Genomic DNA, 55,507 nt, shown 5'->3' on the forward strand with positions numbered 1-55,507 from the left:
TGGTGGCCTGAGGCAGACGCTAGCTGCCCGGCAGGCGCCGATACACTGCGGGCATGAAAAAAGAAGATATCGCCCCATTCTTCGCCACGCTGAAAGCCGCCAACCCGATGCCGGTCACCGAGCTCGAATACACCAGTGTGTTCGAGTTGCTGGCCGCAGTGCTGCTAAGCGCCCAGGCCACCGACGTGAGCGTCAACAAGGCCACACGCAAGCTCTACCCGGTGGCCAACACGCCGCAGGCGATTCTTGAGCTGGGGCTGGAAGGCCTGGAGTCGTACATCCGCACCATCGGGCTGTACCGTACCAAAGCCAAAAACCTGCTGGCGACTTGCGAGATTCTGGTGAAGCAACACGGCGGCCAGGTGCCGCGCACGCGCGAGGCACTAGAGGCTTTGCCCGGTGTGGGCCGCAAGACGGCCAATGTGGTGCTGAACTCGGCGTTTGGCGAAGCGGTAATGGCGGTCGACACGCACATCTTTCGCGTGAGCAACCGCACGGGCCTGGCGCCCGGCAAAAACCCGCTAGAGGTAGAACTGGGCCTGCTCAAGCGCGTGCCCACCGAATACCTGGTGGACGCGCACCACTGGCTGATCCTGCACGGGCGCTATGTGTGCATTGCACGCAAACCCCTGTGCTGGCAGTGCGGGGTGGCGGCCTGGTGTGATTTCAAACCCAAGACGCCGCCGCCTGCGGCTTGACACTTCATCTAGAGCTGTGCACAAAGCCCAGCGAAGCGGTCCTGGCTAGGCGTGCCGCCGCAGACAGTGCTACAGCACGGCAAGGCGGCGCAACAACGCCAGGAGGGTTTTGTGTGCGGCTCTATCGGGCGAAAGTTCCGTCTGCGCGAATCATCGTCAAATTGACGAAGCGCGAACCCAGATTGCTCTGCTTGTTATACGTGATCGCAAAGCCGCCCAGGTCTTCACTGGTGAAGCCTTCCAGCGTGCTGATGAGCTTGGCACGCGTGATGGGCGCAGGCGTCTTTTGCAGGGCGCGCACCACCAGCTTGGCGTTCAGGAAACCTTCCATGCTGTTGTAGCTGAACTTCTTGTCGGCGGTTCCTGAAATCACGGTCTGGTATTCCTTCACGACGGCGTTGCCCAGTTCGGTGAAGGGGTAAGGAACCACTTGCGAGACGATGGTGCCGGCAGCAGGTTCTTTCAGTTCTGCATGCAGGCCCGACGATACGCTGAGCACCATGAATTGCGCACTCGCGCCCTTGGCCTTGTAGGCTTTGATGAAAGCGGCATTGGGCTTGGCCTGGGCGATCAGCATGACGGCTTGCGGCTGCGCGGCGGCAATCACATCCACTGCTTTGGCCACGTCGACCGTGCCGCGCGGCACGGGCGCCACGGCAGCGGGCTTGGCGCCGCGTTTTTGCATGGCGGCGTTCAGTGCATCCAGGCCCTCTTTGCCGAAGGCGTCGTCCTGATACGCAACAGCGATCTTGTTGATGCCGATGGTCCAGGCGTGATTGACGGCCGCTTCAATTTCATCGGTGGTGCTGGCGCGCACATGAAAGAGGTTGGGTACAAACGGGTCGCGCAGCGACTTGGCGCCGCTGGTGTTGCCGATCTGGGCGATGCCCGCGGCCTGCACGATGGGCACGATCTTCAACATATTGGCCGTGCCGCGAAAGCCCACCAACGCCACCACGTTCTGGTCGATCAGCGCCTTGGTGTTTTCGGCGGTCTTGTCGGGGTTGAAGCCGTCGTCCATGCTGACGAGCTTGATCTTCTCGCCGCGCACGCCGCCCTTCTTGTTGATGTCGTCAAAGTAGGCATTCATGCCGCGCACGTAGTCGGTGGTGAGTGCGGCGCTGGTGCCCGACAAATCGCCGGAATGGCCCAGCACGATATCGGCCGATGCAGACGACGCGGCAAGACCCAGAAACAACGCGGCCAGCAAGCTGCTGGCCTTGGAAGAAATAACAACTTTCATGAAACGAATCCCTAGTCTTATTAGTAAAAAAGTTAACTCAACTCAAACAAAACCAACACTCAAAATTTAACGCACAAAATTCAGTGCATACAAAGCCACGGTGATTAAACCAGCCGAACCAACATAACAACTTACAACGAAGAAGCAACAACCCAAAAAGCAGAACGAAAGCCGCAAAACGTCTTATGAAAAAAGCCGGCACAAGGCCGGCTTTGCTTCCGGTGCGGCGTGCTGTCAGCCGTCAACCCTGACCTGGGCCTGCTGGGCCACCTGCGTCCATTTCTTCTGCTCGGCCTTGATGAAGGCGGCAAATTTCTCGATGCTGCCGCCGCCGTCTTCGGCGCCATACAGGTCCATCTTTTCCTGCACATCGGACATGGCCAGCACTTTGTTGACGTCTTCATTCATGCGCTGAACCATGGCATGCGGCATTTTGGACGGGCCCATGAGGCCGTACCACACGGTCGCCTCAAAACCGGGAAAGCCGGACTCGGCCATGGTGGGCACAGTGGGGTGGCCCTTGGCGCGCTTGAGGCGGGTTTGCGCGAGCGCAATCGCCTTGCCGCTTTTCACATGCGGCGTGGCCGAGGTCATGGTTTCAAAGCAGTAGTTGACCTGCCCGCCGATCAAATCGACCAGCGCAGGGCCGGAGCCACGGTAGGGGATGTGCAGCGCAAAAATCTTGGCCTGCAGCTTGAACATTTCGAGTGCAAAGTGCTGGGCCGAGCCGCCGCCTGCGGAGGCAAAACTGATCTGCCCCGGCTTGGCCTTGCACAACGCCACCAGGTCCTTCACGGTTTTGGCGGGCTGGTCCGCGTTGCAAACCAGCAGGTTGGGCGTGATGCCGACCATGCTGATGGGCACATAGTCGCGCTCGGGGTTATAGCCCAGCTTGAGGCCGAGGGCCGGCGCCAGCGCGTGGCTGTTGATGTGGGCCATCAGCAAGGTGTTGCCGTCGCCAGGCTGCTTGGCGACGTAGTCTGCCGCGATCACGCCGGCGGCGCCGCCCTTGTTTTCAATCACCACCGAGGTGTTCCACATGGTGGAGAGCTTTTGCCCGACCACGCGCGCCAGCGCGTCGGTGCCGCCGCCGGGTGGGAAACCCACCACAATGCGCACCGGCCCGTTGGGCAGGGTCTGGGCCTTTAGCATGGGTGATGCCACCATGGCTGCCGTGGCCGCCGTTGCGCTGATAAACGTTCTGCGTTGCATGGTTTCTCTCCTGAGGGTGAATTTAAATAAGCTCAGTGACAGTTTGAGGTTGGGGTTGAGAACTGGTGTTCTTTTCTTCTTTCTCAAGCCGCCTTGCGCTGTGGCACCACCGCCGCATGGCTGGAGAAGTGGTCCATCGCTGCCTGCACGCCCGAGCCCGCCAGCTTCACGCCGGCCAGCTTCAGGCCCATCTCGCAGCCGGCCAGCGCGGCCATCAGCGTGAGGTCGTTGCAGTCGCCCAGGTGGCCGATGCGGAACATGCGGCCTTTGACCTTGCCCAGGCCGGTGCCGAGCGAGCAGTCAAAGCGCTCATAAATAATCTTGCGCACCGCGTCGGCATCAATGCCTTCGGGTGTCATCACACCGGTGAGCACCGGTGAATACACCGCCGCGTCGGCGCACTGGATCTGCAAGCCCCATGCCTTGACTGCCGCGCGCACACCGGTCGCCCAGCGCTGGTGACGGGCAAACACAGTTTCCAGGCCATGCTCAAGCAGCATGTCGCAAGCTTCGCTCAGCGCGTACAGCAAGTTGGTGTTGGGGGTGGACGGCCAATAGCCGGTTTTGTTCATCTCGATGATTTCGTCCCAGGCCCAGAAGGCCTTGGGCAGCGTGGCCTTTTTGCTGGCCTCGATGGCCTTGGCTGAGACGGCGTTAAAGCTGATGCCGGGCGGCAGCATCAGGCCTTTTTGCGAGCCGCTGATGCTGACGTCGATGCCCCACTCGTCATGGCGGTAGTCGGCCGAGGCCAGGCCCGAGATGGTGTCGACCAGCAGCAGCGCCGGGTGTTTGGCCGCGTCCATGGCCTTGCGCACAGCGGCGATGTTGCTGGTGACGCCGGTGGAGGTTTCGTTGTGCACCACGCAGACAGCCTTGATGCTGTGCTGGGTGTCGGCCTTGAGGCGCTCCTCAATCAGCGCGGCCTGCACGCCATGGCGCCAGATGTCGGCGCCGGGGTAGCCGATGACTTCGGTCTTCAGGCCCAGGCGCGCGGCAAGCTTTTGCCACAACGCGGCGAAATGGCCGGTTTCGTACATCAGCACGTGGTCGCCGGGGTTCAGCGTGTTCGACAAGGCGGCTTCCCAGGCGCCGGTTCCGGAGGCGGGGTAAATGATGACGGGCTGTTTGGTCTGGAAGATCTTTTTGATGTCTGCCAGCACCTTCAGGCCGAGCGCGGCGAATTCGGGGCCCCGGTGGTCGATCGTGGGCAGGCTCATGGCCCGCAAGATGCGGTCCGGCACAGGGGACGGGCCGGGAATTTGCAAGAAGTGACGTCCCGTGGGGTGAAAATCAAGCGTCAACATGGCGTAGGAGCTCCTGAAGTAAGTCGCTATTTTTTGCATACAAAATTCATTTGTCAATACCCCATAAGGTTACAGTTTGATTTGACACCCAGGTTTTTTGCATACAAAATTTAACCATGGCCGCAGAAATCATCCCCATCCCCCGTGCCGCGCTGCATGAACAGGTAGCCCACCGGCTGCGCCAGATGCTGGTCGAAAACCGCATCCAGCCGGGCGCCAAGCTCAATGAGCGCGAGCTCAGCGAGATCCTCAACGTCTCGCGCACCCCCCTGCGTGAGGCCATCAAGATGCTGGCCGCCGAAGGCCTGGTGGAATTGCTGCCCAACCGCGGCGCCATCGCGGTGGAGCTGACGGAAGCCGACGTGCTCAATACCTTTGAAGTGATGGCCGGGCTGGAAGCCCAGTCGGGCGAGCTGGCGGCCGAGCGCATCACCGACGCCGAGCTGTCCGAGATCAAGGCCATGCATTTCGAGATGATGGCCGCCTACACGCGCCGCGACCTGCCCAACTACTACCGGCTCAACTCCGCCATCCACAGCGCCATCAACGCGGCCGCCAAAAACCCGGTGCTCACCAGCACCTATACGCAGGTCAATGCACGGCTGCAGGCGCTGCGCTTTCGCTCCAACCAGGACGAAGAGAAATGGAAGTCGGCCGTGAAAGAACACGAGCTGATGGTGGAAGCCCTGCAGACGCGCGACGGCGCCGCCATGCGCGCGGTGCTGCTGCGCCACCTGACCAGCAAGCGCGATGTGGTGGTGCAGCAGCTGCGCACCATCAATGCCGCGAACAACCAGAGCAGCGCCAAGGCCTGAGCCTTGCCGGCCGGGTGCCAGCCCGGTTTTGAAACGAGACAAACAAGCAGACCGACAGCCCCCACATAAAGGCGAAAAGCCGCGATGAACGCTCCCCTCCCCCTCAAGGTCACCCGGCAGGCCGCGGCCCAGGCCTATGACGACGTCTCCCGCGTGAGCAATGAAGTCGCGGGCCGCCTGGCTGCCAGGCTGGCCGCCGAAACGCAGGGCGAAGTATTGTTCTCGCCCGCGGACCGCGGCCGCTACGCCACCGACGCGTCCATCTACCAGGTCACACCCGTGGGTGTGTTTGTGCCGCGCACCACCGACGACGTGAAAGCCGCACTCGACATCTGCCGCGACATGCAGGTGCCCATCGTGCCGCGCGGCGGCGGCACCAGCCAGTGTGGGCAGACCGTGGGCACCGGCCTGGTCATCGATTACTCCAAACACGTGCGCAATATCCTCGACGTGGATTTGAACGAGCGCACCGCCGAAGTGGAGCCCGGCATCGTGCTGGATCACCTCAACGCTTCGCTCAAGCAACACGGCCTGTGGTACCCGGTGGATGTGTCGACCAGCGCGCAGGCCACGCTGGGCGGCATGGCGGGCAACAACTCTTGCGGCAGCCGCAGCATTGCCTACGGCAACATGGTGCACAACGTGCTGGGTGCAACGGCCTGGCGGTCTGACGGCAGCTTGCTGGAACTGGGGCGCTACGACACGGCCGGCGGCGCGGCGCGCGAGCTGGGTGACTATGTCAAGGCGCTGTCTGACCAGTTGCGGCCCGAGCTGGAGGCGCACTGGCCCAAGGTGATGCGCCGCGTGGCCGGCTACAACCTGGACATCTTCAACAACCAGAGCGAAAAGCCCTACACGCGCGACGGGTCGGTCAACCTGGCGCATCTGCTGATAGGCAGCGAAGGCACGCTAGCGCTGACCAAATCGCTCAAGCTGCGCCTGTCTGAATTGCCGCGCACCAAGGTGCTGGGCGTGGTGAACTTCCCGACCTTTTACAAGGCCATGGACACGGCCCAGCACATCGTGCAGCTGGGCAGGGACGGCACGCTGAGCGCGGTCGAGCTGGTGGACCGCACGATGATTGAGCTCTCGCTGCAGAACCCGGCCTTTGCGCCCACTGTGCGCACCGCACTCATCGGCCAGCCCGACGCGATTTTGCTGGTGGAATTTTCTGGTAATTCCAAGGCTGAGCTGGCCCCCAAGATTCGCCAGCTGGTCGAGCTGATGGGTGACCTGGGCCTGCCCGGCTCGGTGGTCGAGATGATCGACGACGCGCCGCAGAAGAATCTGTGGGAAGTACGCAAGGCGGGCCTGAACATCATGATGAGCCTCAAGGGCGACGGCAAGCCAGTCAGCTTTATTGAGGACTGCGCCGTGCCACTGGAGCACCTGGCCGAATACACCGATGCGCTGACGCAGGTGTTCCGCAAATACGGCAGCAAAGGCACCTGGTATGCCCACGCCTCTGTCGGCACGCTGCATGTGCGGCCCATCCTCGACATGCGCCAGGGCGGCGCCAACGGCGGCGCGTCCAAGATGCGCGCGATTGCCGAGGAGGCCTCTGCCCTGGTGCGCCACTACAAGGGTGCCTACAGCGGCGAGCATGGCGACGGCCTGTGCCGCGGCGAGTGGATCGAGTGGCAGTTCGGCCCCAAGATCAACGACGCGTTTGCGCAGATCAAGAATTACCTGGACCCGCTCAAGCTGTTGAGCCCGGGCCGCATCATTGACCCGCCCAAGATGGACGACACGCGGCTGATGCGCTTTCCGCCCAGCTACAAGGTCATCCCGATCAAGACCGCACTCGACTGGAGCGCCTGGAACGTACAGAACGACCCGGTGACCGAGCAGACCAGCGCGCCGGGCAGCGGCGGCGACCCGGCCCAGGGCTTTGCCAAAGCCGTAGAGATGTGCAACAACAACGGCCACTGCCGCAAGTTCGACGCCGGCACCATGTGCCCCAGCTACCGCGCCACACGCGACGAAAAACATTTGACGCGCGGCCGCGCCAACACGCTGCGCCTGGCGCTGTCGGGTCAGCTTGAGGGCCTGAACGCAGAAGACGCCTTTACCAGCGAAGCGGTGCAGGAGGCCATGGACCTGTGCGTGGGTTGCAAGGGCTGCAAGCGCGATTGCCCCACCGGCGTGGACATGGCCAAGATGAAGGTGGAGTTTTTGCACCACTACAAGGCCAAACACGGCCACACGCTCAAAGACCGCCTGATCGCCGGCTTGCCCGATTACGCGCACTGGGCCAGCCGCTTCGCCCCGCTGCTCAACCTGCGCGACAGGATTCCGGGCCTGGCGGCCTGGAGCGAAAAGCTGCTGGGCCTGTCAGCCCGCCGCACGCTGCCGCAGTGGCGCAGCAATACCTTCTGGACGCGGCTCGGCGAATCCAGTGAGCCCGGCGCGGCGCCGAACGGCCGCATTCAAACCGCCAGCCGCGACGAGGTGCTGGCCGCCACACGGCCGGTGGTGCTGTTTGTGGATACCTTCAACGGCTACTTTGAATCGGAGAATGCGCTGGCCGCGCTCAAGGTGCTGCAGGCTGCCGGCTACACGGTGCATGTGGCGGCCAAGACCGCACCCGACGGCAAGAGCCTGTGCTGTGGCCGTACGTATCTAGCGAACGGCATGGTCGACAAAGCCAAAGCCAAGGCGCGCGAAGTGGTGGGCGCGCTGCTGCCCTTTGCCGAACGGGGCATCGCCATCGTCGGCCTGGAGCCCTCCTGCCTGCTGACGCTGCGCGACGAGATGCTGGTGATGGGCCTGGGCGAAGCGGCACAGACCATCAGCCAGCACGCCTTGCTGCTCGAAGAGTTCCTGGCGCGCGAGGCGGCCGAGGGCAAGCTTGAAATGCTCAAGGGCCGGCTCAGGCCCTCGGCCCAGCCCATCCTGCTACACGGCCACTGCCACCAGAAGGCTTTCGGCGCGGTGAGCCCCATCCTGGACGTGCTCAAACTGATCCCGGGTGCCAAGCCGGAGTTGATCGAGTCCAGCTGCTGCGGCATGGCCGGCAGCTTTGGTTATGAAGCGAGCCACTATGAGGTGTCCATGCAGATGGCTGAGCTCAGCCTGCTGCCGGCGGTGCGCAAGAACCCCGACGCGGTGGTGGTGGCCGACGGCACCAGTTGCCGGCACCAGATCAAGGATGGCGCCCAGCGAGAGGCGGTGCACGTGGCGGTGCTGCTGGCGCGGCAGCTACAGGGCTAGGCGCGCTTCGGTTTGTTTGGCCTGTTTGGCTTTATTTTTTGTTGAGGGCGGCGGCCACCGCCTCCAATTCGTTCGTCCACACGCCGCCCGACCAGCCGGGCGGCAGGCGCGCAACGTCCGCGGCGCTGTCAATGCCTGTTGAAAACCCGCCGCCGCGATAAGGGCCGATGATCACGGCCAGGCTGCCCACGGCCTGCAGCCGCGCCTGAAAGCGGCCCGGCCAACCCCAAAGCCAGGGCGCGATATTAATGGGAACGAGCGCTGCGCTCGCACGCCGCCGGCACCAGGCCCGTCCAGCCGTAGGCGATATAGCGCAAGAGGCAGTTCTTCAGCGAGCTGCGGGAGGCTGTGCGGACACCGTGCACGCGCGCCCGGACTTGCGCGACCGGCTCATCGCCGCCATACACGATCAAACGGCCAAGCCGCTCAGGCGCGAGGCGCGCCAGCACGGCAGCCAGTTGCACGCCTTCGTTCGGGTCACGGCTTTTGACATTGATGACCAGGCCCCGCGCCGGAAATGCATTCAGCACTTCATCGAGCGAAGGCATCAGCCCGACACCCTTGCCGCGAAACGGGAAAGTCTTTCCGCCGTCGGCGGTGTAGCCATAACCCACATCCAGGTGCTTCAGCGCCGCCAGGGAGTGCTCGCGCGTGACGCCCTTGCCTTCAGTGCGGCAGTCCAGCGTCCAGTCATGAAACACGGCAAAGTGCCCGTCGGCCGTGGGGTGTACATCCAGCTCCACCCAGTCGGCCCCGGCAGCAAAACTGGCGTGCATCGATGCCAGCGTGTTCTCCAGGTAGGCGTGCGTGGGCGGCAGCATGCGCGAAGCGGTGCAGGTGTCGTTCTGCAAATCCCTGTTGTCAAACTGCTGGGCGATGCCGCGGTGCGCCAGCAGCACGGGCCGGCCGCCGGCAGGCGGGGTGAACAGGCTGGTGTTGTTCAGGAAAACCAGGGCAGCGAAGACGGACAAGCCGACGGCGATGACGGTGGCGCGCCTGGCGGTTTTCATCTTCCGGGCTAGCAAAATACGATCGCGAGCAGGGCCGGATCGTCCATCATATTGAGCAACACCCAGCCACCCAGGCGGTAAGCGGTAAAAAGCGCTAGCTCGATCAGTTGTTCAAAAGGCATGGGCTGAGAGATGCAGACGATGTATTGAGGCGGCGCCGTGTTGCGCTGGGCCAGCTAAAAACAAGGGTTAAATACGCTTGTAGCCCAATGATAGCGGGCGCAAGCAGCTACTTTTTTGGTAGCAATCCATCAGTCCGGTACAAACTTCGCCTTGAAGGTCACTTCGTCTTCAGGCAACTCCAGCGTGACCAGCTGGCCCATGCGCATATCCGCCAGGCGGCAGGCGCCAAAGAGGCTGTACTTGCCTTTGAGCTGGTAGCTTTCCATGTCGATCAGCATGTAAGAGTGCGGCACAAACACCTCGTGCAGAAAAATCGTGCGGTGCCGGTTGCGCGGCGACGGGAAGAGCTTGTAATGCTCGGTGGTGATGCTTTGTGCGGCCATGGTGTGAAACGTTTGGGCTGTGCGGTGTGACGCCCTTGCCCTGACTGTAAGCTCTAGCCCTGCCCTTTGCCGCTTTTTTGCACTTATCTTCCGTCTGGACACCGTATGACCGAACGCCACCCCACCCCCGGTAAAGAAGAAATCGCCCTGCTCGAGCCCTTTGACCGGCTGGGCCTGGACCAGATCGAGGTGGTGTCCACACCGGCCCAGGCCGCCGGCGCGCTCAAGGCGCTGGCGGACGCCACGGTGCTGGGTTTTGACACCGAGTCCAAACCCACGTTTGCCAAGAATGAAGCCTCTGAAGGGCCGCACATCGTGCAGCTCTCGGCGCTGGACAAGGCCTGGATCTTTCAGCTGGAAGACGCCGAATGCCGCCGCGTGGTCGGCCTGCTGCTGAGTTCGCCGGCGATCATCAAGGCGGGCTTTGGCCTGGGCGACGACCAGCGCCGCATCATCCACAAGCTGGGCGTAGACCTGCAGGGCGTGCTGGATTTGAACGTGGTGTTTCGCGAACGCGGCTACCGCAAGGACATGGGCGTGCGCGGCGCGGTGGCGGTGATGTTCAACAAGCGGTTTCTCAAATCCAAAAAAGCCGCCACCTCGAACTGGGCCAATGAGCGGCTGACCGAAGCGCAGATCATTTATGCCGCGAACGATGCGTATGGCGCGCTGCGGGTTTTCAAGGCGCTGGGGCTTGGATAAAAAGCCATGAGCAAGCCCTAGCCCTCAAGCCGGATGTTGACGTTTTTGACCTGCGTGAACTCCAGCAACTCTTCAAAGCATTCTTCACGGCCTATGCCGGATTGCTTGACGCCGCCAAAAGGCGCACCCAGAAAATGCTGGCTGGTGTTGTTGATCCAGACATAACCGGCTTGCACGCGCTCCGCGGCGCGGTGCGCCGTCACCAGATCCCGCGTCCAGATCGACGCCGTCAGTCCATAGTCCAGCGCGTTGACCTGCTCGAAGAGGCTGTTTTCGTCCTGCCAGCGCAAGACCGCCATGACGGGACCGAAAATTTCTTCGCGCGCAACGCGCATATGCATGCCTACGCCGGAAAACACGGTGGGCTCGATGAAAAACCCGTTGGCCAGCGACGGGTCCTCGGGCCGCTTGCCGCCGCAGACGAGTTGCGCGCCTTCGTCCAGCGCCGACTGAATAAATCCCTCAACCTTCTCAAGCTGGACCCGGCTCACCAGGCAGCCCATGGTGGTGGCCGGGTCCGTGGGCGGGCCCGGGCGGTGCCGCTGCGGCAACAGCTGCGCGACGCCCGCCAGCACTTCGTCGTGGATGGATTCATGCAGAAACACGCGGCTGGTGGAGCCGCAGGACTGCCCGGCCCAGGTGAAGTTCATGCCTTGCACAATGCCGGCCACCAGTTTCGGAATGTCTGCATCGGGGTAGCCAATGAGGGCGTTTTTTCCGCCGAGCTCCAGCAGCACCGGCTTGAGTGATTCCGCGGCAGTGCGCATGACCGCCCTCCCCGTCGGGATGCCGCCTATCAGCGTGACCTTGCGCACCAGCGGATGAGCCGCCAGTGCTTCGCCGCACGACCGGCCGCCGGCGAGGAAGTTCACCACACCGGGCGGGAAGATGCCGCCTATCAGTTCAGCCAGCCGCAGGCATGAGAGCGGCGCCTGGTCGGGCGCCTTGACCACCACTGTGTTGCCGGCGGCCAGGGGCGCCGCCACACGCATCGCGGCGAACATCAACGGGTGGTTGTAAGCAACGACCCGCGCCACCACACCCAGCGGCTCGCGCACGGTGTAGTTGAGCTTGCCGGGGCCCATGGGAATGGTTTCGCCCTTGACCTCGGGGGCCAGGCCCGCGAAGTACTCCAGCGCATCCGCCGCGATGTGCGCGTCGGCCTCCAGCATGCGCACGGGGTTGCCGGTGTTGAGGGCATCGAGCAGCGCCAGTGACGAGGCCTCGGCCCGCAACGCGGCAGCGGCCTTCCTGAGCAGGCCGCCGCGCTGGGCTGGCGGTATGGCGCGCCAGCCGTCGAAGGCGGCCTGTGCGGCATTCACGGCGGCGTCCACATCGGCTTCGTCGGCCACGGCAACGCTGGCCAGCGTTTCATTCAGGGCGGGGTTGATCGTGTCACCGTAACGGCCGGCGAGCGGCTTGTGCCAGCCGCCGCCGTAGTACAGGTCAAGGTGGGCCGGCAAGGTGCCTGCCGGAATCTGGTGTGTGTGCATGGTGTGTGGTTGAAGTGCAAGGGCAAGCGATAAAGGACGATCGGTAAAGGCCGGCCGCCCTTGGGAGCTAAAACACGTGCTGCAGGAATTGCTGCGTGCGCGGGTCGCGTGGCGCGCCGAAGATCTCGGCCGGCGTTCCCTGCTCCACGATCAGCCCGCCGTCGGTGAAGCAAACCCGGTCGGCGATCTCGCGGGCAAAACCCATTTCATGGGTGACCAGCATGCAGGTCATGCCGTCCTGCGCCAGGTCGCGAATGACGTTGAGCACTTCCTTGACCGTCTCCGGGTCGAGCGCGGCCGTGACCTCGTCGAACATCATGACCTCAGGCTGCATGGCGAGCGAACGGGCGATGGCCACGCGCTGCTGCTGACCGCCCGAGAGCTCCGCGGGGTAGCAGGCCTCTTTACCGGTGAGCCGCACTTTGGCGAGCAGGTCGTGCGCGCGGCGCTCCACCTCGGCCTTGTCCTGCTTCATGACCTGGATGGGCGCCATCATCACGTTCTGCAGAACCGTCTTGTGTGGAAACAGGTTGTACTGCTGGAAGATCATGCCGACCCGGCGGCGCAGCGCAAGCTTGTCGAGTTTGGGGTCGGTGACGTCGATGCCGCAAACGCTGATGCGCCCGCTGTCGATGGGCGTGAGCGCGTTAATGCAGCGCAGCAGCGTGGACTTGCCCGAGCCCGAAGGCCCGATGATGCAGATCACTTCGCCGCGGCGCACGTCCAGGGAAATGCCCCTGAGCACCTGCGCGCCGCGAAAGTGCTTGTGCACATCGCTGATGGTGACGATCAGGTCGCTGGAATTCGCGTCGCTGGAAAAAGGAGGCCGGAGTTCGTTCATGGAAGTGGGGTACGTTGTCATGGTTCAGCCCGCCACGGCCCACCGGCGTTCCAGCGCGGCCGTGATTCTGGCGATCGGGTAGCAGTACGCGAAGAACCAGGCCAGCAGGTAGGCATACATGGGAAGCAGCAGTTCCTGCCGCTGCTCGGCGGCGAGGATTTCGCGCGTGACCGTCATGGCTTCAGACACGCCGACGATGTTGGCCAGGGTGCTGGCCATGGCGACGATGGCGTAGAGGTTCATCCAGGCCGGCAGCATGCGCTTGAGGCCCTGGGGAATGATGATGCGCCAGAGGATCTGCGCGCGGCTGAACGCGAGGGATTCGGCCGAGTCCCACTGCCCTGCCGGGATGGACTGAATGGCCCCGCGCACAATCTCCGCCACGTAGGCCATGACGGGTAACGCAAAACCGACCGAGGCCTTGAGCCAGTCCGGCACCGGGATCACCATGCCGAACACCTGCACCCTAAAGGGCAGCAGGAACATGCAGTAAAAAAGCAGCACCAGCCAGGGCGCATTGCGCAAGAACTGCGTCACCACCCAGGAAGGCGAGCGCACCCAGCCGCGTGGCGAGATTTGCGCGATGCCGAGCAGGAAACCCAGCGCCGTGCCCACGGAGATGGCGACAAAGCTGATGATCATGTTCCAGACAAAGCCGCCCGCCAGCAGCGGCGTCCATTTCAGCAAGGTCTCCACAATGCCGGGCTTGCCGGCACCGGCCGCGGCCTGGGCAGCCGCGCAGCTGAACGCCAGCCACAGGCATACCACCAGCGCGCCGCGCGCGTTCAGGCAGCGGCTTGGGTTGCCGGACCACTCGGGCAGCGTGCGTGGGCGCAGTGCGGGCGCTTCAGGAAGGAGGACGGGAAGGGACTTCATGAGCGGCTGTAACCAGGTATACGCAAGGCGTGCTCCAGGCGGTGCAGCAAAAACACCAGCCCGCCGACGATGGCCAAAAAGGTCACGAGCAGCACGCTCATCATTTCAGGGATGTTGACGGACGCGCCCCAGATGGTGGACGAGGCCGTGAGCAATTCGGGCACCCCAATGGCGTAGGCCACGGTCGTGCCTTTGACGAGAGTGACCAGGTTGTTATTGAGGGCCGGCAGGCTGATGCGCAGCGCCAGCGGCAGCACGACGTGAATGTAGGCCTTGAGCGGTGAATAACCGAGCGCTTCGGCGGCCTCCACGGTGGCCTTGGGCACAGCCTCAATGCCGGCGCGAAAGATTTCGGTATTGAAGGCGCCCGCGAACAAAGACATGGAAATGACCGCCCAGTCGAAGTTGTCGAGCATGGGACGGCCTGCAGCACCGCCGCCGCCTGCCATGATCATCACGGAGCCGACACCAAAGTACAGGAAATACATCTGGGCCAGCGGCGGTGTGTTGCGAAAGAAGTTGACATACGCCGCCACCAGCCACCGGGGCGCGGGCAAACGCAGGCTTTGCAGCCACGCACCCGCAACCCCGATCAGGACGGACAGCACAATGCAGGTGGCCGACAGTTGCAGCGTGACCTGGATGCCCTTGAGGTAGGTCAGGCCGTCGACGCGGTCGTAGAAAACCGAGAAGTTCGGCCCTCCGGCGTCGTACAGCTGCTTGAACCAGTCTGCAATCATGGTCTGCGGCGCCTCTATGGGTTAGTTAGTTGGCGGCTTTGGCCTTGGCGTGCATGGCCTGCACCCACTTGGTCGGCTTAATGCCCCATTTCTTCTCGAGCTCGACCAGCGTGCCCTTGCGGTGCCAGTCGGTGGCGACCTGCGTCAGAAATTCCTTGAGCGCAGGATTGCCTTGCGCGACAGCCATGCCCCAGGGCGCTTCGGACTGCGTCTGCAGGGGCATCTCAAAGCCGCTCCAGTCGGTGCCCAGCAGCAGTGAACCGCCGTGCGCGTCGTCGTCAAGGAAACCGACACAGCGGTTGTCGAAGGTGGCTTGCGCCGCCTCGGCCACGCCGGCATAGGCTTGCGGCACAAAGCCGTATTGCTCGGACAGCGACTTGTTGTACCAGGCGCCCTGCATGGTGCACACGGTCTTGCCTTTGAGGTCTTCCCAGTTCTTGATGTTGTTGGATTTGCGGGTGAGCAGGTTCACGCCCGAAGCATAGTAGTTCGGGTCAATGATGTCGATGATCTTGCGGCGCTCGGGGGTGTCGTTCATGGTGGCGATCATGAAGTCGATGCGGCCCTGCTGCAGGAACTGCATGCGGTTCTGGGCCGTCACCACGACTTTCTCAACCTCGATCTTCTTGCCCAGCTTGGTGGACAGGCGACTGGCGATGTCGGCCACCAGGTCGTGCTCCAGGCCCAGCATTTCGCCCTTTTCATTGCGGTAGCCGAAAGGCCGGTAGTCGACCTTGATACCGACCACAAACTTGCCGGTCTGCTTGATGCGGTCCAGTGCGTCGTCCGCGGCATGCGCCGCGAAGGGGACGGCCAGCGTCGCCGCCACCAGGATCAATTTTTTATAGAGTGCTCCGAACATGATGTCTCCTGTTTATGAATGATTGAGCAGATTGCCCGCGCCCTTGCTAGATGCCTGTTCCCGCCGCGGGTGCTTCAGCGAGAATTTCCTTGATGGCTTGCAGCACCGCGTCGGTGTCCTCGGCAAGGCCGACCGTGATGCGAATTTCTTTCTGGTAGTCGGGGTCGCGCCAGTCGCGCACCAGGATGCCGCGCGCATGCAGGCCTTGCATGGCCTGCGCGCCCGGCATGGGCAACGCCACGGAGACGAAATTGGCGAGGCTGGCAAAGGGCTGGAGCCCAAGCGCGCGCAAGCCCGCCGTCATGCGGTCCCGCTCCCGCGCCACGGCGTCAAGAACGGTGGCCAGGTAAGCATCGTCCTGCAGCGCGGCCAGGGCGCCGGCCAGCGACATTGCACTGGGGCCGTAAGTTGTTTTCACGCGGCGCACGGCGTCGGCAATTTCGTCGCTGCTGCAAAAGGCGTACCCCACCCTGGCGCCCGCCAGGCCATAGGCTTTGGAGAAAGTGCGCAGGTTGACCCACGGCCCGCGGCGCCCGGCCAGTGCGGCAAGGATGTCGGGGCCGCCTGCATGGCGGCCGAACTCATGGTAGGCCTCGTCCATGACCAGCAAGACGTTGTCGGGAACGCCCTGGATGAGTTGCTGGAGTGCGGCGGCTTCCATCATGCCGCCGCTGGGCGGATGCGGCGAGCAGGAAAATACCACGCGGGTGCGCGCCGTGATGGCGGCCAGCAAGGCCTGCGCGTCGTTGGCGCCCCGCGCGTCCAGCGGTACGCGGGCCACGACGGCATTGCGAAGCGTGGCCGAGATGGCGATACCCGGAAAGGCCGGCGCCGGCACGACGACTTCGTCACCGGGGCCTGCACCCAGAGTGCACAAAACCTGGATCAGTTCTTCGCTGCCGTTGGCGCAGGCGATGCGGGAGGCCGGGATGCCGCTGCGGGCTGAAAGCTCGGCGCACAGCAGACGGGCGTTGGGATCGGGGTAGCGGTTGACGCCGGCCGCGCTCGCGGCCATGGCCGCTACGGCTTTCGGCGACGGCGGATAGGGTGACTCATTGAGATGAAGCGGCCGCAGGCGGGCGGGCTCACCGCGTGCCTGGCCGCCCTGGACCAAAGCCGCCGCACGGTCCACCGGACGCGCCGGCAAGGGGTGCCTCATCCAGGCCGATTCACCGAACCGGCCGCTTGCAGCTTCAACTGACATGCCTGAAATCCTTTTCATCGTGTTGCTCATCAACATGGCTTATAAACATTATTAACGGAATGTTTATCTTCCAATACTTGGTTAACCCTGAGAGGCAATTTCCTTTTTTCGGAAATTTACTTTGCATTTTTTTAATAATGTAAGTAGCATTCAAGCAGCTTGTCAAACTTTATTTTCGAAAGGCCCAGAAAATGTCCAACACCCCCACGGCGGAACTTCATACCGACCCCGCCACCCCTGTTTCGGAACGCTGCGTCACCTCTTATCCAGTCCGCCGGGCCTTTCGCCCCGGGGTGGTCTACCCGCCGGCCATCCCCGGCGTGGCCGGCATGATCGACATCCACTGCCACGCCCACGAGGGCCAGCAGGACGCGTTGTCGCTGGCAAAGGTTGCCTCTGAAAACCAGATGGGCGGCCTGCTCTTCAAGACGGTGGGGCCTATCTCCGGCGCTGAATACCGCCCCGCGCGCGTGGTCGACGGCATACGCGAGCAGCTCAAGAGCTGGTCCGATGACGCCGGCCTCAAGGCAGCTGGTTGCTGGGCAGGCTACGGCATCACCATGGACAACCGGCCGCCGTCGCTGGAGAGGCTGCGGCAAAACATCGAGGACGGCATCGTCGCCGTCTGGCTGCCCGTCTTTAACCATGCCAACACGCTGTTCAAGGTGGGCGGCAAGCGCATCTGGTGGGACAAGAGCGCGGCGCCGTCAGACCACACCGGCCCCCTGCCCTGGGACGAAGCCATCCGCTGCGGCTTTTACCTGCTCGACGAGCACGGCAAGCTCAAACCGGAAATCGCCGACATCCTGCGCGCGATTGCCGATGCGAACGTCGCGCTGTTCTTCGGACATGCGACACACCGCGAGATTTTCGCGATTGTCGAATTGCTCGACAAACTCAACTTCAAGCGGGCGGTGATTGACCACCCCTTCAGCCCCTTCGTCGACCTCGACATCCCGCTCATGAAGCAGCTCACGGCCGCCGGCGTGTACCTGAACTTCACTTACGACGAACTCTCGCCGCTGCTCGGCGTGGACCCGGCTCGCATGTACGAAGCCATACGCGCCGTCGGCGTCGAATACGTCACGCTGTCCAGCGATGCGGGTGAGCCGCTCTTTCCCAACTCCGCCGAATGCATGCGCCTGGTGAGTTCTTATATGGCCGCTTTCGGGCTGAATGCGGCGGAGCTGGAGATCGTGTGCCACCGCAATCCGTCACGCCTGCTGGGGCTGGACTCCTGAGATAATCCGCATCCACAACCACGCAGAGGAACCAGGTGACAGACGTGGAACGCACAGAGACCGGCAGCCGCGCCAAAAGGCCGGCCAAACGCCGCACACAGGAAGAACGCAGCGCCACCACACGCAGCCAGCTTGTCCAGGCCGCAGTTGCCTGCATCGCCCAGCTGGGCCTGAACAAGGCGACTTTCAGCGCTATCGCCGCGAAGGCGGGCCTGACCAGCGGCGCAGTGCAGCACCATTTCCAGTCAAGGGACGAGCTGCTGCTGGCCGTGGTGGTCGATTTCGGCAAATCGCTGGCTGACACCAGCGACACAGCCCACGCCAAAAATGAACCGATCGCCTCGCGCGTCAGAAGAATCTTCGAGCGCTATTGGGGGCTGTTCAGCAGCCCGCAGTTCCTTGCCATCATGAAGATCTGGCTGGGCACGCAAGGCAACGTGGCGGTTTACCGCGAAATGCTGGACCACATGCACTGGTTTGAAATCCGCTTCGACCGCGAATGGGTGGAGCTGTTTTCCGACTGCCCGGCCGACCCCGAGACCATTGCGGCGGCGCGCCACGTGGCCCTGGGCGCGATGCGCGGCCTGGCGCTCAGCCTGAGCTATTCCGTGGACCGCAGCGGCGCGAAGGCTGAAGTCGCCCTGCTGGAAAGCATGCTGGTTCGCACGCTGGAAGGCGACGGGAAGAAACCTGCGCGCAGAGCCGGCGGCCAAGCAAAAACCGCAGGCTGATCGTCAATTTCAACCACGGGTCACGCTATCGAATCAGGAGCGAATTACAACCGCTCCATGCAGGTTTCAGGCGCCTTTCATTCATCCAAACGCACGCCCCTGCATGGGATGAAGCTATTTCCGGCGGCTGCGAACGTCTTCGGGCGTGACAAACTGCGCCAGCTCACTGCTGAATTTGAAGCGCATGTAGTTGATGACCTCGGCGATCTCTTCGTTTTGCAGCGCCCGCCAGCTGGGCATGGCGCTATTTTTTGACCCATGCAGCACCACGTCGATAACAGCGTCGGTTTTGGCAAACGTGGAAGTCTTGTGCAAGTCGGGTATGGGCCCCGCACCACGGCCGTTCGCTTGATGGCAAGCGGCACAGTTCGATGCGTAAGTGCGCTCGCCGAGAACCATCTTCTGCGTGGCGCTCATCACCGCATAAGGAACGGCAGGAGGCGGGGGAGGTGGAGGCGGTCGGACCGTGAAAGTGACCGTGCCGGGGTGACCGGCGGGCACCGGTGGCTCCGGGAATCGGCCCCCGGCCGAATTGGCCAGGTAGACCACGGCTCTTGCCAGTTCGATATCCTGGAAATCTCCGCCGCCCTGCGCCCCCATGGCTCCCTTGCCCTTGAGGGTGGATTGCAGCATGGACGCCAGCCCGGAACGGATACGCGGCGCCCAGGCTGCGACATCACCCTGTTTTGGCGAGCCCGCGATGCCGGTGGCATGGCAGGCGATGCACTGTGCACGGTAAACCTGTTCGCCGCTCACCAGATTGCGGGTCTGCGTTTGCACGGATGACAGAGGCGCGGCTGCAGTAACACCTGCAGACGGCGGGGCTAGCCGGTCGGCCATCTCCAGGGCGCGCTTGCCACCCGCCTCGCTGAACATATCCTTGGCCACCTTGCTTCTGATGCCTTTTGACACCAGCCCCAGCATGGTGTCAGTCAAACCCTTCAGGCTTTCGAGAAGGCGCTGCATGGCAGCCTCCTCCTCAGACGGAGCTGCGGACCTGGCGGGCAGGGCCAGGGCGCTGCTGCGAACGCTGCGCTGGAGAATCAGAACCGTCCAGTTGAGCGCGTCGAGGTACTCTTCTTCGTAGGCACGCGGGTTGGCGTCAAAGGCCTTCTCGTAGCGCACCATCAAGGGTTGCAGGAGTTTTGTCACCTCGGGCTCGGAGAGTTGCTTTTCGACTCCCTCGAAATACTCGTTCACAACAATCGGGGCCCGAACCGGGTCCAGCAGCTTACGCAACTCAGCACCGCCTGAAGCGTCGGAATACTTCACAGGCGGCTCAGGCTGCAGCACTTGCCGGCTTTCAAAGGCCAGTAGTTCGGACGCAAAAACGCGGACGTTTTCACCTGCCCAGGCCACGCCGTGCAGGCTGGCCCCTAGAATTCCAAAAACCAGAATTATCAGACGCAGCATCGTGGGTTCTTTCGGTGTTTGGTTAGGCATTATCCAGACATGCCGCCCCACCGATACACAGACCCCGCTCGGCGATTACATTAAACCCAACAAGAAAGCTCTCATGAACAAACTGCCCCTGCTCTCATCGCTGCTGATCGGCTGCGCCCTGCTCTCCGGCTGCGCCGCTGAATTGCTCAGCAACAGCGAAAAACTCATCATCGTCAAGGGCCGGCCTTCGCAGCAGGCCGAGGCCGCTGAAATTGCCGAAACCGAATGCCAGAAGCGCGGCCGCATGCGCGCGCGGCTGATCAGCAAGCCGGCCCCCGGGCAATACGGGTTTGAGTGCGTGCGCTGATCGGGTGACCTTGCCGTATGCCTAGGGCGTGCGGATACGGGTCTTTTTGACAATGCCCGATGGGGCAAACAAAACAATGAATTCGTTGGTGCCGGGCGCATCGACGGCCGGCTTGTAGGCCTTGGCGCGGTACACCCAGACTTCATAGCCGCTGTCGAACTTGACGACGGTGCCTGGGCCCAGCGCCGCGGCCACGTCGGCCTTGGTGGATGTGCCGGGGACGACGGCGTCTTTGGCGCTTTGCATCGACATACCGGGGGTGCTGAACTCGGGCAGCGCCTTGCGGGAATCAACTTCATCCAGGGGACTGGCGCAGCCGGCCAGCACAAGGCAGCCGGCAAGCAGGGGCGCGAGGCCTTTGCAAAACATCCATTCGCGGACCATTGGCGCTTTCATGGGCCGTCCTCCATGTACTCAAACTCGACCCGCGTCTCGTCGGGCCAGCTGCGGTCGCCCAAAGGCAAGACGTAGGTGCGGTCTACCAGCACCTCGCAGTCGCAGTACGGCAAGTCGTTGTTCAGTTCCGCATCGTCACTGGCGGCGGCGTAGAGCTTGTTGACCGGCAAGACTTCCCTGCGCTCGCCAGCCACCAGGGTGACGCTGAAGAGTGGCTTGTCGGCAAAAAAGAGGTAGAGCGGGTCCTTGCGGTCGCAATAAGACGGCGTGTCCAGAATCACCCTTGCCAGCCGGCCAACGATATTGGTGCTGTTGGAGACCAGGCCCGCCTCCATACCCACGCGGCATTCGAGCCGCAAGTCGCCCAGGCGGCGGGTATTGGGCGGCAGGCCCGGCGTGCGGATCTCGGTGCGCCAGGTCATGGTCTGCGCCTTGCGGTTCGGGATCACCTGCGCGTTCTCGTCATACGCCTTCTGGTTGCGCACCAGGGTGAAGGTGTGGTCAGGCGCAATGGGCACTTCAAACGCCTCGGTGGAACCGATGACTTCCATCTCGATGCGGCCCATGTCCGTCTCGCGCTTGCGCGGCAGGAGCTTGAAGCGCAGCGATGCCCCTGGCGACATGGCGCGCTCTTTTTCAAAAAGGTCCATGCCCTGGATCATCTTCCGATAGGACTTTTCGACAGGGTCTCGGTTGGCCTTGGCCGAGATGGTGACGGGCGGGAGCGTGGTACGGGTGGTGGTGGCGCCTTGCGGGTCTTGCGCGTTCGCGCCCGTTGACGCAGCCGCAAATGCGCCGACGCACAACACGATGTGCGTTGCCAGCCGCAGTGTGTAGCTTGTTTGCATGGTGCTTCAGAGGATAACCACCATGCTAGGCCGCCCGGCAGCGCCGTGGTGTAGGACAACTCCAGCATTGTGGGCGTTGCCGGGCAGCGTGCCGCCGCGTGCGCATCTTTCGCGGGGCATGTAGCTCCTGCACCAAGCCCTGCACAGCGCGGTTTTTTGAGCGCTGCACAGGTCCTGTCACAGGATATGAAACATCCGGTGATCGATGCGGCCCGTTCCGTATTCACCGTAGCCGACGGTGACGATTCCGCACAACCACGCGTAGCGCTCGTCGGACGTCTCGAACCTGGGTGTTGGGCGCACGTAGCTCTCATCGAAGGACAAGCGCTCGCCCTTGGCCAGACGCTGGCGGCCATCCGCCGGAAACTTGAGGATGCCGTGCGACTCATAGTGGATGAGGACACCATCGTCGGTGCGCAAGGTTGCGCGAACATCCATACGGCTGGTGCCGTCGGCGCCTAGTGAAACCCAGTCGCCGCCGCCCGGCAGCATTTCGCCCCGCAAGCGAGGGCCTTCGAAGCGGCCGCCCTTCACCACGAAAGTCAAACGGGTGCCCAGAGGGGTCGGGATCACCTGGCCGATCTCCAGATCGATGCTGAGATCGCAGAGATGCTCGACCGGCAACGCGTTGATCAAAGCCCGGTCGAACAACGGTGTCACCTGATCAGTAGCGGTACCGATGCCGGTAGCAGGAGTTTTTGCGTTTGTCATGCTTCGAGCGCCGCCTTCACCTGGGCAAAGTTGAAGAAGGTGTCTTTGCTGGTGACAAGCCCGTTGTCGTCTACCTCCACAACGTCGAGGGCACGAAACTTTCTGCGCTCCTTGCCGGGGGGCTGGAACGTCAAATCCCATTCAAGCGTCCAGTGTTTGTCGCCCAAAAGGAGGCGGTGCGTCTCCACGCCAAAATTGGGATAGCGCTCAAATACCTCGGTGAACTCCTTCAGCAACGCAGGCTTGCCCTTCACCTCTTCGTTACGGCCATGTGCCCGAAACGTCGAGTCGGGCGCATGTAGCGCGAGAATTGCCTCGGGGTTGCGGGCAATCCATGCCGCGGCGTAGCGGTCAGCGACGGCGGCAACATCCAGTTTGGTAAGTTCAGACATGAGAAACCTTTCAATGTCATCCAGTGTGGTTCGCGGAAGATCCGTTGATTCCGCGGTTCGCAAGAAAACGGCTGCAAACCATCTTGCGAACATCAGCCACTATACCTATGATTTTCATAGTGAAAAGAGGTATGATCGGAAAAATGACTAAAACATCCACTTCACCGACAACGGAAAAGGGAACGCTTTGCCCCATTGCCCGGGCGCAGGATATCGTTGGCGACCGCTGGACCGTGCTGGTTCTTCGAGAACTTTTCCTGGGCACGCATCGCTTCGAAGAGATTCAGGCGCAGTCCCAAGCCACCCCGCAGATGCTCACGACGAGATTGAAGAAGATGGAGGCGGATGGCTTGATTGAGCGCCGCCCGTACAACGACAGGCCCTTGCGCCACGAGTACCACCTGACCGAGATGGGGCAGGCTTTTTATCCGGTCTTCCTGTCGCTGCGCGCCTGGGGTGAGACCTGGTGCAAGGCCCCACATGAAGAAGTTGCCATTCAGTACACGCACACCCCGTGCGGCCACGATCCTGGCCTGGGTCCCACCTGCCAGGAGTGCGGAGGGGTGATGCGCAGAGAGGAGTTGTCCGCCAGGCTGGGCGGCTCGTTCGACACCGAACGGAAGGCGCGGCTGACCGCCTTTAAAAGCGGGCCAGCCGGCTGAGACGGCCTCAACCCAAACGACCGGTCATGACGCGCGGTCAGAAGTCCCCGGTGCCGCCCGTGGCCAGGCTCTCGAACTTGGTAATGCGGTTGAGGAAGGCAAGCTTTACCGTGCCCGTCGGGCCGTTACGCTGCTTGCTGATGATGACTTCGGCGACACCAGGCTCCTTGCAGGCTTCCTTGGTGTAGTACTCGTCGCGGTAGATGAACATGATGATGTCAGCATCCTGCTCGATGGCGCCGGATTCGCGCAAGTCGCTCATCATGGGGCGTTTGTCGGTGCGTGATTCAACGCCGCGGCTGAGCTGCGACAGCGCGATCACCGGGCACTGCAACTCTTTGGCCAGCATCTTCAGGCCGCGGGAGATTTCGCCGACGGCGGTGGCGCGGTTCTCTTCGGCCATGCCGCCCGAGACACTCATGAGCTGCAAATAGTCGACGACGATGAGGCCTAGCTTGCCGCACTGGCGCGCCAGGCGGCGGGCGTTGGCGCGCAGTTCGCTTACGGTGAGGCCTGGTGTTTCATCGATGTGCAGTGAGACGGTGCGCAGCTTTTCAATCGCTTCCGTCAGGCGCGGCCATTCTTCGTCGGTCAGGGCGCCGGTGCGCAAATGGGTCTGGTCGATGCGGCCGATGGAGCCGACGATACGCACCGCGAGTTGCGAGGCGCCCATTTCCATGGAGAACACGGCGACGGGCAAGCCTTCGAGCAAGGCCACGTTTTCGGCGATGTTGATGGCCAGCGCGGTTTTACCCATGGAAGGCCGGGCCGCCAGGATGATCAGGTCGCCTGCCTGGAAGCCGGAGGTCATGCGGTCCAGGTCGTAGAAGCCCGTGGGCACGCCGGTGACGTCCTGCGGGTTTTCAGCCATTTCGGTCACGCGGTCCAGCAGGCTCACGACCAGCGTGTCCATGCTCTGGAAGCCTTCCTTCATGCGCGAGCCCTGCTCGCCGATCTTGAAGATCTTTTGCTCGGCTTCGTCAAGGATGGTGGCGACGTCTTTGCCTTGCGGGTTGAAGGCGTTGGTGGCGATCTCGTCGGAGGCAGACACCAGCTTGCGCAGGATGGCGCGCTCACGCACGATCTCGGCGTAGCGGCGGATATTCGCGGCGCTGGGCACGTACTGAGCCAGAGAATTGAGGTAGCTCAGGCCCCCTACTTCGTCGGCTTTGCCCTGGTTCTGCAGGTATTCGTAGACGGTGATGATGTCGGCCGGCTTGGTGGCGTTGATCAGCGCGCCCACGGCGGCGTAGATCAGCTTGTGCTCGGAGCGGTAAAAGTCTTCGTCGACCAGCAGGTCTCCCACGCGGTCCCAGGCGCCGTTGTCGAGCAGCAGACCACCCAGGACGCTGGATTCACCCTCGATGGAATGCGGCGGAATGCGCAGCTGGGCGATCTGGCGGTCGGGGCTGTAGCCGGGATCGTCGTAGGTGGAAAGTACGGCAGACATGGGTTTCCTTGGGAGAGGGTGAATGGTACGCCGTGAGCACAAACCCCTGCGGGATAAGGCTGTGGATAACCGGGGGAAATCGGGTGGAAATACCCCGTGAACTTGTGAACAGCCGGCAGGTGCGGCCGGCCATGAAAAAAGCCGCTCGGCGAGCGGCTTTTTTGCAGAGGGAGAAAACGCTTAAGCGGTTTCGCCGTACACGGTGACGGTAATGTCCACTGCCACGTCGGTGTGCAGGGCAACGGTCACGGCGTGGTCGCCAACAATCTTCAGCGGGCCGTTAGGCATGCGGATTTGCGACTTCAGGACAGGGAAGCCCTGCTTGGTCAGCTCAGCCGAGATGTCATGGTTGGTGACGGAGCCGAACAGGCGGCCGTCAACACCGGCTTTTTGCGTCAGCTTGACGGTGGTGCCGCTGAGCTTTTCGCCCTGGGCTTGCATTTCGGCCAGCTTGGCGGCCGCAGCCTTTTCGAGTTCGACGCGCTTGGCTTCGAATTCGGCCTTGTTGGCTTCCGTGGCGCGGCGTGCGCGGCCCGAAGGGATCAGGAAGTTGCGTGCGTAGCCGTCTTTGACCTTGACGATTTCGCCGAGGTTACCGAGGTTCACGACTTTGTCGAGCAGAATGATTTGCATGGTCGCGCTCCTTACAGGGTACGGTGCTGGTCGCTGTAAGGCAGCATCGCGAGGAAGCGAGCGCGCTTGACGGCGGTGTTGATCTGGCGCTGGAAAATCGCGCGCGTGCCGGTCAGGCGTGCGGGGATGATTTTTCCGTTTTCGGCTACGAAATCGCGCAGGGTGTCGATGTCTTTGTAGTCGATTTCTTCAACGCCAGCGGCTGTGAAGCGGCAAAAACGCTTGCGCTTGAACAGCAGGGATTGGGTATTGCGCTTGGGGCGCTTGTCTTTGTTGAAACGTTTTGGTCCGGCCATGATGGACTCCTTAATTGGGGTTCGGTACTTGCTCTACCGGGTCTGCCTGGTGAAGAGCTTGAATATGAAAAACAACACCTTTGCTAGTGCGCGCATTGATGAGAAAACCGGTGAACCTGAAGGGTTTGCCTAGCGGGGATTTGGCTGATTGCTCAGCCAGCGCTCCGAAGGCCACCGCCCTTACCGTCAATTTGACCTGTCTGGTGACTCCGGCTTCGACAACTTCGGACTCGTGTTCGAGGACGAAATTGGCGGCGGGGATTCCAGCGGGCGTGTAGCGAAGAGGACTTGCCTCGGCGATACAGGCGGTCAGTTCAACGTGGTTCACTGCGTGCTTTTGCTCAATGGCAGCTGCGCGGCAGCGAGGCGTTCAACAGCATGTTGGCTATTAAGCCGCATACTCCTGCTGTTGGGCTTTACGGGCTTCTTCCCTCTCGACGTTGCGCATCATGAGGGATGGGCCGGTTTCGGCCTTCTTCTTCACCACGGTCAGGTGGCGCAGCACGGCATCGTTGAACTTGAACGCGTGTTCAATTTCTTCCATCACGGCCTGGCTGGCTTCGATGTTGATGCAGAGGTAGTGGGCTTTGGCGAGTTTCTGGATCAGGTACACCAGCTGGCGGCGGCCCCAATCTTCAACACGATGCACTTTTCCACCACCGGCGGTAATCATGCCCTTGTAACGTTCCAGCATGGCTGGGACTTGCTCGCTTTGATCCGGGTGGATCAGCAAGACGATCTCATAGTGACGCATAAACTCTCCTTTTGGGTTGATTGAGCTGCCCCAGCGTCGTTAAGGGTGCAGCAAGGCGAAGCCAATGATTATAGCACCCCCACGGTCGCTCACTTCGTGTAGCTCCCTGCCCCCCGAGGGGGCCGCCCGCCCTACGGCCCGGCGAAGCCGGTTCCGGGGCTCATGCTGGTAAAGACGGGGAAGAGCCGGATTGGCCCTGAAAGCACCGAAAACGCCCCCTAACGACCGCTCCAGCGGGGGTTTTAGAGGCGTTTTAGGTCCGGATAGCGGATGTATTCGACCAAGTCCCGGGTTTTCTGGTTCGGGGGGCGGGTGAGCAGGCTCACCAGCACGATCACCGCAAAACCGACTGGAACGCCGAAAAGCCCGGCGGAGATCGGGTCTATCCCCCACCACAGTTGCACCGGCGAGGTGATGCCGAAGGTGGCGCGCAGCCAGGCCTGGTTGGTGAACATATAGTACGAGGTCACCCCCAGTCCGCACACCATGCCCAGCACCGCCCCGATGCCGTTGGCGCGCTTCCAGAAGATGCCCAGGCTGAGCGCCGGGAAGAACGAGGCGGCAGCAAACGAGAACGCCGCAGACACCAGGAAAAGGATATCTGCCGGTTTTTGCGCCGCCACGTAGGCTGCCAGCAAAGCGACGATCAGCAGCAGAATCTTGGACACCGTCACCCGGCTCACGGTCGAGGCATTGGGGTCGATCATCTTGTAATAGAGATCGTGGCCTAGCGCGTTGGCGATCGTCAGCAGCAGGCCATCGGCGGTCGAGAGCGCGGCAGCCAGCCCGCCGGCGGCCACCAGGCCCGAAACAACATAAGGCAGGCCCGCCAGCTCGGGGGTCAGCAGCACCACGATGTCGCCGCCTATGTTCATCTCATTGAGCTGCAGGATGTTGTCTTTATTGATATCGGTGACGGACAGCAGCGAAGGATCCACCCGCGTCCAGGAATTCACCCAGGCCGGCAACTGGTCAAAGGGCATGCCGACCAGCACGGTGAATATCTCGTACTTCACCAGCACGGCCAGCGCCGGCGCGGTGAAGTACAGCAGGAAGATGCACACCAGCGACCAGGTCACCGATTGCCGCGCCTCCCGCACGCTGGGCACGGTGTAGTAGCGCATCAAGATGTGCGGCAAGGCCGCAGTGCCCACCATGAGGCAGAACACCAGCGCCAGGAAGTTGCGGCGTGAGGTGTCGTATGTCTCCTGCTCTTTCGGCGTTCCGTCGGGGTTGCCTGTGAACTGGGTCGCGTGGGCGGGCATGCCGTTGAGTGGCTGGGTTTTGGTGTCGGCGGTGGCTTTGGCTGCCGTCCAGATTTTCACGGCGGCGGCTTCGTCCCGGGGCATGGCGGCAAGGGCCCTGGCCGCCGATGAGATTTCAGCGACGGACGCATTGCCGGTTTTGAGCTGCTCCATCCGTTTGGCCGCGGCCAGTTTGTCGGCGGCGAGCGATTCGGCGGGATTTGCCAGCTTGCCCGACAGCGCTTCGGAGCGCTGCCTGAAAAGTTCGCGCACCTGCAGCTCCTTGGGGTCGGCCGTCAGTTCTTTTTCTTTTGCGGTGACCTTTTCAAGCTGAAAGCCGTACACCAGTTGCGGCACCGGCACTCCCGTCTGCTTGACAGACAGCCAGATCACCGGAATGAGGTAGGCCACCACCAGGATGATGTACTGGGCCACCTGCGTCCAGGTCACCGCGCGCATGCCGCCCAAAAACGAGCACACCAAAATACCGCCCAGCCCCAGGAAGATGCCCAGCTCGAACGCGATGCCGGTGAGGTAAGACGTGATCAGGCCCACGCCATAGATCTGCGCCACCAGGTAGGTGAAGGAGCACAAGATCGCCGCCCCCACACCGATGAGCCGGGGCAAGCGCCCGCCATAGCGCTCGCCCAGGAAGTCAGGAATGGTGAACTGGCCGAACTTGCGCAGATAAGGCGCCAGCACCAGCGCGACCAGGCAGTAGCCGCCTGTCCAGCCCATGATGAAAGCCAGCCCGCTGTAACCCGTGAGATAAAGCGTGCCCGCCAGGCCGATGAATGAGGCGGCCGACATCCAGTCGGCGCCGGTGGCCATGCCGTTGTAGACCGCCGGCACGCGCCGTCCGGCCACATAGTATTCAGAGGCGTCGGTGGTGCGGCTCATCACGCCTATGCCCGCATAAAGGCCGATGGTGGCCAGCAGGAAGGCGGTGCCTATCCACAGGCGCGGCAGGCCCGCGCGCTCCAGCAGCGCCAGGATGACGACAAAGACCACCAGGCCCAGCGTGTACCAGCGGTACACACGGTCCAGCTGCCTTTTGAACTGCTGGCTCGAAAGCATGACCCCGTCGCGCGAACCGAAGAAGCCGGCCATTCAGTCCTCGTCCGCCACGTCATGCTCGATGTCGAGCCGGTTCATGTACCAGGCATAAAAGCCGACGATGAGGCAATACACCACCAAGGCGCCCTGCGCTCCCATCCAGAAGCTGAAGGGCCAGCCGAAGAAAGTGAAATTCAGGTCGCGCGCAAAGTAACTCACACCAAACGTGACGCTGAACCAGATCAGCAGCAGCACGGCGGTTACCGCCAGGTTTTTGCGCCAATAGAGGCGGTGGCTCTCAGTGGGCTGCATGGGCCTCCCCGCCTGCGCCTGCAAAAGCAGCCTCGTTCTCACGCTCGAACTGGGCGGCCACACGCGGCTCGAACCGCCGCAGGTGCGCAATCACCTTGCGTGCCTTGCCCGGCTGGCCCAGCGCCAGCCACACCTGTGCGAGCCGGTACCAGCCGTAGGGGCTCAAGGGCTGCAAGGCCGTGTTCTTTTGCAAGGCCTGGGCGGCTTCTTCAAAGCGCCGCGCCTCCACGTGCACCAGCGCCAGGCCATACCAGGCCTGGTCCAGCCGCGCGTCCAGCCCCACCGCGCGTTCAAAGGCGGGCCCGGCCTCCTCATGGTGCCCCGCCTGCTGCAACACATAGCCCAGGTTGAACCAGCCTGCCGCGTGCCCCGGCCTGACGGCGGTCAACTGCCGCAAACTGGCAATCGCTTCTTGTGTAAGCTGGAGCTGCGCCGCCACATGGGCGCGGCTGGCCAGCGCATAAGGATCTTCGGGGCGTAGCCGCAGCATCTGGTCAAACGTTGCCAGGGCGGCCGGCCGTTTGACACAGGCGAGCAAAAGCAGCGCCCGCGCTTTCAGCAAGCCGTATTGAAGGCTTGTTCCTATTTGCACAGCGCCACCCCGATTTCCAGGCAGATGCGAACCTTGGCAATGGCCGCCACGACCCACACCAGCAGCAACACCAGAAACGCCACCAGCGGCACATGGCGGTCCATCACGACTTGCGGCGATATCCAGCGCGCAACCTTGACCCAGGGTCGACCCACCAATTGCAGCACACGGTAAAACGGATTGCCGTCACGCCCGGCGCCCGCCAGCAGGCCCACCACCCATTGGCCGGCCAGCGCCAGCAATGCGATTTCAGCAAGCAGTTTGACGGTGGTGGCGACGGCAAGCATGGCTCAAGGCGGGCAAAGAAAGGAAGAGAGACACGGCTTCGATTGTCATCGGACGCCTTGCCAATTGCTTACCGGGAAACCCGCTGCCACCGGGGGTTTTCCCTCGGGGCAAAAAAAAATGCGCTGCGGACTCTTCCGCAGCGCATCTTCTCAATTCAAACCAGCGGGCCTCAGTTGGCCAATTGCTTCCAGGTGTCGATCACCGTGTCGGGGTTCAGCGAGATCGAGCCGATACCCTCTTCTTTCAGCCACTGCGCGAAGTCGGGGTGGTCACTGGGGCCCTGGCCGCAGATGCCGACATACTTGCCCTGCTTGCGGCAGGCCTGGATGGCGCGGCTCAGCATGGCCTTGACGGCCGGGTCGCGCTCGTCGAAGTCTTTGGCCAGAATTTCCATGCCCGAGTCGCGGTCCAGGCCCAGCGTGAGCTGGGTCAGGTCGTTCGAGCCGATCGAGAAGCCGTCGAAATACTCGAGGAACTCGTCGGCCAGGATGGCGTTGCTCGGCACTTCGCACATCATGATGACGCGCAAGTCTTTCTCGCCGCGCTTGAGGCCGTGCTGCGCAAGCAGGTCAGTGACCTTCTTCGCCTGACCCAGGGTGCGCACAAACGGCACCATGACTTCGACATTGACCAGGCCCATGTCGTCACGCACGCGCTTGAGCGCCTCGCACTCCATCGCAAAGGCTTCGCCGAAATCAGGGCTCAGGTAACGCGACGCGCCACGGAAGCCGAGCATCGGGTTCTCTTCTTCGGGCTCATAGCGCGACCCACCGATCAGCTTGCGGTACTCATTGGACTTGAAGTCCGACAGGCGCACTATCACCGGCTTGGGCCAGAAGGCGGCGGCAATCGTCGCCACGCCCTCAACCACCTTGTCGACATAAAAAGCGCGCGGCGACGCATGGCCGCGGGCCACGCTTTCCACCGCTTTTTTCAGGTCGGCGTCGATGTTGGGGTAGTCCAGGATCGCCTTGGGGTGCACGCCGATGTTGTTGTTGATAACAAACTCAAGCCGTGCCAGGCCCACGCCGTGGTTGGGGATCTGGCAGAAGTCAAAGGCCAGTTGCGGGTTGCCCACGTTCATGGTGATCTTCAGGTCAATCGGCGGCATGTCGCCGCGCTGCACCTCGGTCACTTCGGTTTCAAGCAAGCCGTCATAGATGTTGCCGGTATCGCCCTCGGCGCAGCTCACCGTCACCAGCATGCCGTCTTTCAGCGTTTCAGTTGCGTCACCGCAGCCGACCACGGCCGGAATACCCAGCTCGCGCGCGATGATGGCCGCGTGGCAGGTGCGCCCGCCGCGGTTGGTGACGATGGCGCTGGCGCGCTTCATCACCGGCTCCCAGTTCGGGTCGGTCATGTCAGTCACCAGGATGTCGCCCGGCTGCACCTGGTCCATGTCCTTGATGTCGTGCACGATGCGGACCGGGCCGGTGCCGATCTTCTGGCCAATGGCGCGGCCTTCAGCCAGCACGGTACCGGTGCCCTTAAGCTTGTAGCGCTGCTCGGCCTTGCCTTTGGACTGGCTCTTCACCGTCTCGGGGCGCGCCTGCAGGATGTAGAGCAGGCCGTCGGTGCCGTCCTTGCCCCACTCGATGTCCATGGGGCGGCCGTAGTGGGCCTCGATGATCAGGGCGTAACGTGCCAGTTGCTCGACGTCGTCGTCGGTCAGCGAATAACGGTTGCGCAGCTCGGTCGGCACGTCGGTGGTCTTGACGAGCTTGCCGCCGGACTTCTTTTCTTCAGCCGTGGCGAATTCCATCTGCAGCAGCTTGGAGCCCAGGTTGCGGCGGATCACGGCGCGCTTGCCGGCCTTGAGCATGGGCTTGTGCACATAGAACTCGTCGGGGTTGACGGCGCCCTGCACCACGGTTTCACCCAGGCCGTAGCTGGAGGTGATGAAGACCACGTCTTCAAAGCCGCTTTCGGTGTCGATGGTGAACATCACACCGGCCGCGCCCTTGTCGCTGCGCACCATGCGCTGGATGCCGGCGGACAGCGCCACGTCGGAATGGGCAAAACCCTGGTGCACGCGGTAGCTGATGGCGCGGTCGTTATAGAGCGAGGCGAACACCTCTTTCATCTTGTGCAGCACGTCTTCGATGCCGACGACGTTCAGGAAGGTTTCCTGCTGGCCGGCAAAAGAGGCATCAGGCAAGTCTTCAGCCGTGGCGGACGAACGCACCGCAAAGCTGGCCTGGGCGTTGCCGGCGCTCAGCACGGCAAAACTGTCGCGAACGGCTTTTTCCAGGTCAGCCGGGAAAGGCTGGGCTTCGACCAGCGCGCGGATTCTGGCGCCGGCCTCGGCCAGTGCCCGCACGTCGTCGGTATTGAGCGCGTCCAGCACGCCGTTGATTTTTTTGTCGAGCCCGTCGTGGGCCAGGAATACGCGGAATGCGTGGGCCGTCGTCGCAAATCCAGTGGGCACCCGCACGCCCTGGGGGCCGGTGGGCAGTTGCGAGATCATTTCGCCGAGGCTGGCGTTCTTGCCGCCGACAGACTCGACGTCTGTCATCCTCAGGTTTTCAAACGGTACGACCAGGGCGGTCGCCTCAAACAGCTTGGACATGAAAATACTCCGGGAGGTTTAAAAACCGGGGAATTCACCATGCGCGGCAGGCAACCTTGTAGTTGTTCGAAGGGGTTGTGGCAGGGCATGATGTGACAAACTGGATAATTGCCACGATTGTAGGGGGCTCGGGCTCCCCGTGCCGTGTCAGGCTTTCACCCGGCTTTCAACCAGCAAACCCCTTATTTGCCTTCCCTGTCCCTATTTAGCCCCCTCCCCCATGTCCCAACGCACCGTGTTTTTCATCTCCGACGGCACCGGCATCACCGCCGAAACCTTTGGTAACGCCATCCTGGCGCAGTTTGAGTTCAAGCCGCGCCACGTCCGCCTGCCCTTTATCGACAGCGTGGACAAGGCCCACCAGGCGATCCGGCAGATCAACCACACGGCCGAAGTCGAGGGCAAACGGCCCATCGTCTTCACCACGCTGGTGAACATGGAGATCCTGGCTGTCATCAAAACCCACTGCAACGGCATGCTGCTGGACATGTTCGGCATGTTCGTCGCGCCGCTGGAGGGCGAGCTGGGCATCAAGTCCAACCACCGGGTGGGGCGGTTCTCAGATGCCTCCAAAAGCAAGGAATACGACGACCGCATCGAAGCCATCAATTTTTCGCTGGCGCACGACGATGGCCAGAGCAACCGCGACCTGGCCGGCTCGGACGTGATCCTGGTGGGCGTCAGCCGCAGCGGCAAGACGCCGACCTCGCTTTACCTGGCCATGCAGTACGGCCTCAAGGCCTCCAACTATCCGCTGATCCCGGAAGACTTTGAGCGCCGCCAGCTGCCGCCGGCGCTGGTGCCGCACCGCAAGAAGATCTTTGGCCTGACGATCGCGCCTGAGCGCCTGGCGCAAATCCGCAACGAGCGCCGGCCCAACTCCAAATACGCCAGCCTGGAGAACTGCCGCGAAGAAATCCACGAGGCCGAAGCCATGATGCGGCGCGAAGGGATTCGCTGGCTCTCCACCACCACCAAGTCGATTGAAGAGATTTCGACCACTATCCTGCAGGAAATCCGGCCCGAGCGGCTCGAATACTAGGATCCTGTGGCTTGCGCCTCCTCAGCCCTCAGTCAAGGACACCTGGCGCCAGACGGCTGCAGCCAACGCCACATCACTCAGGCCTATTCCCACGGCCTTGTAAACCGTCAAGCCCGGCTGCGGCGTGTGGCCCAGTGCAAGCCAATCCCCCAACTGAGTGAGTTCAGCCGCCCCGGCCGGTAAATCGGCCAGTTCGCCAGACTCTGCGAGGGCCTGGGATCTCTCTTCAACCACAAGATGCCTGGCCCGGCCCACTGTCGCAGCATCGATTTCGCGGGAAGCGGGCTTGGTCGCACCTATCGCCGCCACAAAGACATGATCCTGCAGTAGCCGGCCATCAAATAGCGGCTCTGTAGCCCGGGTCGCTGTCACCAGGCCGTCGGCGCGGCGCACGGCGGTGGCCGTATCGCCCGTGACATGGCATGGAATCTGGTGCTCGGCCTGCACGGACCGCGCGAAAGCCTCAGTGCCTTCAATACCGCAAAGCAGCACCTGGGAGAAGTCCCGCACCTGCAGCATGGCGCGCACATGCGCCCGCGCCTGGATGCCCGTGCCGAACACCGTGAGCACCCGCGCGTCCGGGCGGCAGAAGATGTCGGCAGCGACGGCTGTGGTGGCCGCCGTCCGGATTTCGGTCAGGGCGTCAGCCGACATGGTGCACAAGGGCGCACCGGTCACGGCATCAAACAAAACCACCACAAATCGGAACCGGCCTTCGACCGTGCTGTAGATCTTGGCGCCGCTGACGCCCAGAGAAGGCATCACAGCGCCCATGGTGGACAGCATGGAACCTGCGGCGGCGGTGCGCACGCGCGACTGGTTGGCGGCCCTGCCCTGGCCGAATGCGAGATAAGCCGCCCGCACGGCAGCAATCGCCGGCGGGATGCTGATGGCAGAGCGTACCTGGGCGTCGGTCAGCAGCTTCACAGGGCCGCCTCCGGGCCCGCCAGCATGACCTCGCCGCCCAGCCAGCAGCCTGCCACCTCGCCCGCTTCCAGCCGGAAGCACACGCCGATCTCGGAAGGGCATCCCATGGCCCAGCCCTGGCGCACCGTGATGGGCGCGCCGGACGCATCGACCAGGCCAAGATGCAGCAAGCCAAACGACAAAGCGGCTGCAGCGATACCGGTAGCGGCATCTTCCGGGTACCCGCTGGACTTGGGAAACTGCCTGGCGGCAAACACCTGCCGCGCCCCATCGACTACGGCATAGGGATACAAACCAGTCGAGCCCAGCCTCTCGCACAAGGCCTCCACCTTAGAGAAATCGGGGGTCAGGCCGTCCAGCGCTTCAACGCTCTGCAGCCTGACCAGCGTTTTGACCCGGCTGGTGCTGGCATTGAGCACCTCGCCCTGTATGTGCGCAGACGGAATACCCAGCACCTTCGCGATGGCAGCCACCGCATCCGCATCCAGAACGCTGACCTCGCCGGCCGGTTGCGTGATACGCACCTGCCGGTCAACCCATTCACCCGCCACCGTCCCGCTGACGGTCTCGATCAGGACGCGCTCACCCGACCAGAGGCCGCGCTCGCGCAGGCACCACAAGGCGCCCACCGTGGCATGGCCGCACATTTCCATTTCGTGGTGGGGCACAAAAAACCGGAAACGCCAATCGCACCCGGGCGACGAGGGCCGCAGAATAAAACCTGCCTCATGCCCATAGTGCGATGCGATGGCGCGCATGGCATCGCCGTCAAGCGCATCAGCCTCAAAAGTAATGGGCGCGGGGTTGCCGCCTTGCTGTTTGCCCTCGGGGGTGGGCGCCGGAAAAACCCGGATCAGCGTGGTTTGCGGGGTAGGTGTCGATCGTGTCATTCCGCCCTCGCCCCCACGGATTTGGCCACCGAACCCCACAACTGGGTGTCGTAGGCGATGCGCTGCTGCATCAGCGAAGTGGGCAAAGACAAAGGCGTCACGCCTTTGGACAAATAGTCCGCGCGCAGGCTGCGGTCTTCCTGCACCTTGGCAATCGCCGCGTGCACGCGTTGCACCACGCTGTCGGGGGTGTTCGCCGGCGCGGCAATGCCGTACCAGAGCTCAGGCGTGAAGCTGCCCAGCCCGCTTTCCGAAAACGTGGGCAGCTCGCTCAGCAAGGCGCTTTTTTGCGTGGTCGCCAGGCCTTTGACCTTGCCTGCGCGTATCTGCTGGGTCAGTGTGGCGGGGTTGTCGAACAGCGCCTGCACCACGCCGCCCATCAGGTCGACCAGCGCCGGCGCGGCGCCACGGTAAGGCACATGGGTCACCTCAACACCTGCCCGCTGCTTGAACAGTTCGCCGATCAGGTGGCTCAGCGTTCCCGCGCCCACGCTGGCGTAGTTCAACTGGCCCTTGTGGGCCTTGGCATAGGCGATGAATTCACGCAGGTTTTTCACCTCCAGGCTGGCAGGCACCGCGAGGATATAGGGCGACACACCCAGAAAGGTGATGTGTTTCAAATCCTTGACCGGGTCATACCCCAGCTTGGGATAGACGGCGAGCGCCGCTGCCACGGTAGACGTGGTCGTCACGATCAGGGTGTAGCCGTCAGGCGCGGCCCGGGCGGCAGTGCCAGTTCCGACGGTTCCGCCCGCGCCCGAGCGGTTGTCCACGATCACCGGCACGCCCAGTTCAGCCTGGAGCTTGGACTGCATGGCCCGCACGACCAGGTCGGTGCCGCCGCCCGCCGGGAAAGGCACCACAAAGGTGATGGGCTTGGCGGGCCAGGCCTGGGCGCGGGAGAGGCTGGAAAGCCACGGCGTGGCCAGGGCTGTGGCGGCGGCAGACTGGATCAAAGTGCGGCGGGTGGGCATGATGAAGCTCCGTGGGTTCAAAGCCTGATCGTGGCCTGCCACCCTGCCGGCGTCTAACACCATCACGACATCGTCTGCCACAATTGCGCCATGCGTTCGCCCAGCTCTTCATTGCAGCCTTTTACGCCCCAAACCCCGGCTTTGCTGATGGCGCACACGCATGAAATCTCGGACGGCGCCCTGGTGCCAAAACGCAATGCGGCCTCAGGCTACGCCAGCACCTGGCACCGGCACGACTGCGCCATGCTGCTGCTGCCCGTGGCGGGCCGCCTGCGCAGCAGCGACGAAATCAGCCAGGACGTCCTGATCCGCCCCGGTGTTTTTGTGTGGGTGCCCGAGGGTTTCACGCACCAGACGCTGACCCAGTCCAGCGCCCAGACGCACATCGCCCTCTATATTGATACAGCTTTTTTCAACACCGCCCTGCGGGCCGTCAACGTCAAGCCGGGCGCCGGCCTGGCGGGTGTGCGCATCGCAAGCCCTTCAATGACCCATTTCACGGCGATGCTCAACGGCTTTTTGTCCAGCGGCGCCCATCACAGCGGGGCCATGGCCTGCGCCGGCGCCCTGATGCATGAATCGGCACGGCTGATTTCACGGCAAACTACGCTCGAAAACACCGAAAAACTGGAGCGCCTGGCCACGGTGGAACATGCCCGCGAGATTTTGCTGTCACGCCTGCAGGAGCCGCTGCGCGTTGACGCGCTGGCGCAGGAGCTGAAACTCTCGGCCAGGCAACTGCAGCGAATATTCAAACTGGAGACAGGCATGACGCTGGATGCCTTCCTGGCCCGCGAGCGCATTGCCGAGGCCAGGCATTTGCTCGAAAGCACCCCCTTGAGCATCATCGACATCGGCAACGCGGTGGGCTGGGGCAACCCTTCCTACTTTTCGCGTTGCTTTCGCGAACACACCGGGTCTACACCCGGCGAGTTCCGGCTGCGTCACCGTGCGGCGACGACAACCGCCCTCCTCTAAACCAGTTCCTCAGGAGGCCGGCCTGGCAACGCGCATGCGCCGGCGCAGCCACCACAGCCAGGTGCCGCTGACACCAAAGCCGAACAGCAAAAAGCCCCCTGCCGCCGTCGCCACCACCCCGATCACACCGGCCAGCTTGCCGGAGTGCAGCGGGTAAATCCAGGCATACGAGCGCGTGCCCACATCCAGGTCCGTCCAGCGGTCTACACGTATCACCTCACCCGTCACCGGGTGCAGCCAGACCGATGACAGGCCGTTGGGATGCGGATCGTCATCAAGTTTTTTGCGTATGCGAACCGGTGTTGTCGGCTTGGCCGGCAAGCCCAGATAGCCCACTACACCGCCCGGCATGACCGCGTTGGCGGTGGCAATCATCTCGTCGGCGGTCGCAGCGCGCGTTTTCGGCGGAGCAGCAGTTTTCACCGCCGGCGGCAGCACCTGCTTTTGCCCCATGGCCTGGGTCACCCACTGCGACACCGGCCGCCAGGCCATCCAGGTGCCGGTCAGCACGCACACCAGCACCCAGGCGCCCAGCACCGCGCCGCCCACCCGGTGCAAATCGAACAGGCTACGCAACAGCCCGCCTTTGAGGCTGATGGAAAACGCGCCGCGCCAGCTTCTGGCCGGCCACCACAGCAGCACGCCGGTGACCAGCATCGCCAGCATGGTGACGGTGTTGAAGGCCAGGATGGTTTTGCCCGTGTCGCCGGCCAGCAGCGCCGAATGAAACTCGAACAGCGCGTTGGCAAAGCCTTCATGCTCTTCCCGTGCACCCAGCTTTTGGCCGGTGTACGGGTCGTAATGCGCCTGCCCCTGCCAGCTGTCGCTGGTCACAAAGACGAGGATGGACTCTTCAGGCTCCCGCGGCGGACGGATGGTGAAACGCGTTTTACTGCCGTACTCGGCCACCAGCGACTGGCGTATGGTCTCCAGCGGCACCGGCTCGCCGGCCGGCTTCACTTCAAAAAGATGTGCGTTGAGCACGCGGTCCAGCGGCCGCGCGCCCAGCATCAACGAGCCGGTAAAGGCGTTCAGCATCAGCAGCAGACCGGCCGTGAGGCCCAGCCAGCGGTGGATCTTGACCAGGCTTGGCCGCCAGCGTCGCAGCAGCATCAGAAGTCGAACTTGGCAGCCAGGCGCAGCGTGCGCGGCGCGCCCACACCCAGAAGGCCATTACCGGCGGTGCTCCAGTAAACCTTGTCGGTCGCGTTGTCCAGGTTGGCCTGCAGCGTCGCGTTGGTGCCGAAGAGCTTGGTGCGGTAGCGCGCGCCCAGCGACAGCGTGCCCGCGCCGTCGATATAAGCCTGGTTGGCATTGTTGACGGGGCGCTTGCCGGTGAAATACCAGCCGGCGTTCAGCGCCAGGCCGGGCACTTCCGCCACGCGGTATTCGCCGAACACGCTGTAGGTCACCTTGGGTGCATTTTCTGGTGTCTTGCCGACTTCAGCCGCCACGGAAGACTTGACGATCTTCGGGTCCATCAGCAGCGCAGAAGCCACCACCGACCACTGCTTGTTGATCTCGCCCGAGGCCGCGAACTCCAGGCCCTTGTAGGTGGCCTCACCGGCCAGGATCAGCCGGTTTGCCACCGTCGCGGTCGACGGCCGCTTGATGTCGAAGTAAGCGACTTGCAGCAGCAAGCCCTGGGCGACTTCGGCTTTGACGCCGACTTCGATCTGCTTGTTCAGCACGGGAGGCAGCACTTCACCGGCATTGGCGAGGTTGGCCGAGGCCGTGCCCGACTCTTCCAGCCCCTCGATATAGCTCGCATACACCGAGGTTTTTTCGTTGGGCTTGAACATCGCCGACACGCTGGGGCTGGTTTTCTTCGCCGCAAAACCCGCCGTGGTTTTGTAGTCGGACTGGCGCAGGCCGCCCATGATCTGCCACTGCTCCGACAGCACGATGCGGTCAAACACGTAAAAGCCCTTGTCGGTGATCGTCGTTGGTGCGCTGCCGTTGGGGCCGATGCGCGGGGTGAACGGAATCGGCACGGGGTTGTAGTAGTTTTGCGCGAAATTCAGCGTGGTGCCGCCCAGGCGGCTTTCCTGCTTGCGCTCGTTCTCGGTGTAGCCGATGGACAGTTCATTGGCGATGGAGCCCGTCATCACACGGCCGCCGAGTTCTACGCGCAGGTTGTTGTTTTCGTATTCCTGCCCGTCCTGCTGGCTCACAGCCAGGTTGCCTGCGCCGGTGACCGCGTTGTTCAGCGTGAACTGGGAGAAGCGCCGGCTGCGCGTGTTTTTGGCCTGGCCGAGTTCAAAAATTGCCGACCAGTTGTCGTTGATGGCAACGTCGGCGCGCGCCAGGATATTGTTGGCATCGGCCACATAGCGCTGCCATTCGCCCGCCAGGTTGACCTTGTTGCCCGTCAGGCGCGGCAGGGTGATCACACCGCCGACAGCAGTCGGCAAGGTGATGCCGGCCTGCTCGGAGACGTCTTTCTTGTAGTGCTCGATATCGAGCTTGAAGCTGACTGCAGACGAGAGCTTGTAGTCGATCGCGGCCGACAGCAGTTCGCGATTGCCTGCAAAGTTGTCGATGCCGATGTCTTCGCGGCCCTTGACCGCATTGACGCGCAGGCCCACGGCGTTGTCCGGGCCGAAACGGCGGCCGATGTCCAGGTGCACGTCGGCTGCACCGTACTGGTTCACCGAGGTGGCGATGCTGGTCACCGGCGTCGCGCCGGCGCGCTTGGTCACATAGTTGACGATGCCGGACGGCGGCACAAAACCGTAATACAGCGACGACGCACCCTTGAGCACCTCGACACGTTCCTTGTTTTCCAGCGGCACGTCTACCAGGTTGATGATGGGCAGCGAGCCGTTGAGGCGGTGGTTGCCGCGGTTTTCGACCAGGATGCCGCGGATCGCGATGTTGTCGTAAGTGGAGCCGTTGAGCTGCGAACGCGTGACGCCGGCGGTGTTGCGCAGCGCACCGTAGAGGCTGCGTGTGCCTTGTGCGTCCAGCACTTCGCGGGTGATGACGTTGGTGGTCAGCGGCACGTCCAGCGGGCTCTGGTCGCGGAAGGTGCCGACCTGCACGGTGTTGGAGGTGAAGCTGCCCTGGCGTTCACTGCTGACGGTGACTGTGCCCAACGAACCGGCGCTTGCCGGGTCAGGCGATGTGCTTTGCGCGTGGGCTGATGCGGCGCCTAGCAAGGCGATAGCAGCGGCAAGCGGCGCCAGCGAAAAACAGAAACGGGAGGAGGAGGAGGAGGAAGGAAAAGAGGCGGACGGATTTTGGGATTGAAGTTGCATGGCCAGCAGACAAGTTGAGGAACTCTGATGGCTGGCTGGTCGCGACTGGCGCGGCCCTGGCTGGCTTCAAGCCGGATTATAAAAGGCCTGGCCTTTTTTCGTACAACGCAGGGCACGGGTGCAGGCTGGGCTTGGCCCCGCCAGATAGCCCTTCTCAAGACCTCGGGCTGGCAGGCCGGTACCGGCTGGGGTTGGCGCCCGCCGACTTGCGCATCAGGCGCCGCAGGGCTGTGGCGTCCCCGTAGCCGACCTGTTCGGCCACGCGTTCTATGCTCATCCGGCTCGATTCGATCAGCATCCGGGCCCGGTGCAGGCGCACACTTTGCACCAGCGCCATCGTGCTTTGGCCCGTGGCCTCGCGCACATGGCGCGACAAGGTGCGCTGCGACATGGCGAATTCACCGGCCAGTGCTTCCACACTGGGCGGATGCGGCAAGGCCGATTCAATGCGCGCCATCAGCCGGGCGACCAGTTCATTGCCGTTGGACAGCATGGCCGGCAGCACAAAGGGCGACTGCGCCTGCCGCCCATCGATCAGCAAAATGCGCCCTACCGCATCGGCCAGCCCCACGCCAAATTGCGCACGCAGCAGGTGAAGCATCAGATCGGTCTGTGCGAAGGCGGCGCCCGCCGTGCTGACCGGTCCGTCTGCGCACACCATGCGGTCGGCGTCGACTGTGCAGTCCGGCTCCAGCCGGCGCAGTTCGGCCGCCATCCACCAGGAAGTCGTGACCCGCCGCCCCGCCAGCAGGCCGGCAGCTTGCAGCAGGAACACCGCGGAGCAGGATGCCGCCACACGGCCGCCCCCAGCCGCATGCGCGGCGACAGCCTGGATCGCCCGCTGCGCATCCGCGCCCGCCAGCCCTGTGGAGACGGCCTCAGCGTTGTCCAGGCCAAGCCCCGGAATGATCCAGGTTGCTGCATCGGCGCGGTACCGCTTGGGCAAGGCGACGGTTTCTATGCTCATGCCGCTGCTCAAAGGCACGGAGCCACCGCGCGGCGACACCACGCGCCAGGCCGGCCGCGCCAGCTTCATGCGCGGCGCCAGGGAGGACGCCGTTTGCAGCACATCCAGCGTTGAGGCCACGCTGGCCGCAAAGGCCCCGGGCAGCACCAGAATCGTGAAATCGGTCATTGACTGAAAACGCCTTAAAGATGTCTAAACAGACACTCGAAGTTTAGCTCCCGGCGGCGTCCAATGCAGGCTTTCAACCACGCAACACCATTGAAAGCTCTGTATGACTCAACGCAACATGAACAAAGACGACGCGCTCGAAGACTTCACGGGCCGCGAGATCACGCTGGATGGCGTGGCGAAGAAGGTGTACGTGGCCGGCTCGGGGCCTGCCGTGATCGTCATGACCGAAATGCCGGGCATCAGCCCCCATGTGGCGCGTTTCAGCCGCTGGGTGCGCGATGCAGGTTTTACCGTCTACATGCCCTCGCTGTTTGGGCGCGACGGCGCGGTGCCCAGCGCCGACGAGGGCGGCGCCATCTTCCAGCGCGCCTGCGTCAGCGCCGAGTTCCGCGCCCTGCGCGCCAATGAATCAAGCCCTGCAACCCAGTGGCTGATGTCACTCGCAAGGTTTGCCCACCAGGAATGCGGCGGGCCTGGCGTCAGCGCCATCGGCATGTGCTGGACGGGCAACTTCGCCCTCTCGATGATGCTGGAGCCCGCGGTGCTGGCGCCCGTGTTATCGCAACCTTCGCTGCCGCTGAACGACCCGGGTGGCCTTGAGATTTCTCCAGCCGATCTGCAGGCCGTGCGCCGGCGGCTTGACAAGGAAAAGCTCACAGTGCTGGCCTACCGCTTTGAAGGCGACAAGTTTTGCCGGGCGCAGCGCTTTGCCGCCTATAGCGAGGCGCTGGGTGATCGCTTTGTGGGCCGCGTATTACCCGACAGCGCCGCCAACCCCGATGTGCCGCCCTTCTTCGCCCAGCATGTGCCCACGCCCCACAGCGTGGTGACGGCTCACCTGATCGATGAAGCGGGCCAGCCCACCATAGCCGCCCGCGATGAGATCCTGGCCTTCTTCGCCGCGCGCCTCAAACCATAACGGCCACGCCCGTGATCTGTGCGAAAAGTCTGCGCGAGAGATTTCTAGATCGGCGCGTCGAACAGGTACTGGCGCGGCCCGGGCGCCCCGCCCTGCGTGGCCACCGGGTGCGCCACCACACCCCAGACTTTTTCGATGCACAAAGGTGTGAGCACTTCGGCCGTGGCGCCGCTGCCCACCACGTGCCCGCCCTGCAGCACGACACAGCGGTCGCTGTAGCGCAGCGCCAGGTTCAAATCGTGCAGCACAGCCACCACGCCCACGCCCTGGGCGGTGGCCCAGGCGCGCACGAGTTGCAGCATGCGGTGCTGATGCTGCAGATCCAGCGCGGCAGTAGGCTCATCCAGCAGCAACCAGCGCACGGAGCTTTCACCCGCGATACCGGAGACGGGCTCCCACACCTGCGCCAATGCGCGCGCCAGGTGAACGCGCGCCTTCTCACCGCCCGAAAGCGTGTTGAGCGAGCGGTGCTGCAAATGCTCAACCGCGGTGGCTTGCATCGCCTGCTGCACCAGGTCCACATTGCGTTTACCAGGGTGGCGGCGGTGCGGGTAGCGGCCCAGCTCCACCACTTCGCGCACGGTGAATTCAAATGCGACCTGCGTTTCCTGCGCCACCGAAGCGCGCACCCGGGCCAGGTCGGCGGACGCATAGGCATGCAGCGCCTTGCCGGCCAGGTAAACGTGGCCGCCTGTGGGCTGGCGCTGGCCGGTCAACAACGACATCAGGGTGGACTTGCCGGCGCCGTTGGGGCCCAGCACGGCCGTGACCTGCCCGGCGATGAATTGCGCCGAAGCCGCCTGCAGCAGCGAACGGCCGGGCACTTCCACCCCCACGCCGACCACTTCCAGCATGCCGGCCAGTGGCGAAAAATCGGTCTGGTTACGCGCGTTCATGGGCATGACCTCATAGCCGGCTGCGGAAGTGCCGCAGCAGCAGTAAAAAGAACGGCACGCCGACAAAAGCCGTCAGCACGCCCAGCGGCAGCTCGGCCGGTTTGACCATGGTGCGTGCCACGCTGTCGGCCGCCAGCACCAGGGCTGCACCCAGCAGGGCCGAGCCCGGCAGCACGATGCGGTGATCAGGCCCGGCCACCAGGCGCACGCAATGCGGCGCCACCAGGCCGATAAAACCAATGATGCCGGTGGTAGCCGTCACGGCGCCTACCGCCAGTGCCGTCAGCAGCACGGCAAAGCGCTTGACGCGCTCTACCGGCACGCCCAGCAGCGCCGCCTGCGTCTCGCCCAGGGCGATGGCATTGAGCGGCCTGGCCAGCGTGAAGCCTGCAGCCACGGCCACCGCCACAATTGAGAACACCAGCATCACCGCACTCCAGCGCGCGCCGCCCAGGCTGCCCAGCAGCCAGAACTGGATGTTGCGCAGCTGCTCGTCGGTCGCCAGAAAGGTGAGATAGCCCAGGCCCGCGCTGGCCAGGGCATTGATGGCAACACCGGCCAGCAGCATGATGCCGACACGCGTCGCGCCGTCCTGCTGCGACAAGACGTACACCAGCACGGTCACCAGCAGGCTTCCGACAAAGGCCGTGGACACCAGCGTCCAGCTGCCCAGGGTGCGCGGCATGTCGGGAAACCACATGCTGCCCAAAACGATGGTCATGCCCGCGGCCAGCGCCGCGCCGCTGCTGACGCCTATCAGGCCGGGGTCGGCCAGCGGATTGCGGAAAAGGCCCTGCATCAGCGCGCCCGACATACCCAGGGCCGCACCGGCCGCCACACCCAGCAGCAAGCGCGGCAGGCGGATGTTCATGAAAACAAGATGCTCGGCTGACGGCTGGGTGCTGCCGGCCACCATGTCGACCAGCACATTCCATAACTGAAGAGGGCTGATGGCGTAGGCGCCACGAGCGCTACCCGCTATAAAACTGAGAGCAAGCAGCAACAGCCCCACTCCCAGCACCAGCGACGCCGGCCAGCGCCGGTGGTCGCCATTCGATGCGGCGGCGCTCATGCCTGCGCCCTGCGCCTGGCCGGGTGCCACGCCGGCTGCACCAGCAGCAGCCGGTTGCCTTCGCAGTCGCTGACGCCCCACTCGGTGCCCCACGCCTGCTCAGCCAGCGCATGCGGGGCCTGGCCGGGCGCCGACTGCAGGGCCATGTGCCATGGCTCGATGCTGTCTACCAGCAGGCGGCAGGCGAAGTGCTGCGGCGCCATGTCGGCGCGGCGCTGCCAGAGCTGAACCGTCACCGATTCACGCCTGAGCACTGCGATCACACCGGGCACGTTGTGCTGCACAACAAAACCCCAGCTGTCCTTGTAAAACGCCAAGGCCTGGCGCAAGTCGGCGCAATGCAGCACCGCCGGCGTATGCGCGCACAACACTTCGGTCATGGCGGTCTGCATGGTTTCTTTCCGGGGCCCGGTCATGCGCTGGCCTTCACGCTGGCCTGGTGCAATTCGGCCACGGCCTGCGGCAGGCGCGGGCCAAAGCCGATGAGGTAGAGCGCATCGAGCGCCACCAGCGCGCGGCGTTTGTAGGCCGGCGTGAGCTCCAGGCCGGGGCGTTGCCAGAATTTCTCGACCCCGCCTATTGCTTCGATGCCCTGCGTGGTCGTGACGATCACGTCGGGCGCTGCGGTAACCACCGCTTCGGGTGTCATCGCGCGGTAGCCGGCGAAATTGCTCGAGCTGCCGGGGGTGATGAGGGCGTTCTCCAGGCCAGCGAAGCTGAACATCGCGTGTGCGGCGGTTTTCTCACCCGCCACCTGCGGTGAGCCTGAATGCGAAAGGATAAAGACGGCGCGGGGTTTTTTACCGCCCTTGCGTGCGACGGCGGCCAGCACCTCGGCCCATTGGGCGTCCAGCTTGGCCTGGTATGCAGCGGCCTGCGCCACGCGGGCGGTGGCCCGGCCCACGGCGGCAACCTTGCGCTGCACTTCACTCCAGGTGTGGTCGGCTTCCACCAGCTCCACCTTGACGCCGGCGGTGCGTATCTGGTCCATCACCACGTGCGGGCCGGCTTCGGTCGTGCCGATCACGGCGTCGGGCTTGAGCGAGAGCAGGCCTTCGGCCGAGAGTTGGCGCATATAGCCGACCTTGGGCGTTTGCAATGCCGCGGCCGGAAAGAGGCTGGTGGTGTCGGTGCCGACCAGCTGCTTTTCAGCGCCCAGCGCGTAAACGATTTCCGTTGTGGCGCCGCTCACCGACACAATGCGCGGCATCCTGGCTGCAGCGGTCTGCGCGTGTGCTGCCGTTGCGGACAGGACAAAGGCGCCAGGCACGGCGCAGGCTGCGGGAAGTGACAAAAACCGCAGGGCGTCGCGCCGGCGGAGTAAAGAAGCGGTTACCGTCATAAAGAAACCTTGCGGGGAAATGTTGTGTTCCGAAAATCCCTTGTCAGGGCATGTTTTGCGCAATGCGCCAGAGCACGCCGGACGGGTCGGCCAGCACAAAATCGCGCTGGCGCCAGGGCTGGTTCTGCGGCGGCACAGTACGCACGCCATAACGTCCGGCGATGTCCGCCTGCTGCAGCCGGGCCCACCAGCCTTCCACGTTCTGCACGATCAGGTGCATCATGAAATTGCTGGCATGCTCGGCCACATAAAAGTTCTGCAGGAAGAAGGCCGTGTCACCCAGGCGCATATAGGCCAGGGTGTCGTCCGACCAGGGGATCTCAAACCCCAGCTCTTCATAAAACCGTTTGGACAAGGCGAAATCCCTGGCCGGCACAAAGGCCTTGATCTCTACCGCGCCGAAACCGTTTCCGGCAGAACTCATGCCGCGGCCTTGAGCCGTGGCAGCCGCGACACGATGTCACGCCAGGCCTGCAGCTCGGGTGCGCCCGGTTTGCGTGCGCCGAAAAACATCGCCATCAATTCGCCCGCGCCGTCGAATACTTCGACCGAGGTGACCACGCCGTCGGACGTGGGCTTCTCAACCACCCAGGCGCTTTTGATCATGTCTTCGCGCAGGTGCAGGTTAAAGCCGGCGTCCAGCACATTGATCCACTGCGCGGTCGGCGTGACCATGGGTTCGATGCGTTTGACCGGTCCGGTGTGGATCTGGATGCAACCCAGGCTGCCGACAAACACCATGATGGACGTGCCGTCCATCGCGGCTTCGTCGAGCAGCTTGCGCACCACCGTCAGCTCGGCCTTCTGGGTGAAGCGGCCTTCCACCAGGCGGAAGGCCTGCTGGCGCTCTGCGCCGGCCTTGCCGATCAGGCCGAAAAATTCGTGCGTGTCCTTCATCTCGCTCCAGCCCTGGGCCAGTGCGGCGGCGTCGATTTCCGAATCGGGCTTGGGCGCGTCTTTGGGCGCGGCGGGCGTGAAGGTGTAAGCCTTGGCGGCATCGGTGAACTGGTTGGCCACGTCCCTGAAGGCTTCGCGGTCGGTCTCCGGGCGCGCGAATATCTTGTGAACCGCCACACCGTGCGCGTCAAAAAACTGCAGGCTTTCCGATGCCGGGTTCTTCGGGTCGTTGGCCGGCTCGAAGACGTAAAAACCGGCGTGCCAGCGGCTGAAGAAAATGCGCAGGTCGATTTCTTCGCCCAGCGCCAGGCCCATATGGCCCTGCGCGCTGATGTTGCGGTAGACGCCGGTTTTCTCGTGGACCGTCGATTCATTGCGCGTGAGCGCCATCACCGGGCCGCACAGTTCCAGCGCCTGCAAAATTTCGACCCATGGGCCTTTGAGCGGGGTGCTCTTGAGGGCATGCTCGTGCGTGCCAGCATGGGCGGCGATGGCCTGCCCTTCAGTGACGCCTAGGCTTTCGGCGGCGTCTTTGGCGCGCTTGCCGCTGCTGCGCGCGGCGGCAAAGCTGTCACGCAGTGCGGCGGGGTTAGTGGGAGTGCTGGCCGTTGCCTGGTTTGCGGCCTCGGGCCGCGTCTGGGTTGGAAGGACTGCGCTCATTGAAGGGTCTCCGGGGTTGTGTGCCAAAGCACGCGGTGGGGGTCAGAATTGTCTGCAGGCGAAAGTGCCTGCGGTGCTTGCTCAGGGCCTTGCAGCACCCGCACCCACAAGGGATGCAGGTTGGCGGCAATGGCCTTGAAATTCGGCGGCGCGCCGGGGTGGCGCGACAGCATGAACAGGTGGCTGATGATCTTTTTGGCCATCAGCGCGCGCTGCCCTTCGCAGCAGGCCTGGGCGTGGCCGGTCATCAAGGCCAGCGTCCCGGCCAGCAGGGCCTCTGCCGGCGGCAGGCCCTGCGCGTCGGCCGCGGCGACGTCGCTATCGCCGTCGCTGCGGCCGTGGTCGGAAGACTGGCTCATGCGTTTTCCTTTTTTTGTCAAACGTTCAGAACGGGATCAGGCGCCGATGATCAGAAATCGGCGACCAGCGAAACGTTGAAGTAACGGCCCGGCTGGCTGTAGGCATCGCGGAAGGAGGAGTTGGCCGCCACACCGCGGACATCCGACCAGTTCCAGTACTTCTTGTTTGTCAGGTTGATCAGGCCGGCGTTCACGCGCAGGGTCTTGCTGATGCGCCACTGGCCGGTCAAATCCAGCGTGGTCGCGGACGGCACGGCGAATTGCGGGGAAGCCACAGGCACCGAAGGCGGCGCGGCGGCAACGGTCTGCGCGCTGATGTCGTCGAACTTCTTGGCGGAGTGGTGGCTCGCATCCAGTCGCACGTCCCACGAGGCGGTCTCATACTTCACGCCGACGCTGAGCTTGGCCGGATCGATCGTGTCCAGCGGCTTGCCGGTGTTCTTCACGGTGCCGCGGGTGTAGCCGTAAGAGAACGGCGTGCTGAGCTGGCCGTCCGCAAACTTGCCCCACTTCATGTCACCCTTGATCTCAAAACCGCTGATGGTCGCGTTGTCGATGTTGATCGACTGGATCACCGCAGGGTTGCCCGGGTTGCCGAAGGCGCCGCTCACGATGGCGCCGTCCTGGATCAGGTCTTTGAAGCGGCCATAGAACACGGCCGTGTCGAAGGTCAGCTGGTCCAGCCGCGCACGAACGCCGAACTCGACGTTGCGGCTCTTTTCAGGCTTCAGGTTGGGGTTGGGCACGGTGCGGTAGCCGCCTGCGATGTTCTGGAAGAAACCGTTGACCTGGCCGGCATTGGGTGCGCGAAAGCCGCTGGCGTAGTTGCCGAAGAAACTCCATTGCGGCGTGGCGCGGTAGATGACACCGACCTTGGGCGACACGGCCGAGCCGGACAGCGATACGGCAGGCACCGGGAAGCCGGCCTGGGCCGCGTCGATCTTGAAGCTGTCGGCGCGCACGCCCGGCGTCACGCTCCAGTCGCCCATGATGAATTCGTCTTGCACGTAGAGCGCTGTGGAGGTTTCCTTGGTATCAGGGAAGCGTTTGAGCGGGAAGGTTTCGCCGGCGGGCGGCACCAGGCCGGTCTGCAGGTTTTCGATGTCCGCGCTGGTGTAGTCCAGGCCGTAAGTGATCTTCTGCGCCGAGTTGCCGCCCATGCGGATGGTCTTGTCGGCCTGCACGCTGGCTTGCAGTGTGCGCTCGCTGTAGGTGGTGTCGCGCGTGCGCACCTGCGGCAAGGCGGTGCGCCGCTCATAGGTGAAGTCGTTGGATTTCGCGTCCTGGTAACTGAGCACGGTCTGGATGTTGTCCGTCAGCAGGGTGTCGACCTTGTATTTGGCATCCCAGGTCAAACGGTCGCGGTCCATCTTGCCGCTCGAGTAGGAGTCCAGCACGGTGGCCGAACGTGCGGTCAGCAGGTTGTAGTCGCTCTTTTTGTCGACGTGCTCGAAGGTGATGACGTGTTTTTGCGAGCTCGTCGGGTTCAACACGACTTTGGCCAGCAATGAGTTGGTCTTGTCGGTTTGCGGGTTGGGCTCTGTCCGGGTAAAGCCGGTGCCGCCGTTTTGGCCCTTGTTTTTCAGTTCCTTGCCGCTGCTGGTGGCCACGCTCAGCTGCCAGGCCAGCGCCTCGTTGACGCGGCCGGCCACCGTGCCGCTGACGGCGGTTTCGCTGTTGTCGCCGCTGTAGCCGATGGAGCCGCGGCCGCCCAGCGTCTTGCCATCCTTGAGGTAGTCGTCCGGCTCGTTGGTGATGAAGTTGACCAGACCGGCAATGCCGTCGGAGCCATACAGCGCCGAGGCCGGGCCCTTGACGATTTCAATGCGCTTGATGAGGTCGATGGAGACGCTGTCGCGGCCAAAGGAGTTGGGGGTGAAGGCGTAGCTGCGCGGAATGCGGATGCCGTCCACCATCATCAGCACGCGATTGCCTTCCAGGCCGCGGATGTTGAAGCCGGCATTGCCTTCGCGGCCGGTGTCGCCCTGCGCCAGGCCGAAACGCGCGGGCGCGCGGCGCACCGAAACGTTGGGGATGTTTTTGGCCGCATCGCGGATGTCACGGATCTGCCCCTGCTCGATATCGGTGGCGTTGATCACATCGATGGTTTGCGGAATGTCTTCAACCGACTGCTCGTTGCGCGAACCGCTGACGACAACTTCTTTCAGCAAGGCGACTTGCACCGGGGCCGTGACAGCGGGTGCGGTTTGTGCGTGTGCAGCAAAGCCAGTGCTGCAGACCAGTGCGGCAACAAGGGAGATTTCGCGCAGGGCGAAGCGGGGGGAGGAATTGGTAGAGATCACGTGCAAGCCCAAAAAAGTGAAGGATTTGGAGGGCTTGCTGCTGCAACGTGGGGCCTCGCGGCTTCCGTGGCTTGTGGCTGGCTCTGGAAAGATCGAAGTATATGCGAATTGTTCTCATTCGCAACATTTGGATGCAAAATAGATCAGGAAAAGATGGGGAATAAGCGCCCCTGGTGCGTCTCCCTCCCCTGAAAGGTACCCGCGGCCAGTCACGTTCCGGTCATGGCGAACGAAGAGGATGAGAGGCCGGATCGGGCGCGTTACAGCTGCTTGCGCCTATTCGATAAATAGTCAATATCTATCGAAGATAGTATTTTTAAAGAGTTATACTATCGACTCGCCGGCAAGTTTTAGCCTTTTTTATCAACTATAGGAATCCAACTAGATGTCCCTGATCAATACCCAAGTCCAGCCCTTTAAAACCCAAGCCTTCCTCAATGGCAAGTTCATCGACGTTTCCGATGAATCGCTCAAGGGCAAATGGTCGGTCCTGATCTTCATGCCGGCTGCATTCACTTTCAACTGCCCCACGGAAGTCGAAGATGCTGCCGACAACTACGCCGAATTCCAGAAGGCTGGAGCTGAGGTCTACATCGTGACCACCGACACCCATTTCTCGCACAAGGTGTGGCACGAAACCTCCCCCGCAGTCGGCAAGGCCAAGTTCCCGCTGGTGGGCGACCCCACCCACACGCTGACCAAAGCCTTTGACGTGTTTATCCCCGAAGAAGGCCTGGCACTGCGCGGCACCTTCGTGATCAACCCTGAAGGCGTTATCAAGACGGCTGAAGTGCACTCCAACGAGATCGCACGCGACGTCAAGGAAACCCTGCGCAAGCTGAAGGCTGCCCAGTACACCGCCGCCCACCCCGGCCAGGTCTGCCCAGCCAAGTGGAACGAAGGCGCCAAGACCATTGCTCCGTCGATCGACCTCGTCGGCAAGATCTAAGCCCCCGCGATCCAGGCCCGGGCGATGCACACCTCGGTGTGCCCCGGGCTTTTTTGTTCCCTTTTATTCCTTTTTGACACGATTTAGCTCTAGAAAAGTGAGTCCGCCATGCTCGACGATGCAACCAAAGCCCAATTGAAAAGCTACCTTGAACGCGCAACCCAGCCGATCGAGATCGTCGCTTCGCTCGACGGCAGCGAAGCTTCGGGCGAAGTACTGTCGCTGCTGAAAGATGTGGCCGAATCTTCGCCGCTGGTCAAATTGACCGAAAGCCGCGACGACCCGCACCGCAAACCTTCTTTCTCCATCAACCGCCCCGGTGAAAACCACGGCCCGCGTTTTGCCGGCCTGCCCATGGGCCATGAATTCACCTCGCTGATCCTTGCGCTGCTGCAGATCGGCGGTTACCCGCCCAAAGTCGAGCAACCTGTGCTGGAGCAGATACGTGCGCTTGACGGTGATTTTGATTTCGAGGTCTATGTCTCGCTGACCTGCCACAACTGCCCGGACGTGGTTCAGGCGCTGAACCTGATGGCGGTGCAGAACCCGCGCATCAAGACCACGATGATCGAGGGTGGCACCTTCCAGGACGAAGTGAAGGAGCGCGAGATCATGGGCGTGCCCACGGTTTTCCTCAACGGCACCATGTTCGGCAACGGCCGCATGAGCCTGGAAGAAATCCTCGCGAAGATCGACACCAGCGGCGTCGAACGTGAAGCCAAGATCATCGACAAAAAGGAAGCCTTTGACGTGCTGATCGTTGGCGGCGGCCCCGCCGGCGCGGCAGCGGCCGTATATGCCGCGCGCAAGGGCATCCGCACCGGTGTCGCCTCCGAGCGTTTCGGTGGCCAGGTGCTGGACACCCTGGGCATTGAGAACTTCATCTCCATCAAGGAAACCGAAGGCCCCAAATTTGCCCACGCGCTGGAAGAGCATGTGCGTAACTACGACGTGGACATCATGAACCTGCAGCGCGCCAAGGCTTTGGTGCCCAACAGCGGGCCGGACAAAAACCTGATTGAAGTGCAGCTTGAAAGCGGCGCCTCGCTCAAGAGCAAGTCCATCGTGATCTCGACCGGCGCGCGCTGGCGCAATATCAATGTGCCCGGCGAACACGAGTTCAAGAACAAGGGTGTGGCCTACTGCCCGCACTGCGACGGCCCGCTCTTCAAGGGCAAGCGCGTGGCGGTGATAGGCGGCGGCAACTCGGGCGTTGAAGCGGCAATCGACCTGGCCGGCATCGTCGGCCACGTGACGCTGATCGAGTTCGACACGGCGCTGCGTGCCGATGCCGTGCTGCAACGCAAGCTCAACAGCCTGCAGAACGTGACGGTGATCACCAACGCGCAAACGACCGAAATCACGGGCGACCAGAAGGTCAACGGCCTGGTCTACAAAGACCGCGCCGGCGGCGAGCTGAAAACCGTGGAGCTCGAAGGCGTGTTCATCCAGATCGGCCTGGTGCCCAACACCGATTGGCTCAAGGGCGTGGTGGATTTGTCCAAGCACGGCGAAATCATCGTCGACGCCAAAGGCCAGACCTCGGTGCCGGGCGTATTTGCAGCTGGCGACGTGACGACCGTGCCCTTCAAGCAGATCATCATCGCCGCCGGTGAAGGCGCGAAGGCGGCGCTCAGCGCGTTTGATTACCTGATCCGCAGTCCTATTCCCGCGTGACATGAAGCACCGGAGCTCAAAAAGCCGCCCCAACCGGGCGGCTTTTTTTACGCCCGCGAGGGAATACGCTCTCTAAAACCGGACGCACCGAAGGGTTCTTAAGATGAGAATTACTCTCATTCATGTATAGTTCGCGGCACCTTCTTTCGCAAGCCGACAGCCCAGCAGCCCCCTCGCGTTGCCAGGCGTAGCAAGCCAACAACCCGCCCACCGGCCCCTTGATTTCCGCCACCTGCCGTGGCGCCCGGGCCGCAGTGCGCACGCCAGTGTCCTGGCGGTCCTCCCCGGGAGTTTTGACTTTGCTCACCTCGAACTTGCCGCGCGCCGCACGGCGCCTCGCCCCGTTCACCGCCCTCTCACTGGCAGCCGCGCTTCAAAGTGCGTATGCCCAGACCCCTCCTGCGCCTTCGGCAGCCGGTGCGGAGAGCAGCCTGCCCGCCGTCACCGTCAAGGAAAGCGCCGTGCAGGAAACCGCCACCGGCCCGGTCGTGGGCTACCGCGCCAAACGCGCGGCCACCGCCACCAAGACCGACACGCCGCTGTCTGAAACGCCGCAGGCCGTCACCGTGATCACCAGCCAGCAGATCACCGACCAGGGCGCGACCAACCTGCAGGATGCGCTGGGCTACGCCGCCGGTGTGCGCTCCGACGCCTACGGGCTGGACTCGCGGACCGACTCGGTGCGCGTGCGCGGCGCCAGCCCCGACAACTACCTGGATGGCCTGCGCGAGGCCTACGGCTACTACACCAGCCGCACACGCGCCGACCCCTACACGCTGGAGCGCCTGGAGGTGCTGCGCGGCCCCTCGGGCATGCTGTTCGGCGCGGGCACGGCGGCCGGCGTGGTCAATATGGTCAGCAAAAGGCCGCAGGCCGAAGCCCAGCGCGAGGTCGGCGTGCAGTACGGCAGCTACGGCCGCAAGCAGTTCCAGCTTGACCTGACCGGGCCGCTCACGCAAGACGGCGAGTGGCTGTACCGGCTGATCGCACTCAAGCGCAATTCGGACACCCAGGTCGACTACGTGCCCGACGACCGCAGCCTGATCGCGCCTTCGCTCACCTGGCGGCCCAATGCGGCCACTTCGCTCACACTGCAGGCGCTGTGGCAAAAAGACAAGAGCGGCTCGACCTCGCAGTTCTTTCCCTGGGAAGGCACGCTGCTGCCCAACCCCAATGGCCGCCTGCCCACCAACCGCTTTATCGGCGAGCCGGGCGACTATTACGACTCGGAGCGCAAGTCCATCGGCTGGCTGTTTGAGCACAAGTTCAACGACACCTGGACGGTGCGCCAGAACTTTCGCACCTCCAGCAACGTGAACGACAACCGCTACCACTACGGCGACTTCTTCAGCAGCCCGGGCAGCTGGAGCGCCGACCCGGTGGGCAAACGGCTGCTGGGCCGCATCAACGACAGCTCGCTCACACGCAACCGCATCACCGCGCTGGACAACCACGCCGAGGGCCACTTCACCACCGGCGCGCTCAAGCACACGCTACTGGTGGGCGCGGACTTCGCGCGCCACCGCGAGAACGTCTGGTCGGGCTCCACCTACAGCGAGATCGACGCCTACGCGCCCGTCTACGGCAACCTGGTGCTGCCCGACCGCGCCGCCCTGCCGCGCACCACGCAGCGCCAGACCGGCTTTTACCTGCAAGACCAGATGAAGCTGGACAACTGGATCGTGATGGCGGGCCTGCGCCATGACAAGTCCGTGTCGGGCGCCGAGGGCCGCTCCGACGAAGAAAGCTCGGCCACCACCAAACGCCTGGGCCTGATGTATGCCCACCCATCGGGTTGGTCGCCCTATGTGAGCTACAGCGAGTCCTTCACGCCGCAGGCCGCCATCAAGGGGCAGCTCTTTTCGCCGCTGCGCGGCGAGCAATGGGAGCTGGGCCTGAAGTACGAACCGGCCGGCCAGGCGCTGGCCTACAGCGCGGCTGTGTACGACCTGCGCGAGAAGAATCAGATCGCCTCGCCGCTACCCGACGTCTACACCCAGGTCGGCGCCACACGCACCAAGGGGGTAGAGCTGGAGGTCAAAGGCCCCATCACGCCCCACCTGGACCTGGTGGCGCACTACAACTACACCGACCTGGACAAGCAGCTTGAAGGTCTGCCCAAACATCAGGCCAGCGCCTGGGCCAAATACCGCTTTTCCATCGCCGGCGTCAACGGCTTTTCAGCCGGTGCGGGCGTGCGCTGGATGGGCTCCTTCAGGGACCTGCAGGGCGGCAGCGGCCCGGAAATTCCGGCGGCCGCGCTGCTCGATTTGATGTTCGCCTACGACACCCCGCAGTGGCGCTACGCCCTGAACATCAACAACGCGACCGACAAAACCTATTTCAGCACCTGCCTGGGCCGCGGCGACTGCTGGTACGGCGCACGGCGCTCGGTGGTGGCCAGCGCCACCTACCGCTTCTAGGCCACACCCAAAGCAAAAGGAACACCACGATGACCACAAAAACCGCCAAGGCGACCATGAGCAGCCGCCGCATCAAAACCTGGACCTGGGTGCACAAATGGAGCAGCCTGGTCTGCACAGTTTTCATGCTGCTGCTGTGCCTGACCGGCCTGCCGCT

General features: G+C 63.2%; 57 protein-coding genes (2 of these 57 only partly in view). 16 read left to right on the forward strand and 41 right to left on the reverse strand.

The genetic code is table 11. The features are described from left to right. Positions 1-11 carry the end of a BLUF domain-containing protein gene (locus tag BM408_RS01875; protein ID WP_092126338.1) on the forward strand. It extends 1,009 nt beyond the left edge of the window, so 11 of the gene's 1,020 nt are visible here — the last part of the coding sequence; its start codon lies beyond the left edge, outside the window; the stop codon is at positions 9-11. A 42-nt stretch (positions 12-53) separates the two neighbouring features. Further along, positions 54-698, forward strand: a complete 645-nt coding sequence (nth, locus tag BM408_RS01880; protein ID WP_092126340.1) for an endonuclease III — start codon at positions 54-56, stop codon at positions 696-698. A 121-nt stretch (positions 699-819) separates the two neighbouring features. Here the strand turns inward: nth and BM408_RS01885 are convergent, their stop codons facing one another. The 3 genes from BM408_RS01885 to BM408_RS01895 form a co-directional block, all read right to left on the reverse strand. Further along, the gene (locus BM408_RS01885) at positions 820-1,941 is read right to left on the reverse strand and encodes an ABC transporter substrate-binding protein (protein ID WP_092126342.1); all 1,122 of its coding nucleotides are present in this window, start codon (positions 1,939-1,941) and stop codon (positions 820-822) included. Between the two features lie 234 nt (positions 1,942-2,175). Next, the gene (locus tag BM408_RS01890; protein ID WP_092126343.1) at positions 2,176-3,153 is read right to left on the reverse strand and encodes a Bug family tripartite tricarboxylate transporter substrate binding protein; all 978 of its coding nucleotides are present in this window, start codon (positions 3,151-3,153) and stop codon (positions 2,176-2,178) included. Between the two features lie 83 nt (positions 3,154-3,236). After that, on the reverse strand, positions 3,237-4,457 hold the full coding sequence (locus BM408_RS01895) for a pyridoxal-phosphate-dependent aminotransferase family protein (RefSeq protein ID WP_092126345.1): 1,221 nt from the start codon (positions 4,455-4,457) through the stop codon (positions 3,237-3,239). 116 nt (positions 4,458-4,573) lie between these two features. Here BM408_RS01895 and BM408_RS01900 point away from each other — a divergent pair, with 116 nt between their 5' ends. Together BM408_RS01900 and BM408_RS01905 are read left to right on the forward strand one after the other, a co-directional pair. Next, positions 4,574-5,272, forward strand: a complete 699-nt coding sequence (locus BM408_RS01900) for a GntR family transcriptional regulator (RefSeq protein WP_092126347.1) — start codon at positions 4,574-4,576, stop codon at positions 5,270-5,272. Positions 5,273-5,356: 84 nt separating this feature from the next. Further along, positions 5,357-8,485, forward strand: a complete 3,129-nt coding sequence (locus tag BM408_RS01905; protein WP_092126352.1) for an FAD-binding and (Fe-S)-binding domain-containing protein — start codon at positions 5,357-5,359, stop codon at positions 8,483-8,485. Between the two features lie 31 nt (positions 8,486-8,516). Here BM408_RS01905 and BM408_RS23040 read toward each other — a convergent pair whose 3' ends face one another. From BM408_RS23040 to BM408_RS01915, 3 genes are all read right to left on the reverse strand, one after another. After that, positions 8,517-8,675: a hypothetical protein gene (locus BM408_RS23040; protein ID WP_217649406.1), complete on the reverse strand. Its 159-nt coding sequence runs from the start codon at positions 8,673-8,675 to the stop codon at positions 8,517-8,519. 55 nt (positions 8,676-8,730) lie between these two features. After that, the gene (locus BM408_RS01910) at positions 8,731-9,495 is read right to left on the reverse strand and encodes a glycerophosphodiester phosphodiesterase family protein (RefSeq protein WP_217649407.1); all 765 of its coding nucleotides are present in this window, start codon (positions 9,493-9,495) and stop codon (positions 8,731-8,733) included. A gap of 251 nt (positions 9,496-9,746) precedes the next feature. Next, positions 9,747-10,001, reverse strand: a complete 255-nt coding sequence (locus BM408_RS01915) for a hypothetical protein (protein ID WP_092126355.1) — start codon at positions 9,999-10,001, stop codon at positions 9,747-9,749. 105 nt (positions 10,002-10,106) lie between these two features. On the opposite strand from BM408_RS01915, the gene BM408_RS01920 reads away from it, so the two are divergent. Then, positions 10,107-10,703 (forward strand): 3'-5' exonuclease, encoded by a 597-nt coding sequence (locus BM408_RS01920; protein ID WP_092126356.1) that lies wholly within the window; start codon positions 10,107-10,109, stop codon positions 10,701-10,703. Between the two features lie 17 nt (positions 10,704-10,720). Here BM408_RS01920 and BM408_RS01925 read toward each other — a convergent pair whose 3' ends face one another. The 6 genes from BM408_RS01925 to BM408_RS01950 all read right to left on the reverse strand — a co-directional run bounded on the left by BM408_RS01925 (position 10,721) and on the right by BM408_RS01950 (position 16,719). Next, positions 10,721-12,196 (reverse strand): aldehyde dehydrogenase family protein, encoded by a 1,476-nt coding sequence (locus tag BM408_RS01925; protein WP_092126358.1) that lies wholly within the window; start codon positions 12,194-12,196, stop codon positions 10,721-10,723. A 67-nt stretch (positions 12,197-12,263) separates the two neighbouring features. Continuing rightward, entirely contained in the window at positions 12,264-13,037 is a 774-nt protein-coding gene (locus BM408_RS01930) for an amino acid ABC transporter ATP-binding protein (RefSeq protein ID WP_092126360.1), read from the reverse strand. A 24-nt stretch (positions 13,038-13,061) separates the two neighbouring features. Further along, positions 13,062-13,913, reverse strand: coding sequence for an amino acid ABC transporter permease (locus BM408_RS01935; RefSeq protein ID WP_092126362.1), 852 nt, complete (start codon positions 13,911-13,913; stop codon positions 13,062-13,064). Beyond that, positions 13,910-14,653 carry an amino acid ABC transporter permease gene (locus tag BM408_RS01940; RefSeq protein WP_092126364.1) on the reverse strand — a complete coding sequence of 248 codons (744 nt, stop codon included), beginning with the start codon at positions 14,651-14,653 and terminating at the stop codon, positions 13,910-13,912. The genes BM408_RS01935 and BM408_RS01940 overlap by 4 nt, the downstream gene beginning before the upstream one ends. A 25-nt stretch (positions 14,654-14,678) precedes the next feature. Further along, on the reverse strand, positions 14,679-15,515 hold the full coding sequence (locus BM408_RS01945) for a transporter substrate-binding domain-containing protein (RefSeq protein ID WP_092126366.1): 837 nt from the start codon (positions 15,513-15,515) through the stop codon (positions 14,679-14,681). Positions 15,516-15,561: 46 nt separating this feature from the next. After that, entirely contained in the window at positions 15,562-16,719 is a 1,158-nt protein-coding gene (locus tag BM408_RS01950) for a pyridoxal phosphate-dependent aminotransferase (protein WP_175541649.1), read from the reverse strand. A gap of 191 nt (positions 16,720-16,910) precedes the next feature. Between BM408_RS01950 and BM408_RS01955 the strand changes: the two genes are divergently transcribed. Then, positions 16,911-17,960: a DUF6282 family protein gene (locus BM408_RS01955; protein WP_092126370.1), complete on the forward strand. Its 1,050-nt coding sequence runs from the start codon at positions 16,911-16,913 to the stop codon at positions 17,958-17,960. A gap of 44 nt (positions 17,961-18,004) precedes the next feature. Continuing rightward, positions 18,005-18,691 carry a TetR/AcrR family transcriptional regulator gene (locus BM408_RS01960; RefSeq protein ID WP_175541650.1) on the forward strand — a complete coding sequence of 229 codons (687 nt, stop codon included), beginning with the start codon at positions 18,005-18,007 and terminating at the stop codon, positions 18,689-18,691. Positions 18,692-18,805: 114 nt separating this feature from the next. Here BM408_RS01960 and BM408_RS01965 read toward each other — a convergent pair whose 3' ends face one another. Continuing rightward, positions 18,806-20,104 carry a c-type cytochrome gene (locus tag BM408_RS01965; protein ID WP_092126374.1) on the reverse strand — a complete coding sequence of 433 codons (1,299 nt, stop codon included), beginning with the start codon at positions 20,102-20,104 and terminating at the stop codon, positions 18,806-18,808. 103 nt (positions 20,105-20,207) lie between these two features. Here BM408_RS01965 and BM408_RS01970 point away from each other — a divergent pair, with 103 nt between their 5' ends. After that, on the forward strand, positions 20,208-20,441 hold the full coding sequence (locus tag BM408_RS01970) for a hypothetical protein (protein ID WP_092126376.1): 234 nt from the start codon (positions 20,208-20,210) through the stop codon (positions 20,439-20,441). 21 nt (positions 20,442-20,462) lie between these two features. Here the strand turns inward: BM408_RS01970 and BM408_RS01975 are convergent, their stop codons facing one another. The 4 genes from BM408_RS01975 to BM408_RS01990 form a co-directional block, all read right to left on the reverse strand. Continuing rightward, positions 20,463-20,837: a hypothetical protein gene (locus BM408_RS01975; RefSeq protein WP_139237286.1), complete on the reverse strand. Its 375-nt coding sequence runs from the start codon at positions 20,835-20,837 to the stop codon at positions 20,463-20,465. Next, positions 20,834-21,685, reverse strand: coding sequence for a hypothetical protein (locus tag BM408_RS01980; protein WP_254774672.1), 852 nt, complete (start codon positions 21,683-21,685; stop codon positions 20,834-20,836). The genes BM408_RS01975 and BM408_RS01980 overlap by 4 nt, the downstream gene beginning before the upstream one ends. 177 nt (positions 21,686-21,862) lie before the next feature. Next, positions 21,863-22,396, reverse strand: coding sequence for a DUF3237 domain-containing protein (locus BM408_RS01985; protein WP_092126380.1), 534 nt, complete (start codon positions 22,394-22,396; stop codon positions 21,863-21,865). Then, a complete protein-coding gene (locus BM408_RS01990) occupies positions 22,393-22,788 on the reverse strand; it encodes a nuclear transport factor 2 family protein (protein WP_175541651.1) in 396 nt (131 codons plus the stop codon). The genes BM408_RS01985 and BM408_RS01990 overlap by 4 nt, the downstream gene beginning before the upstream one ends. Positions 22,789-22,931: 143 nt before the next feature. Here BM408_RS01990 and BM408_RS01995 point away from each other — a divergent pair, with 143 nt between their 5' ends. After that, positions 22,932-23,450, forward strand: a complete 519-nt coding sequence (locus BM408_RS01995; RefSeq protein WP_092127259.1) for a winged helix-turn-helix transcriptional regulator — start codon at positions 22,932-22,934, stop codon at positions 23,448-23,450. Positions 23,451-23,487: 37 nt separating this feature from the next. Here BM408_RS01995 and dnaB read toward each other — a convergent pair whose 3' ends face one another. From dnaB to ppsA, 10 genes are all read right to left on the reverse strand, one after another. Further along, on the reverse strand, positions 23,488-24,900 hold the full coding sequence (gene dnaB, locus BM408_RS02000; RefSeq protein WP_092126384.1) for a replicative DNA helicase: 1,413 nt from the start codon (positions 24,898-24,900) through the stop codon (positions 23,488-23,490). Positions 24,901-25,080: 180 nt separating this feature from the next. Continuing rightward, positions 25,081-25,533 (reverse strand): 50S ribosomal protein L9, encoded by a 453-nt coding sequence (rplI, locus tag BM408_RS02005; RefSeq protein WP_007871075.1) that lies wholly within the window; start codon positions 25,531-25,533, stop codon positions 25,081-25,083. Positions 25,534-25,544: 11 nt separating this feature from the next. Further along, positions 25,545-25,829, reverse strand: coding sequence for a 30S ribosomal protein S18 (rpsR, locus tag BM408_RS02010; protein WP_007871078.1), 285 nt, complete (start codon positions 25,827-25,829; stop codon positions 25,545-25,547). 10 nt (positions 25,830-25,839) lie between these two features. Continuing rightward, entirely contained in the window at positions 25,840-26,157 is a 318-nt protein-coding gene (gene priB / locus BM408_RS02015; RefSeq protein WP_092126386.1) for a primosomal replication protein N, read from the reverse strand. 60 nt (positions 26,158-26,217) lie between these two features. Further along, the gene (gene rpsF, locus BM408_RS02020) at positions 26,218-26,583 is read right to left on the reverse strand and encodes a 30S ribosomal protein S6 (RefSeq protein ID WP_007871089.1); all 366 of its coding nucleotides are present in this window, start codon (positions 26,581-26,583) and stop codon (positions 26,218-26,220) included. Between the two features lie 242 nt (positions 26,584-26,825). After that, positions 26,826-28,937, reverse strand: coding sequence for a sodium:solute symporter family protein (locus BM408_RS02025; RefSeq protein WP_092126388.1), 2,112 nt, complete (start codon positions 28,935-28,937; stop codon positions 26,826-26,828). Next, complete coding sequence (locus BM408_RS02030; protein ID WP_092126390.1) at positions 28,938-29,195, reverse strand: DUF4212 domain-containing protein; 258 nt, start codon at positions 29,193-29,195, stop codon at positions 28,938-28,940. Beyond that, positions 29,182-29,787, reverse strand: coding sequence for a tetratricopeptide repeat protein (locus tag BM408_RS02035; protein WP_254774673.1), 606 nt, complete (start codon positions 29,785-29,787; stop codon positions 29,182-29,184). Before BM408_RS02035 ends, BM408_RS02030 begins: the two co-directional genes overlap by 14 nt. Next, entirely contained in the window at positions 29,778-30,074 is a 297-nt protein-coding gene (locus BM408_RS02040; RefSeq protein ID WP_092126392.1) for a hypothetical protein, read from the reverse strand. Before BM408_RS02040 ends, BM408_RS02035 begins: the two co-directional genes overlap by 10 nt. 170 nt (positions 30,075-30,244) lie before the next feature. After that, positions 30,245-32,644, reverse strand: coding sequence for a phosphoenolpyruvate synthase (ppsA, locus tag BM408_RS02045; protein ID WP_092126394.1), 2,400 nt, complete (start codon positions 32,642-32,644; stop codon positions 30,245-30,247). 220 nt (positions 32,645-32,864) lie between these two features. Here ppsA and BM408_RS02050 point away from each other — a divergent pair, with 220 nt between their 5' ends. Next, positions 32,865-33,686, forward strand: coding sequence for a posphoenolpyruvate synthetase regulatory kinase/phosphorylase PpsR (locus tag BM408_RS02050; protein ID WP_092126396.1), 822 nt, complete (start codon positions 32,865-32,867; stop codon positions 33,684-33,686). 21 nt (positions 33,687-33,707) lie between these two features. Here BM408_RS02050 and BM408_RS02055 read toward each other — a convergent pair whose 3' ends face one another. Genes BM408_RS02055 through BM408_RS02065 form a run of 3 tightly spaced genes read right to left on the reverse strand, consistent with a single transcriptional unit; the run spans position 33,708 to position 36,477 of the window. Next, a complete protein-coding gene (locus BM408_RS02055; RefSeq protein WP_175541652.1) occupies positions 33,708-34,613 on the reverse strand; it encodes an ornithine cyclodeaminase family protein in 906 nt (301 codons plus the stop codon). Further along, positions 34,610-35,503 (reverse strand): PhzF family phenazine biosynthesis protein, encoded by an 894-nt coding sequence (locus BM408_RS02060; protein WP_092126400.1) that lies wholly within the window; start codon positions 35,501-35,503, stop codon positions 34,610-34,612. The genes BM408_RS02055 and BM408_RS02060 overlap by 4 nt, the downstream gene beginning before the upstream one ends. Beyond that, positions 35,500-36,477, reverse strand: coding sequence for a Bug family tripartite tricarboxylate transporter substrate binding protein (locus BM408_RS02065; protein ID WP_092127266.1), 978 nt, complete (start codon positions 36,475-36,477; stop codon positions 35,500-35,502). The genes BM408_RS02060 and BM408_RS02065 overlap by 4 nt, the downstream gene beginning before the upstream one ends. A 90-nt stretch (positions 36,478-36,567) precedes the next feature. Here BM408_RS02065 and BM408_RS02070 point away from each other — a divergent pair, with 90 nt between their 5' ends. Further along, on the forward strand, positions 36,568-37,455 hold the full coding sequence (locus tag BM408_RS02070; RefSeq protein ID WP_092126402.1) for an AraC family transcriptional regulator: 888 nt from the start codon (positions 36,568-36,570) through the stop codon (positions 37,453-37,455). Between the two features lie 9 nt (positions 37,456-37,464). Here BM408_RS02070 and BM408_RS02075 read toward each other — a convergent pair whose 3' ends face one another. The 3 genes from BM408_RS02075 to BM408_RS02085 all read right to left on the reverse strand — a co-directional run bounded on the left by BM408_RS02075 (position 37,465) and on the right by BM408_RS02085 (position 41,850). Then, positions 37,465-38,568: a PepSY-associated TM helix domain-containing protein gene (locus BM408_RS02075; RefSeq protein ID WP_092126404.1), complete on the reverse strand. Its 1,104-nt coding sequence runs from the start codon at positions 38,566-38,568 to the stop codon at positions 37,465-37,467. Then, on the reverse strand, positions 38,568-40,715 hold the full coding sequence (locus BM408_RS02080) for a TonB-dependent siderophore receptor (protein WP_092126406.1): 2,148 nt from the start codon (positions 40,713-40,715) through the stop codon (positions 38,568-38,570). Before BM408_RS02080 ends, BM408_RS02075 begins: the two co-directional genes overlap by 1 nt. 154 nt (positions 40,716-40,869) lie before the next feature. Next, positions 40,870-41,850 carry a GlxA family transcriptional regulator gene (locus BM408_RS02085; protein ID WP_092126408.1) on the reverse strand — a complete coding sequence of 327 codons (981 nt, stop codon included), beginning with the start codon at positions 41,848-41,850 and terminating at the stop codon, positions 40,870-40,872. 103 nt (positions 41,851-41,953) lie between these two features. Between BM408_RS02085 and BM408_RS02090 the strand changes: the two genes are divergently transcribed. After that, the gene (locus BM408_RS02090) at positions 41,954-42,772 is read left to right on the forward strand and encodes a dienelactone hydrolase family protein (protein ID WP_092126410.1); all 819 of its coding nucleotides are present in this window, start codon (positions 41,954-41,956) and stop codon (positions 42,770-42,772) included. 44 nt (positions 42,773-42,816) lie between these two features. On the opposite strand, the gene BM408_RS02095 is transcribed toward BM408_RS02090, so the two are convergent. The 8 genes from BM408_RS02095 to BM408_RS02130 are packed head-to-tail and all read right to left on the reverse strand — an operon-like array spanning position 42,817 to position 50,301. Next, positions 42,817-43,668: a heme ABC transporter ATP-binding protein gene (locus BM408_RS02095; RefSeq protein ID WP_092127270.1), complete on the reverse strand. Its 852-nt coding sequence runs from the start codon at positions 43,666-43,668 to the stop codon at positions 42,817-42,819. Between the two features lie 10 nt (positions 43,669-43,678). Beyond that, positions 43,679-44,740, reverse strand: coding sequence for a FecCD family ABC transporter permease (locus BM408_RS02100; protein WP_092127273.1), 1,062 nt, complete (start codon positions 44,738-44,740; stop codon positions 43,679-43,681). Next, positions 44,737-45,156 (reverse strand): VOC family protein, encoded by a 420-nt coding sequence (locus tag BM408_RS02105; protein WP_092126412.1) that lies wholly within the window; start codon positions 45,154-45,156, stop codon positions 44,737-44,739. Before BM408_RS02105 ends, BM408_RS02100 begins: the two co-directional genes overlap by 4 nt. Continuing rightward, positions 45,153-46,082 carry a heme/hemin ABC transporter substrate-binding protein gene (locus BM408_RS02110; protein ID WP_092126414.1) on the reverse strand — a complete coding sequence of 310 codons (930 nt, stop codon included), beginning with the start codon at positions 46,080-46,082 and terminating at the stop codon, positions 45,153-45,155. The genes BM408_RS02105 and BM408_RS02110 overlap by 4 nt, the downstream gene beginning before the upstream one ends. A gap of 43 nt (positions 46,083-46,125) precedes the next feature. Further along, on the reverse strand, positions 46,126-46,506 hold the full coding sequence (locus tag BM408_RS02115) for a VOC family protein (protein WP_092126416.1): 381 nt from the start codon (positions 46,504-46,506) through the stop codon (positions 46,126-46,128). Next, positions 46,503-47,639, reverse strand: coding sequence for a hemin-degrading factor (locus tag BM408_RS02120; protein ID WP_092126417.1), 1,137 nt, complete (start codon positions 47,637-47,639; stop codon positions 46,503-46,505). The genes BM408_RS02115 and BM408_RS02120 overlap by 4 nt, the downstream gene beginning before the upstream one ends. Continuing rightward, the gene (locus tag BM408_RS02125; RefSeq protein ID WP_092126419.1) at positions 47,636-47,998 is read right to left on the reverse strand and encodes a hypothetical protein; all 363 of its coding nucleotides are present in this window, start codon (positions 47,996-47,998) and stop codon (positions 47,636-47,638) included. The genes BM408_RS02120 and BM408_RS02125 overlap by 4 nt, the downstream gene beginning before the upstream one ends. Before the next feature lie 50 nt (positions 47,999-48,048). Continuing rightward, the gene (locus BM408_RS02130; protein ID WP_092127276.1) at positions 48,049-50,301 is read right to left on the reverse strand and encodes a TonB-dependent hemoglobin/transferrin/lactoferrin family receptor; all 2,253 of its coding nucleotides are present in this window, start codon (positions 50,299-50,301) and stop codon (positions 48,049-48,051) included. Between the two features lie 385 nt (positions 50,302-50,686). Between BM408_RS02130 and ahpC the strand changes: the two genes are divergently transcribed. The 4 genes from ahpC to BM408_RS02150 all read left to right on the forward strand — a co-directional run. After that, positions 50,687-51,250, forward strand: a complete 564-nt coding sequence (gene ahpC, locus BM408_RS02135) for an alkyl hydroperoxide reductase subunit C (RefSeq protein WP_007874200.1) — start codon at positions 50,687-50,689, stop codon at positions 51,248-51,250. A 108-nt stretch (positions 51,251-51,358) separates the two neighbouring features. Further along, positions 51,359-52,927 (forward strand): alkyl hydroperoxide reductase subunit F, encoded by a 1,569-nt coding sequence (ahpF, locus tag BM408_RS02140; protein WP_092126421.1) that lies wholly within the window; start codon positions 51,359-51,361, stop codon positions 52,925-52,927. 299 nt (positions 52,928-53,226) lie between these two features. Further along, on the forward strand, positions 53,227-55,350 hold the full coding sequence (locus BM408_RS02145; RefSeq protein ID WP_175541653.1) for a TonB-dependent siderophore receptor: 2,124 nt from the start codon (positions 53,227-53,229) through the stop codon (positions 55,348-55,350). Positions 55,351-55,406: 56 nt separating this feature from the next. Continuing rightward, positions 55,407-55,507: the 5' portion of a PepSY-associated TM helix domain-containing protein gene (locus BM408_RS02150; RefSeq protein ID WP_092127282.1), read on the forward strand. 1,105 nt of this gene lie beyond the right edge of the window; the window shows 101 of its 1,206 coding nt (coding positions 1-101); the start codon lies at positions 55,407-55,409; the stop codon falls past the right edge of the window.

Origin of the sequence: Polaromonas sp. YR568 (assembly GCF_900116715.1) — a bacterium.
Classification (GTDB): domain Bacteria; phylum Pseudomonadota; class Gammaproteobacteria; order Burkholderiales; family Burkholderiaceae_C; genus Polaromonas.

Bases quoted from the DNA above. Each gene is read 5' to 3' on its own strand.
- BM408_RS01885 (WP_092126342.1), bottom strand. From the start codon at position 1,941: ATGAAAGTTGTTATTTCTTCCAAGGCCAGCAGCTTGCTGGCCGCGTTG.
- BM408_RS02115 (WP_092126416.1), bottom strand. From the start codon at position 46,506: ATGAGTTCTGCCGGAAACGGTTTCGGCGCGGTAGAGATCAAGGCCTTT.
- rpsF (WP_007871089.1), bottom strand. From the start codon at position 26,583: ATGCGTCACTATGAGATCGTCTTGCTGATCCACCCGGATCAAAGCGAG.
- BM408_RS02085 (WP_092126408.1), bottom strand. From the start codon at position 41,850: ATGACCGATTTCACGATTCTGGTGCTGCCCGGGGCCTTTGCGGCCAGC.
- BM408_RS01980 (WP_254774672.1), bottom strand. From the start codon at position 21,685: ATGCAAACAAGCTACACACTGCGGCTGGCAACGCACATCGTGTTGTGC.
- BM408_RS02100 (WP_092127273.1), bottom strand. From the start codon at position 44,740: ATGAGCGCCGCCGCATCGAATGGCGACCACCGGCGCTGGCCGGCGTCG.
- BM408_RS01970 (WP_092126376.1), top strand. From the start codon at position 20,208: ATGAACAAACTGCCCCTGCTCTCATCGCTGCTGATCGGCTGCGCCCTG.
- BM408_RS01955 (WP_092126370.1), top strand. From the start codon at position 16,911: ATGTCCAACACCCCCACGGCGGAACTTCATACCGACCCCGCCACCCCT.
- BM408_RS01975 (WP_139237286.1), bottom strand. From the start codon at position 20,837: ATGAAAGCGCCAATGGTCCGCGAATGGATGTTTTGCAAAGGCCTCGCG.
- BM408_RS01925 (WP_092126358.1), bottom strand. From the start codon at position 12,196: ATGCACACACACCAGATTCCGGCAGGCACCTTGCCGGCCCACCTTGAC.
- BM408_RS01950 (WP_175541649.1), bottom strand. From the start codon at position 16,719: ATGTCAGTTGAAGCTGCAAGCGGCCGGTTCGGTGAATCGGCCTGGATG.
- BM408_RS02110 (WP_092126414.1), bottom strand. From the start codon at position 46,082: ATGACGGTAACCGCTTCTTTACTCCGCCGGCGCGACGCCCTGCGGTTT.
- BM408_RS01940 (WP_092126364.1), bottom strand. From the start codon at position 14,653: ATGATTGCAGACTGGTTCAAGCAGCTGTACGACGCCGGAGGGCCGAAC.
- BM408_RS01985 (WP_092126380.1), bottom strand. From the start codon at position 22,396: ATGACAAACGCAAAAACTCCTGCTACCGGCATCGGTACCGCTACTGAT.
- BM408_RS02030 (WP_092126390.1), bottom strand. From the start codon at position 29,195: ATGCAGCCCACTGAGAGCCACCGCCTCTATTGGCGCAAAAACCTGGCG.
- BM408_RS02120 (WP_092126417.1), bottom strand. From the start codon at position 47,639: ATGAGCGCAGTCCTTCCAACCCAGACGCGGCCCGAGGCCGCAAACCAG.
- BM408_RS02080 (WP_092126406.1), bottom strand. From the start codon at position 40,715: ATGCAACTTCAATCCCAAAATCCGTCCGCCTCTTTTCCTTCCTCCTCC.
- rplI (WP_007871075.1), bottom strand. From the start codon at position 25,533: ATGCAAATCATTCTGCTCGACAAAGTCGTGAACCTCGGTAACCTCGGC.
- BM408_RS01945 (WP_092126366.1), bottom strand. From the start codon at position 15,515: ATGTTCGGAGCACTCTATAAAAAATTGATCCTGGTGGCGGCGACGCTG.
- BM408_RS01890 (WP_092126343.1), bottom strand. From the start codon at position 3,153: ATGCAACGCAGAACGTTTATCAGCGCAACGGCGGCCACGGCAGCCATG.
- BM408_RS01900 (WP_092126347.1), top strand. From the start codon at position 4,574: ATGGCCGCAGAAATCATCCCCATCCCCCGTGCCGCGCTGCATGAACAG.
- BM408_RS02040 (WP_092126392.1), bottom strand. From the start codon at position 30,074: ATGCTTGCCGTCGCCACCACCGTCAAACTGCTTGCTGAAATCGCATTG.
- BM408_RS01935 (WP_092126362.1), bottom strand. From the start codon at position 13,913: ATGAAGTCCCTTCCCGTCCTCCTTCCTGAAGCGCCCGCACTGCGCCCA.
- BM408_RS01965 (WP_092126374.1), bottom strand. From the start codon at position 20,104: ATGCTGCGTCTGATAATTCTGGTTTTTGGAATTCTAGGGGCCAGCCTG.
- BM408_RS02075 (WP_092126404.1), bottom strand. From the start codon at position 38,568: ATGCTGCTGCGACGCTGGCGGCCAAGCCTGGTCAAGATCCACCGCTGG.
- ahpF (WP_092126421.1), top strand. From the start codon at position 51,359: ATGCTCGACGATGCAACCAAAGCCCAATTGAAAAGCTACCTTGAACGC.
- nth (WP_092126340.1), top strand. From the start codon at position 54: ATGAAAAAAGAAGATATCGCCCCATTCTTCGCCACGCTGAAAGCCGCC.
- BM408_RS01895 (WP_092126345.1), bottom strand. From the start codon at position 4,457: ATGTTGACGCTTGATTTTCACCCCACGGGACGTCACTTCTTGCAAATT.
- BM408_RS02025 (WP_092126388.1), bottom strand. From the start codon at position 28,937: ATGGCCGGCTTCTTCGGTTCGCGCGACGGGGTCATGCTTTCGAGCCAG.
- BM408_RS01995 (WP_092127259.1), top strand. From the start codon at position 22,932: ATGACTAAAACATCCACTTCACCGACAACGGAAAAGGGAACGCTTTGC.
- BM408_RS01915 (WP_092126355.1), bottom strand. From the start codon at position 10,001: ATGGCCGCACAAAGCATCACCACCGAGCATTACAAGCTCTTCCCGTCG.
- ppsA (WP_092126394.1), bottom strand. From the start codon at position 32,644: ATGTCCAAGCTGTTTGAGGCGACCGCCCTGGTCGTACCGTTTGAAAAC.
- BM408_RS01910 (WP_217649407.1), bottom strand. From the start codon at position 9,495: ATGAAAACCGCCAGGCGCGCCACCGTCATCGCCGTCGGCTTGTCCGTC.
- BM408_RS01930 (WP_092126360.1), bottom strand. From the start codon at position 13,037: ATGAACGAACTCCGGCCTCCTTTTTCCAGCGACGCGAATTCCAGCGAC.
- BM408_RS02065 (WP_092127266.1), bottom strand. From the start codon at position 36,477: ATGCCCACCCGCCGCACTTTGATCCAGTCTGCCGCCGCCACAGCCCTG.
- BM408_RS01920 (WP_092126356.1), top strand. From the start codon at position 10,107: ATGACCGAACGCCACCCCACCCCCGGTAAAGAAGAAATCGCCCTGCTC.
- BM408_RS02105 (WP_092126412.1), bottom strand. From the start codon at position 45,156: ATGACCGGGCCCCGGAAAGAAACCATGCAGACCGCCATGACCGAAGTG.
- BM408_RS02070 (WP_092126402.1), top strand. From the start codon at position 36,568: ATGCGTTCGCCCAGCTCTTCATTGCAGCCTTTTACGCCCCAAACCCCG.
- BM408_RS02095 (WP_092127270.1), bottom strand. From the start codon at position 43,668: ATGAACGCGCGTAACCAGACCGATTTTTCGCCACTGGCCGGCATGCTG.
- dnaB (WP_092126384.1), bottom strand. From the start codon at position 24,900: ATGTCTGCCGTACTTTCCACCTACGACGATCCCGGCTACAGCCCCGAC.
- BM408_RS02125 (WP_092126419.1), bottom strand. From the start codon at position 47,998: ATGAGCCAGTCTTCCGACCACGGCCGCAGCGACGGCGATAGCGACGTC.
- rpsR (WP_007871078.1), bottom strand. From the start codon at position 25,829: ATGGCCGGACCAAAACGTTTCAACAAAGACAAGCGCCCCAAGCGCAAT.
- BM408_RS02060 (WP_092126400.1), bottom strand. From the start codon at position 35,503: ATGACACGATCGACACCTACCCCGCAAACCACGCTGATCCGGGTTTTT.
- BM408_RS02090 (WP_092126410.1), top strand. From the start codon at position 41,954: ATGACTCAACGCAACATGAACAAAGACGACGCGCTCGAAGACTTCACG.
- ahpC (WP_007874200.1), top strand. From the start codon at position 50,687: ATGTCCCTGATCAATACCCAAGTCCAGCCCTTTAAAACCCAAGCCTTC.
- BM408_RS01905 (WP_092126352.1), top strand. From the start codon at position 5,357: ATGAACGCTCCCCTCCCCCTCAAGGTCACCCGGCAGGCCGCGGCCCAG.
- BM408_RS01990 (WP_175541651.1), bottom strand. From the start codon at position 22,788: ATGTCTGAACTTACCAAACTGGATGTTGCCGCCGTCGCTGACCGCTAC.
- BM408_RS02050 (WP_092126396.1), top strand. From the start codon at position 32,865: ATGTCCCAACGCACCGTGTTTTTCATCTCCGACGGCACCGGCATCACC.